This is a genomic window from Fructobacillus sp. ChS1-6f1-1-27, assembly GCF_059579415.1.
The window spans coordinates 1-57,671 of the sequence record NZ_JCAOER010000006.1; the positions used below are offsets into that span (position 1 = coordinate 1).

At 43.8% G+C, this 57,671-nt stretch carries 39 protein-coding genes (1 of these 39 running past the window's edge); 10 read left to right on the plus strand and 29 right to left on the minus strand.

The window, feature by feature from the left end:
• Positions 1-176: 176 nt before the first annotated feature.
• Complete coding sequence (locus AC5162_RS04095) at positions 177-788, minus strand: TetR/AcrR family transcriptional regulator (protein WP_496533982.1); 612 nt, start codon at positions 786-788, stop codon at positions 177-179.
• Positions 789-894: 106 nt separating this feature from the next.
• Here AC5162_RS04095 and AC5162_RS04100 point away from each other — a divergent pair, with 106 nt between their 5' ends.
• On the plus strand, positions 895-2,274 hold the full coding sequence (locus AC5162_RS04100) for an MDR family MFS transporter (protein WP_496533983.1): 1,380 nt from the start codon (positions 895-897) through the stop codon (positions 2,272-2,274).
• 52 nt (positions 2,275-2,326) lie between these two features.
• On the opposite strand, the gene AC5162_RS04105 is transcribed toward AC5162_RS04100, so the two are convergent.
• The 5 genes from AC5162_RS04105 to AC5162_RS04125 form a co-directional block, all read right to left on the minus strand.
• A complete protein-coding gene (locus tag AC5162_RS04105) occupies positions 2,327-2,872 on the minus strand; it encodes a GNAT family N-acetyltransferase (protein WP_496533984.1) in 546 nt (181 codons plus the stop codon).
• Positions 2,873-3,412: 540 nt separating this feature from the next.
• Positions 3,413-4,459, minus strand: coding sequence for an IS30 family transposase (locus AC5162_RS04110; RefSeq protein ID WP_496533985.1), 1,047 nt, complete (start codon positions 4,457-4,459; stop codon positions 3,413-3,415).
• A gap of 448 nt (positions 4,460-4,907) precedes the next feature.
• The gene (locus AC5162_RS04115) at positions 4,908-5,012 is read right to left on the minus strand and encodes a putative holin-like toxin (protein WP_496533986.1); all 105 of its coding nucleotides are present in this window, start codon (positions 5,010-5,012) and stop codon (positions 4,908-4,910) included.
• Positions 5,013-5,388: 376 nt separating this feature from the next.
• On the minus strand, positions 5,389-5,877 hold the full coding sequence (locus AC5162_RS04120; RefSeq protein WP_496533987.1) for a prolyl-tRNA synthetase associated domain-containing protein: 489 nt from the start codon (positions 5,875-5,877) through the stop codon (positions 5,389-5,391).
• A 13-nt stretch (positions 5,878-5,890) separates the two neighbouring features.
• A complete protein-coding gene (locus AC5162_RS04125) occupies positions 5,891-6,115 on the minus strand; it encodes a DUF6290 family protein (RefSeq protein WP_496533988.1) in 225 nt (74 codons plus the stop codon).
• Positions 6,116-6,436: 321 nt separating this feature from the next.
• Here AC5162_RS04125 and AC5162_RS04130 point away from each other — a divergent pair, with 321 nt between their 5' ends.
• From AC5162_RS04130 to AC5162_RS04140, 3 genes are all read left to right on the plus strand, one after another.
• Complete coding sequence (locus tag AC5162_RS04130; RefSeq protein ID WP_496533989.1) at positions 6,437-7,735, plus strand: nucleobase:cation symporter-2 family protein; 1,299 nt, start codon at positions 6,437-6,439, stop codon at positions 7,733-7,735.
• A 68-nt stretch (positions 7,736-7,803) separates the two neighbouring features.
• Entirely contained in the window at positions 7,804-8,385 is a 582-nt protein-coding gene (locus tag AC5162_RS04135; protein WP_496533990.1) for a xanthine phosphoribosyltransferase, read from the plus strand.
• A 305-nt stretch (positions 8,386-8,690) separates the two neighbouring features.
• Complete coding sequence (locus tag AC5162_RS04140) at positions 8,691-9,647, plus strand: GMP reductase (protein WP_496533991.1); 957 nt, start codon at positions 8,691-8,693, stop codon at positions 9,645-9,647.
• A gap of 114 nt (positions 9,648-9,761) precedes the next feature.
• On the opposite strand, the gene AC5162_RS04145 is transcribed toward AC5162_RS04140, so the two are convergent.
• Positions 9,762-10,394 (minus strand): NAD(P)H-binding protein, encoded by a 633-nt coding sequence (locus AC5162_RS04145; RefSeq protein ID WP_496533992.1) that lies wholly within the window; start codon positions 10,392-10,394, stop codon positions 9,762-9,764.
• 325 nt (positions 10,395-10,719) lie between these two features.
• Here AC5162_RS04145 and AC5162_RS04150 point away from each other — a divergent pair, with 325 nt between their 5' ends.
• Entirely contained in the window at positions 10,720-11,448 is a 729-nt protein-coding gene (locus AC5162_RS04150) for a DUF1003 domain-containing protein (RefSeq protein WP_496533993.1), read from the plus strand.
• A 40-nt stretch (positions 11,449-11,488) separates the two neighbouring features.
• On the opposite strand, the gene AC5162_RS04155 is transcribed toward AC5162_RS04150, so the two are convergent.
• Positions 11,489-12,088, minus strand: a complete 600-nt coding sequence (locus AC5162_RS04155; RefSeq protein ID WP_496533994.1) for a hypothetical protein — start codon at positions 12,086-12,088, stop codon at positions 11,489-11,491.
• 231 nt (positions 12,089-12,319) lie between these two features.
• On the opposite strand from AC5162_RS04155, the gene AC5162_RS04160 reads away from it, so the two are divergent.
• Positions 12,320-13,522, plus strand: a complete 1,203-nt coding sequence (locus tag AC5162_RS04160) for an ammonium transporter (protein ID WP_496533995.1) — start codon at positions 12,320-12,322, stop codon at positions 13,520-13,522.
• Between the two features lie 76 nt (positions 13,523-13,598).
• On the opposite strand, the gene AC5162_RS04165 is transcribed toward AC5162_RS04160, so the two are convergent.
• The 8 genes from AC5162_RS04165 to AC5162_RS04200 all read right to left on the minus strand — a co-directional run bounded on the left by AC5162_RS04165 (position 13,599) and on the right by AC5162_RS04200 (position 19,722).
• Positions 13,599-13,901, minus strand: coding sequence for a DUF2316 family protein (locus AC5162_RS04165; RefSeq protein ID WP_496533996.1), 303 nt, complete (start codon positions 13,899-13,901; stop codon positions 13,599-13,601).
• Between the two features lies 1 nt (position 13,902).
• Positions 13,903-15,489 carry a DHA2 family efflux MFS transporter permease subunit gene (locus AC5162_RS04170; protein WP_496533997.1) on the minus strand — a complete coding sequence of 529 codons (1,587 nt, stop codon included), beginning with the start codon at positions 15,487-15,489 and terminating at the stop codon, positions 13,903-13,905.
• Complete coding sequence (locus AC5162_RS04175) at positions 15,482-16,021, minus strand: PadR family transcriptional regulator (RefSeq protein WP_496533998.1); 540 nt, start codon at positions 16,019-16,021, stop codon at positions 15,482-15,484. Before AC5162_RS04175 ends, AC5162_RS04170 begins: the two co-directional genes overlap by 8 nt.
• Positions 16,022-16,231: 210 nt before the next feature.
• A complete protein-coding gene (locus AC5162_RS04180; RefSeq protein ID WP_496533999.1) occupies positions 16,232-16,609 on the minus strand; it encodes a MerR family transcriptional regulator in 378 nt (125 codons plus the stop codon).
• 9 nt (positions 16,610-16,618) lie between these two features.
• A complete protein-coding gene (locus AC5162_RS04185) occupies positions 16,619-17,473 on the minus strand; it encodes an aldo/keto reductase (protein WP_496534000.1) in 855 nt (284 codons plus the stop codon).
• Position 17,474: 1 nt separating this feature from the next.
• Positions 17,475-18,833: an MFS transporter gene (locus AC5162_RS04190; RefSeq protein ID WP_496534001.1), complete on the minus strand. Its 1,359-nt coding sequence runs from the start codon at positions 18,831-18,833 to the stop codon at positions 17,475-17,477.
• A 155-nt stretch (positions 18,834-18,988) separates the two neighbouring features.
• Entirely contained in the window at positions 18,989-19,396 is a 408-nt protein-coding gene (locus AC5162_RS04195; protein ID WP_496534002.1) for a cupin domain-containing protein, read from the minus strand.
• Positions 19,397-19,398: 2 nt separating this feature from the next.
• On the minus strand, positions 19,399-19,722 hold the full coding sequence (locus AC5162_RS04200) for a carboxymuconolactone decarboxylase family protein (protein ID WP_496534003.1): 324 nt from the start codon (positions 19,720-19,722) through the stop codon (positions 19,399-19,401).
• A gap of 88 nt (positions 19,723-19,810) precedes the next feature.
• Here AC5162_RS04200 and AC5162_RS04205 point away from each other — a divergent pair, with 88 nt between their 5' ends.
• Together AC5162_RS04205 and AC5162_RS04210 are read left to right on the plus strand one after the other, a co-directional pair.
• Positions 19,811-20,236, plus strand: coding sequence for a MerR family transcriptional regulator (locus tag AC5162_RS04205; protein ID WP_496534004.1), 426 nt, complete (start codon positions 19,811-19,813; stop codon positions 20,234-20,236).
• An 81-nt stretch (positions 20,237-20,317) separates the two neighbouring features.
• A complete protein-coding gene (locus tag AC5162_RS04210) occupies positions 20,318-20,773 on the plus strand; it encodes a DUF2798 domain-containing protein (RefSeq protein WP_496534005.1) in 456 nt (151 codons plus the stop codon).
• A 66-nt stretch (positions 20,774-20,839) separates the two neighbouring features.
• Here the strand turns inward: AC5162_RS04210 and alsS are convergent, their stop codons facing one another.
• The 6 genes from alsS to purB form a co-directional block, all read right to left on the minus strand.
• The gene (gene alsS / locus AC5162_RS04215; RefSeq protein WP_496534006.1) at positions 20,840-22,519 is read right to left on the minus strand and encodes an acetolactate synthase AlsS; all 1,680 of its coding nucleotides are present in this window, start codon (positions 22,517-22,519) and stop codon (positions 20,840-20,842) included.
• A 195-nt stretch (positions 22,520-22,714) separates the two neighbouring features.
• Positions 22,715-23,089, minus strand: a complete 375-nt coding sequence (locus AC5162_RS04220; RefSeq protein ID WP_496534036.1) for an ABC transporter permease — start codon at positions 23,087-23,089, stop codon at positions 22,715-22,717.
• Complete coding sequence (locus AC5162_RS04225; RefSeq protein ID WP_496534007.1) at positions 23,090-23,629, minus strand: GNAT family N-acetyltransferase; 540 nt, start codon at positions 23,627-23,629, stop codon at positions 23,090-23,092.
• A 198-nt stretch (positions 23,630-23,827) separates the two neighbouring features.
• A complete protein-coding gene (locus AC5162_RS04230) occupies positions 23,828-29,266 on the minus strand; it encodes a DUF1542 domain-containing protein (RefSeq protein WP_496534008.1) in 5,439 nt (1,812 codons plus the stop codon).
• 362 nt (positions 29,267-29,628) lie between these two features.
• Positions 29,629-45,825, minus strand: coding sequence for a DUF1542 domain-containing protein (locus AC5162_RS04235; RefSeq protein ID WP_496534009.1), 16,197 nt, complete (start codon positions 45,823-45,825; stop codon positions 29,629-29,631).
• A 253-nt stretch (positions 45,826-46,078) separates the two neighbouring features.
• Positions 46,079-47,374 (minus strand): adenylosuccinate lyase, encoded by a 1,296-nt coding sequence (gene purB / locus AC5162_RS04240; protein ID WP_496534010.1) that lies wholly within the window; start codon positions 47,372-47,374, stop codon positions 46,079-46,081.
• Between the two features lie 212 nt (positions 47,375-47,586).
• Between purB and AC5162_RS04245 the strand changes: the two genes are divergently transcribed.
• Positions 47,587-48,873 carry an adenylosuccinate synthase gene (locus AC5162_RS04245; protein WP_496534011.1) on the plus strand — a complete coding sequence of 429 codons (1,287 nt, stop codon included), beginning with the start codon at positions 47,587-47,589 and terminating at the stop codon, positions 48,871-48,873.
• 200 nt (positions 48,874-49,073) lie between these two features.
• On the opposite strand, the gene AC5162_RS04250 is transcribed toward AC5162_RS04245, so the two are convergent.
• Both AC5162_RS04250 and AC5162_RS04255 read right to left on the minus strand, forming a co-directional pair.
• Positions 49,074-49,181, minus strand: coding sequence for a putative holin-like toxin (locus AC5162_RS04250; protein ID WP_496534037.1), 108 nt, complete (start codon positions 49,179-49,181; stop codon positions 49,074-49,076).
• Positions 49,182-49,341: 160 nt separating this feature from the next.
• Complete coding sequence (locus tag AC5162_RS04255; protein WP_496534012.1) at positions 49,342-50,184, minus strand: alpha/beta hydrolase; 843 nt, start codon at positions 50,182-50,184, stop codon at positions 49,342-49,344.
• Between the two features lie 168 nt (positions 50,185-50,352).
• On the opposite strand from AC5162_RS04255, the gene AC5162_RS04260 reads away from it, so the two are divergent.
• Positions 50,353-52,050: an alpha-glucosidase gene (locus AC5162_RS04260; RefSeq protein ID WP_496534013.1), complete on the plus strand. Its 1,698-nt coding sequence runs from the start codon at positions 50,353-50,355 to the stop codon at positions 52,048-52,050.
• An 89-nt stretch (positions 52,051-52,139) separates the two neighbouring features.
• Here the strand turns inward: AC5162_RS04260 and AC5162_RS04265 are convergent, their stop codons facing one another.
• The 5 genes from AC5162_RS04265 to AC5162_RS04285 form a co-directional block, all read right to left on the minus strand.
• Complete coding sequence (locus AC5162_RS04265) at positions 52,140-53,312, minus strand: iron-containing alcohol dehydrogenase (protein ID WP_496534014.1); 1,173 nt, start codon at positions 53,310-53,312, stop codon at positions 52,140-52,142.
• Positions 53,313-53,451: 139 nt separating this feature from the next.
• Complete coding sequence (locus tag AC5162_RS04270) at positions 53,452-54,852, minus strand: PTS transporter subunit IIC (RefSeq protein ID WP_496534015.1); 1,401 nt, start codon at positions 54,850-54,852, stop codon at positions 53,452-53,454.
• A 17-nt stretch (positions 54,853-54,869) separates the two neighbouring features.
• The gene (locus AC5162_RS04275) at positions 54,870-56,360 is read right to left on the minus strand and encodes an FGGY-family carbohydrate kinase (protein WP_496534016.1); all 1,491 of its coding nucleotides are present in this window, start codon (positions 56,358-56,360) and stop codon (positions 54,870-54,872) included.
• On the minus strand, positions 56,342-57,079 hold the full coding sequence (gene araD, locus AC5162_RS04280) for an L-ribulose-5-phosphate 4-epimerase AraD (protein ID WP_496534038.1): 738 nt from the start codon (positions 57,077-57,079) through the stop codon (positions 56,342-56,344). The genes AC5162_RS04275 and araD overlap by 19 nt, the downstream gene beginning before the upstream one ends.
• A gap of 3 nt (positions 57,080-57,082) precedes the next feature.
• Positions 57,083-57,671 carry the 3' portion of an L-ribulose-5-phosphate 3-epimerase gene (locus tag AC5162_RS04285; protein WP_496534017.1) on the minus strand. Its footprint extends 302 nt past the window's final position, so the window shows 589 of its 891 coding nt (coding positions 303-891); the start codon falls outside the window, past its right edge — the gene reads right to left on this strand; the stop codon is at positions 57,083-57,085.

Here is a 57,671-nt window from a genome sequence, read left to right on the forward strand (position 1 = left end):
TGACCGTTGGAGGCCATATTTTTTTGCAATAGCACTAATTGAATTTTGATGCGATAAACATTCGTTAATTGCCTGTAGTTTAGTTTCTATCGAAATTTTAGTCATAAAAATACCCCGAAAGTACTTTAACTTTCGGGGTACAGGTCATAATTGTTAGGGCCTTTCATATTGGTTATTTAATTATCCTGGTTTGCCAGCCAGGCGGGTAAAATGATATTATCGACCAGTCGTTCAGGAGTAGGCGTATACTGCGGAGCGAGAAAGGTGTAATAACGGCGAATCATGCCTAATAACATCAAAACTTCATTGGCAGGAACTGACTTAATTTCACCACGTTGGATAGCTCGATTCGCAATGACGTTTCCCAATCGGACAGAACCGCTTTCAGCCATTTCAAACAAGCCAACTCCCAAGTCTTCACCACTCATCATCCCAAACATCGAAAACTTGACCATATATTGGCTGAGTTTGTCATGGAGAGCGGCTACCTTGGTGGCATTTTCAATTAAATCGCTACGCAAACTACCTGTGTCCGGAAATGATTTTTCATCAATATCTTCTGGATAACCAGAATTTTCATGAGCCCAATGGTGAACGGCATCGAGTAGTAGGGCACTAGGAGAATCCCAACGACGATACAAAACACTCCGAGAAGTTTCAGCGTTTTCAGCAATGTTTTTAAAAGTTACTGCTTCGATACCATCTTCGTCGAAGAGTTTTAAGGCCACAGCATATATCGTGTTTTCTAAGTCAGAACCACGTTTTCTTGTTTGAGCTTTTTTGTCCATACCGCTATTTTAACATAATGATTTAAAGAACAAAATGTTTCTTATTGACATTATAAGAAACAAATAGTACTCTATTTGAGGAACAAAAAATAAAGGAAACAGAGATATGAACTTCAAACAAACACGAAATGTAGCTCTAATTTTGGCCTTTGGACTATTAGCGCCAATGTTGGATACAACCATGACCAATATTGCGATTAATGATATTGGCCGTGACCTGAACACCACGCTTTCCAGCGTGCAGTGGATTATTACTGCCTACATTCTAGCAACTAGTATTGCCGTACCATTTTCGGGGTGGCTGTCACAGCATTTTAATGGTAAGTATGTTTTCTTAGTTGCCGAACTACTCTTTGGCTTATCGTCAATTGGCGCAGCTTTAAGTCACGATGTTAATACGCTGATTGTTTATCGGGTAGTGCAGGGGTTTGCTGCTGGGCTAATTACCCCCTTAGTAACAACGTTATTAGTTAGCATTGCGCCTCGTGAATATATTTCACGATTGATGATGGTCGTATTACTACCAATTATGATTGGCCCCATCTTTGGCCCCGTTGTTGGTGCAATTGTAGTCGAGTACGGTAACTGGCAATGGATTTTTTGGATTAATGTTCCAATTATGCTTCTGGCAATTGGTTTAAACCTCTGGAAGGTCCCTAATATTCCAGCATCAAACAAAGAAACTAAGATCGACGCACTGGGAATCGCTTTACTCGGCTTAGGGTCCGCCTCAATTATTTACGGTCTTTCACAAGCAGGTGAAAAGGCAACCTTCAATAATACTGAAACTTTGACCTACGTTAGCCTTGGTTTACTAGCAGTTGCTATTTACCTCATTTGGGGTTGGTATAAGAAGAGCAATGCCGTCTTACCGTTCGCCTTATTCAAATCACCGGTCTATGCCGCTACATCGGTTAATTTGGTATTAGCTGGTATCATTACCAATGGGCCAATGCTTGTTTTGCCATTGTATTTCCAACAAGGGCGTGGTTTTAGCGTCTTAGCAGCAGGATTATGGATGCTGCCACAGGGAATTGGCATGCTGGTCATCCGACCATTTCTGTTAAAATTATTAGACCGAATTGGCGCCCGCTATGTCGTTTGGCTAGCCTTAACCTTGGCCGTCCTAGGGACAATCCCATTTATTTGGATTAACGCTCAAACTAACATCGTCCTAGTCGGATTAGTATTGTTCCTACGTGGATTAGGGATGGGTGGCGTTATTATGCCATTGATGAACACGATTCTTTTAGGGATGGAGAAGGCCTTGATTCCGCACGCCAATGTTGGCGCTCGAATTTTTCAAAATATTGGGGGTGCCTTTGGTTCAGCGTTGATTGCTACCGTTGTTGCAACCTACGTCTCAGCACACCGTGTTTTGGGTGCTAACATCACCGCATACCAACACGCTTTCTGGTGGGCGATTGGCGTTACGGTTGCCATGTTTATTCCCGCAATCTTCCTACCGAAGACAGTCCAAAAATAAGTACAAACAAAAAAGCATTAGCTTGGTTCATTTTAAACTGAGCTAACGCTTTTTATTTTGCTTCTAGAAGGTCATTAAAGGGGATAAAGGGTGCTGGTTTTTCGTCATCAGTTAACCGTTTTTCTAACCAATAGATTGCCAACCACTGGCTACTTTTAAAGCCAACTTGGTTGAATTTGCCAACAGTTTCGTAACCCATTTTATGGTGAAAAGCAAGACTGGCAGCATTATCTTCCGTAACGCATGCAAGAATATTCACAATATTTTGCTTAGTCAGATAACCTTCAAGAGCAGCATATAACTTTTTACCAACTCCCTGACCCTGCGCACTTTTATTAATATAAACACTTACTTCAACAGTCCATTGGAAGGCTTTTCGTTCATTATATTCATGTGCATAGGCATAGCCAACAATCGTTTCATCATCATTAACCATTACCAAATAAGGGTATTGGTCTTTAATCGAATTGATTCGTTCCTGAAATTCTTGAACAGACGGAACGACATACTCAAAACTAGTAGTATTATTTTCGATATATGGACGGTAGATTTCAACTAATTGGTCAGCATCCGCTGCAGTTGCTTGTCGAATGAACATGTATATGGCTCCTAAAACATTTTAAGACTAATTGTACTATGATTTTGTCTAATAAAGCGAATAAACGTCAATTTTATTTACGTATTGAAAGAGTGGTGGCAATTTTTAATTTTAGGGTCATTTCGTATCTTAATACTATTAACTTTCGATAATATATATTATGTAAAGTAGATGACTATAGGCGTTTGTCAAGAGATAAATTAACAAATTATATAATTGTTTGTCTGCCGGCCTTTAGAACCTTTATTTGAACGGTTTTATCTTTTTTTAACCGAATAAAGATTTTGTTTTGGCAAAAGATTATCAATAACTACGGTTAGTATACGGATTATCATTTTTAATTGCAAGCTAAAAAAGCCTATCAAGCCGGTCTAACAAAACACTACAAAAGTAGGTAAAAGTAGTTAAATACCTACTTTTGTAGGTAAAAGTAGTGTTTTAAAACATGAAAGCCTTGATAAACTGCGATTTATACCAATCAACAAAAGTAGGTAAAAGTAGGTAAAAGTAGTGAAAAGTAGGTTTTTACCTACTTTTTTATTACGCAACTTTTTTCAGATTCCGGTACTTTTTATAACGGTCAAAGGCATTTTTTCTGGTCTTAAACCGGTGGGTTCTCATTGGCCGGTCATTAATACTGGCAACTGCTTGATTAATTTCTTCTTGGCTAACTTTGGCAAAGTCTGTTTTTTTAGGAAAGTATTCTCTTAGCAAGCCATTAAAGTTTTCGTTTGTTCCTCGTTCAAAGGGCGAATAAGCATGGGCGTAGTAATAAGTGATCTGATGTTGGGACAACTTCATTCTGGTTCGATAAGAAATAAACTCTGTTCCTCGGTCACATGTGATACTGTCAATCTGTCCTTTATAGCGTTGGCAAAACGTTTCAAGGCCTTGGCTAATCTTATCAGCTTCTTTATTATCAACCTTAATAGCGACTGCATAGCGGCTAAATCGCTCGACAAACGTTAAAATAGTGGCTCTGGATTGGTTGGATTCCACCCCGTCTAATTCCCAGTGGCCAAAACGTTTCCGCTTATTAATAACAGCAGGGCGGTTATCAATCGTTGTTTTTTGAAATAGCCTTTGCTTGTCTTGACGTTTTAAGGCTAACGTCCGTAATTCTTTTTTACTAAGCCCCCTCTTTTTATAGCGTTTGCCTTTCATTCTTAAGTTCATTTTAGTCACTTGGTTCAGCTTATTATGGTTGACCCAGTTATAGATGGTACTAACGCTAACACCCACACGAATCGGACTATAAACAATTTGTTCGGGCGACCATTTTTTATTTAAAATGCAATCCTTAATGATTCTTTCTCTTCTTTTTGTGAGTTTATCTGGCTTAAGTTTTTTATGACGTTGGTTATATTCTGCCAAAGCTTGTGCTTCAATCGCTTTATACATCTTTCTAGTTATTCTAATTGAAACAATACGGCCCATTGTAGCGTGATTGGTGGCCCTTTGAATTTCTTTCGTAATAGCAGCTCGTGAATAGCCCAAACGTTTGGCAATGGTACTTAAATTATAGTCTTCTTTTAGCCACGTTTCGATTTTCACTCGATCCTCAAACAGTAAATGACGTTGACCCATTTTTGTTTCCCTCCGTAATACATGAGCCAATAGTCTACCAAAAAAGTAGGTAAAAAACTACTTTTCACTACTTTTGTAGGTTTTTACCTACTTTTCACTACTTTTACCTACAAAAGTAGGTTTTATAAAATCGACAATAAAAAAAGGCCTTACGGTCAGAAACGCAAGGCCCAATGGAAGTGGCTACGGTATAAAATCCCATTTCCAAAAATCATTGTAACATGGCTAGAACTGATAACCTACCTACTTTTAACTACAAAAGTAGGTATTTCACTACTTTTCACTACTTTTGTAGTGCTTGAAAAACAGGCATAAATAAAAAAACGTGGTATAATAAAGACATAAGAAAAGGAGTTGTAGCTCGAACTACAACTCCCCTAGCAAACCCGTAAAACGGTGGCAGGGATAGTAATATTAAATAACCATCAGCCTGTCAAAGCATGGATGGTTATTTTTTTTGACTTAATTTAATAAGTTCAACAACTAATGTGATTAGACCAAGAACAAACGTTCCAAAGCCAAGCATTAGCTGCAAGGTATCCGTTACCGGCACCAGGCTTCTCCTTTCAAAGGTTTTGCTTTCATAAGCACCACTTTAGTGCTTTTCAATGAAACATAAAGCAATTAAAACACAGAGCATTAATGGAAATCCTCTAGCAATATTGGAACCAATCCGCCAGGAAAAACCTTTCATAATTCCATGTGTAATTTCATTTGCAATACCACCACTAGAATGTGTAGCACCATAATAAATGGCGTGCGTTAATAAATAAGCGTCATTATTGTTGGCGTTTGTCCAGTGCTAAGTTGACGAATCAAAAACATTATGAAGCCTCCTTAATATCAACCATTCATTATTTTTAATTTTTTAGGAATTATCTTCATTATTTCCTACCCTTTTACATATTTATATTATCGTTAAAGTAGGTTTATACTTCTGTTAATTCCACCGCATTACCATGATCTTTAATAATTGTAACCAGATCAGCCGTCTTCAAAAAGACAGTCGCCGTATTATCGTTCGGATGGATACCAATCAACTGCTCACCAGCCATGAATTGTTGGTCTAAGTAGAACTTTACCTGACGATTTTCATCATTTAGCAAGCCAAATGGACTAACAGACCCAGGCTTTACAGCAAACATTTTGGCCAAGTCTTCTTCTGAAGCAAACGATAACGATCGCAGTCCGTGACTATGACGGAAGTCTTTTAAGTTAACACGTTTGTTACCGTTGACTGTTATTAAGTAATAATTACGCTTTTTATCATCTCGGATAAAGAGGTTCTTGGCATCGGCTTCTGGGTGTGGTAGCACCACGTCAGCAGCATCTTCCATGCTAAAGAGTGGCTGATGGTCGACCTTTTCATACCAAATTTGGTGTTCGTCAAGGTATGCGAGAATTTCGTCTTTGTGCATGATAATTGCCTCCTTAATAAGTGCTACAAGCTAAATTTGTTTTTGATTTCAGGCCTAGAAACATACTTTTTTTGCTTGAATTTATGATTTTAATCGCATCGTTATAATCTTCATCGTCTTGCCGGGCTTCTTCGATAAAGTTATTAAGCAATGAACTAACCGTGATGCCTTTGGCCTTAGCAAGATTTTCGAACCAAGTGAGCGTATCTAACGATAATTGAACAGTAATTTCGACCATGGATAAATCTCCCTTACTAAACTTTTACCATAGTTTACCATGTTGCACCTGGAAATGGCATGACGCATATGAAACATTTTCAAATCAAATCCTAATACTATTAAAACCGAACATCTGTTACAATAATAGGTACCGTATTGGAGTTATATCCGGTTTTTAATGCTAACCGAGTCTCTACCGTCCGGCAAAAAGGACGACTATCACCAAGGGTTTAAGCGCACTTGGGAATCTTTGTGCGCTTTTTTAATTGTTTTGATGGGGACTCAGTGGCTTTATTTGCCAGATGTAACGGACTTTCACTGCTGATTTCAAGGAGTTCTCATGGAGACACCAAAACAACCACTACCAAAGATGCAGGCCCTATTACTCGGCCTACAACACGTCTTAGCAATGTATGCTGGATCAATCCTGGTCCCGTTGCTAATCGGAACTGCCCTACATTTTTCATCAACTCAGTTAGCTTACCTAATTTCGGTTGATATTTTCTGTACCGGGTTAGCAACCCTCTTTCAATTAAAGCAAACACCGGTCACTGGAATTGCTTTGCCAGTTGTCTTAGGGTCATCAATCCAAGCCGTTTCACCACTAGTAAACATCGGGTCTAGTCTTGGCTGGGGCGCCATGTATGGGGCAACCATTATTGCCGGTCTATTTGTCGTCTTGATTGCCGGTAGCTTTGCCCGTTTGCGGGCCTTCTTCCCGCCGGTTGTTACCGGATCATTGATTACCATTATTGGTCTCAGTTTGATTCCGATTGCCCTACAAAACTGGGGTGGCGGCACCTTGACTGCACCTAGTTTTGGTTCCTGGCAAAACTTGTTAATTGGCTCTGTTACAGTCGTTATAACGCTTTTGCTAATGAAATTTGCTAAAGGTTTCATCAAGGCAATCGCCGTTTTGCTCGGCATTATCCTTGGGACCATCTTTGCGGCCTTGATGGGCCGGGTTTCATTGCGGCCAGTGGCTGATGCTGCTTGGTTCCACTTGCCCCAACCATTTTTCTTAGGAACACCAACTTTTTCATGGTCAGCCAGCCTAACGATGATCATTATTGTTATGACTGCCATGGTCGAAGCAACCGGTGTTTACTTCGCCTTAGCTGATTTGACTGGCCGGAAGTTAGAACAAAAGGACCTAGCTCGTGGTTACCGAGCAGAAGGTTTAGCCGTAGTCTTATCAGGAATTTTCAACACTTTTCCATATTCGACTTTCTCTCAAAACGTGGCAGTTGTCCGACTTTCAGGAGTTAAAACCAAGCAGCCAATCTATTATGCTGCTTCCCTCCTCTTAATCTTGGGCCTCTTACCTAAGTTTGGTGCACTAGCAACCATTATTCCGAGCGCTGTCCTTGGTGGTGCCATGATGATCATGTTCTCAACCATCGCCATCCAAGGTTTGCAAATTCTTGGCAAAGTTGATTTAAACAAAGAAGGAAACTTGTTAACGGCCGGTCTATCAATTGGTGCTGGCCTGGGTGTCGGTTCTGTACCAACTTTCTTAGGACAATTGCCAGAAGAATTGAAGTTAATTCTGACTAACGGGGTGGTAATGACTACGATTGTTGCCGTCTTGCTGAACCTGCTACTAAATGGCTGGCCTAAGTCCGAAAAGACTAATTAATGGTCCTTATTCTTTGGTATAATACTAAGTGAACTTATATAATTTTCCCATAAATAAAGGAGTCTTCTATGAAAGAATTAGAAAAACGAATCAAAGCCGACGGCCGAGTCCTTGGCGAAGATATTTTAAAAGTTGATTCCTTTTTGAACCATCAAATCGACCCAAAGTTAATGCAAGCAATGGGAAATGAATTTGCCCAACTCTTTTCTAGCCAAAAAATTACCAAAGTTGTTACAGTAGAGGCTTCCGGTATTGCTCCTGCTGTCATGACTGGCCTAGCGCTTGGCGTGCCGGTAGTATTCGCCCGGAAGAGTAAATCTCGCATCTTGTCAGACGATGCCTATACGGCCGACGTCTACTCTTATACGAAGCAAACCAGTAATTCCATTCGAATCGACAAGCGTTTCCTTTCAGCCGATGACCACGTCTTATTAATTGATGATTTTTTGGCAAACGGTCAAGCACTCCTTGGTCTAAAGTCATTAGCTAACCAAGCTGGTTCAACCATTGCCGGTGCTGGAATTGTGATTGAAAAATCATTTCAGCCTGGACGAAAAAAAGCACAAGAAGCCGGCTTAACCAATATTCAGTCATTGGCTAAAATTGCCGCCTTTGAAAACGGTCAAGTTGTCTTTGCAAGTGAAGATTAATAATCGACTCACCAGCCACCTAGGCTAACTAGGTGGCTTTTTTGGTTCAAAATTTGCAATTTCTAACAAAAGCGAACAATCACAATGAAACGTACAAATAATTCGTTCTTTTCATAAACAAAAAGCTGATTATTAGAAGAAAATGCCTTGATTTCCCTAATTAAAACCCGTATGATTATTATTTGGGTTGGCAGATATTGACGAAAAAGGGAACGATTTAGTTTAACCCCCTCCCCTTATACCGTTAACATCAGCAACCAAAACTTCCAAACTAAACTTTGGAATTTGAACGGAGAGAACAACTTATGAAAACATTTGATTATGATGCAATCCGCCTTTTACCTAAAAAGAGCATTTTAAAAAGCCGGCGTGAAGCTGATACGACCGTCACTCTTGGTCAACATACTTTTAAAATCCCTGTGATGCCAGCAAATATGGCAACTGTCATTGACGAGGGCTTAGCCGAATGGTTAGCTTCCCGTGATTACTTTTACGTGATGCACCGCTTTCAACCTGAAACTCGCTTTAACTTTGTTAAAAATATCCAAGAAAAAGGTCTAATTGCGTCAATTAGCCTCGGAATTACAGACAATGAGTACCAGCTAATTGATCGCTTTGCTCAAGAAAACATTACACCAGAATACATTACAATTGATGTCGCCCATGGCCATTCAGACTATGTCATTAAAATGGTCCGTTACATCAAGGAAAACCTACCTGGTAGCTTCTTAATTGTCGGCAACCTAGGTACCCCAGAAGCAATTGTTGAAATTGAGGCTGCTGGAGCCGATGCTACTAAGGTTGGTATTGGCCCTGGAAAAGCTTGCATTACCAAAGACAAAACTGGTTTTGGAACCAATGGTTGGCAGTTAGCTGCGATTGCCCAATGTGCTCAGGTAGCAACCAAGCCAATTATCGCCGATGGTGGTATCCGTCACAACGGCGACATCGCCAAGTCAATCCGCTTTGGTGCCACAATGGTCATGATCGGGTCAATGTTTGCCGGCCACGACGAGACGCCAGGTGAAATCATTGAAGAGAATGGCCAAACATACAAGGCCTATTATGGTTCAGCCTCTGCCGCTCAAAAAGGTCACCAACATAATGTTGAAGGTCGAAGCCTAATGGTTGAATACAAAGGTAGCATTCAAGGTACCCTCACTGCTATGCAAGAAGACCTGCAGTCAGCGATTTCTTATGCTGGTGGCCGTGACCTGAGCTCTTTAAAGACTGTTGATTACGTTGTTTTGACTGATTATTAAGAAATCATATAAATAAAAAACCAAAAGTACGTCATGTTAAAATGCCCTGTCCCCTAAAAGTTTATACGACTTTCAGGGGACAGGGCATTTCTGTTTTTTCTATATCAATATAATTTAATAAAAGCTCGGCTTATCCAGCCCCTCACTACCCGGTTCGTAAAGGCCCACACTAGCTTTAACATCGCGGTCAGGATTATTCAGCAAATCGATTACATACTGAACAATGGCCTGGCGAGTGATTTGGGCGCCAACAAACGGTTCGCCTTTTTGTGTCGTGGCATAAGCAACATTGCCATCCTGATTGTACAACCAGGTCATGCGCATGTAGGTGTAGTCCAGGCCAGAATTTTCAAGGTCTACCACGTTTTGCTTCAGCGTGGCTGAAACGTCACCAATCATCGACCGGTTCCATTCACCAAACTTACCACCAACTTCACCATACACACCCAGCACACCGGCGATAATAATCCGCTTAAGACCGGTGGCTTTCATCGCCATAATGATTGAATCCAGATTGTGATCAGAACCCGAAAAAACCACATCCTGCCCAACCATTACTTGTTCCAGCAAAGTCTCGTCAGTAAAGTCGCCATCAATGATTTTCACCCGGTCATTATCGGCATACCGGCTTAAGCGTGCACTGGCATTACGTGCGTATAACGTTAATTGGTCATCGCTATCTTCCAACAAACGCTTAGTTAGCCGGCGGGCAATCTGTCCGGCTGCCCCTAAAATTAAAATATTCATGGAGTATCACCTTTCCTTTATTTCACTACCTATATTGAACACCTTAAAGTGAACTCTAAGTCAAGAAATAATTTGAACTCAAACTAAGCTGTGTTTAACCAGAAGACCGTTATTGGTCTCACTCCCGGGCTTGTCCTTGACCATCTTTTAATGATTGCCATGACTTTTTGATAAAGTCAACGTTTGCCTGGGTACTGCGAACATAAGCGTTCTCAATTGCATTATTGCTTGGCAACGTTTTTTGTCAACTAATGACAACCTCCTCACTTAGGACTATAATAATCACAACTTCCAATATGAAAATTAAAGGAAAGAGAGCAGTCCAATGACGCGGATTAATGATGAACTTTGGTGTGTAGTTGACCAGCAAAAATATAACATGGTGGAAGGCAACTTCCTCCATGAACTTGACCCATACATACAGAAACTAATTAAAAGCGACTATCCAAAGGCCGCCGACAATAGTTTCATTTGCAGTGAGCACTTAGTCCAATATCGTTTGAAAAAGATGGACAAGATGATTGTCGATGACGCCCGTAAGAACAGGCAGATTAGTCAACGGATGACTAAGGCCATGTCAAAAGACACTTATGACATCATTGATGTTGAAACTGAGTTGGAGCATACCATGACCTTCGGTCAACGGGTAGCCGATGCGATTGCTCGTTTTGGTGGTAGCTGGACCTTCTTGATTTCATTCATTGTTATCATGGTTGCTTGGATCATTATCAATGTCACCCACCTCTTTGGTGCCAACTTTGACCCCTTCCCCTTCATTTTGTTAAACCTGTTCTTGAGTATGGTTGCCGCTATCCAGGCACCATTAATCATGATGAGCCAGAACCGGTCAAGTGACTATGATCGAATGAATTCAAAAAATGATTACCATGTGAATTTGAAATCAGAAGAAGAAATTCGAATCCTCCATTCCAAAATCGACCACATGATTCAACAAGACCAACCAAATAATATGGACATTCAAAAGATGCAAGTTGAAATGCTAGCCTCCATCAATGAACAATTAGCCAGTTTAAAAAGAAACCAAGACAAATAAAAAAGGATTAGGACTGTTTAAAAGCAGTCTTAATCCTTTTTTATTGCACTTCTTGGTGAATTTTTTTATGCCAAACACAGACAACATGGATAACTCCGGCCAAAGTAATCAAGGCCAAGACGGCCTCACTACAGTAGGCAAACCAAGTTACTGGCATCGTTACTGAAACACCGTTATTATTGTAGACCACCATTTGATCATTTTCGTGCATCGTGAACAAAGTTAAAAGTTGATAATCAAAGGCAATCGCACAGCCGACCAAGAATAATAAGGCGACTAGCAAATTTTCCTTATAAAAATAGCCAAAGCCACCAATCGGTAGCATTAACACACCAATGATAATCCAGTCCAAACCACCGGGAATACTTTCGGGGTAAATCGCATAGTAAACAATGACCATCGACCACATAAAGGCGGCATTATTTAGTGCTGCTTCCATCCATGACTTAGCTTTGGAACAAATGACTAAGGCAATCACCGCCCAGACCCCCATGTCACTTGCCATAAAGGTAAAAATATTTTGGCCCCATTGATACCGTAAGTGTGGGGCAACCTGCATTAGCCAGCCAATCAAGCCACCGAGTAACGCTAAAATGACCAATGTTGTCACTTCTCTATGTGCTTTTATGTACTGTTTCATAACATTTCTCTCATAGTAAACAATAGTAAAATTTTAGCATAAATAAGCCATAGCCGTCTAAGAATTATTCTGATTAAGACCCAGTTTTTCTTAATTAGGCCTTCTCTGTCAAAAGCGAGAACATTTTTTACAACAAAATGTCAGCTAACCTACCCAAAATAAATTGGTATAGCTAGTTAGTGCTATCATAATCAGTATTAAGAAAGGTATGAAAGAAAAAGGAGTAATACTATGGATAGTGGTAGTATCGCGTTCGTCTTAGTTTCAGCAGCTTTAGTTTGGATAATGACACCAAGTCTTGGTTTGTTTTACGCCGGTTTGGGTAATCGCAGAAACTGGTTGCACACCGTCAGCCTATCAGTTATTATGATTGGTCTAGTCTCATTGCTCTGGGCCCTCTTTGGTTACAGCTTAGCCTTTAGTGGCACTGGTAATTGGATTGGTAACCTCCACTTCCTAGGCCTTAACCACCTCGACCTAACCGGTTCAACCCGGGGCTTAACCATTCCTGATTCAGCTTTTGCTCTCTTCCAGGGAATGTTCCCAATTATCACGATGACTATCATTACTGGTTCGGTGGTTGGTCGGATTCGCATTAAGCCAATGTTAGTTTTTATGACATTGTGGCTGCTCTTGATTTACTCTCCCCTCGCCCACATGGTTTGGGACAATGGTTTTCTAGCAAAGCTTGGGGCCATTGACTTTGCCGGAGGAACCGTCGTTCATATTTCTTCTGGTGTAACTGGCCTAGTCCTCGCCCTCTTACTTGGTTCTCGTAAAGACCAATCAACTGCCGAGCCCAACCCCTTAGCTGTAATCATTGGTGGCGTTTTGCTCTGGCTCGGCTGGTTTGGCTTCAACGCTGGTTCAGCTTTAGCTGCTAACAGCCAAGCAATTGTTGCTTTCATCAACTCTTGGTTAGCATCCGGAGTCGCTGTCTTAGCTTGGGCGGCGATTGCCTATAAGATGCAGTCTTGCATTAAGGTTGACGGTTTAGTGACTGGTGGCCTTTCTGGCCTAGTTGCCATCACCCCCGCTGCCGGCTATGTCCAACCTTGGGCAGCACTAATTATTGGTGCGATTGCTGGAGTTGTTGGTTTCTTAAGCATTACAACTATCAAGGCTTACTTTGGTTACGACGACACGCTGGACGCCTTTGGTATCCACGGTATCGGCGGAACTGTCGGTGCTATTTTGACCGGGGTCTTTGCTGACAAAGGCTTAACCAACGGTCCTGCTGGACTTATCCAGGGTAACTGGTCTTTGTTAGGTCACCAACTGATTGCAATCATTCTAACCATTGCCATTGCGGTTGCAGGAACGATTATCCTTGCAAAAGTTGCTGAACTTGTTGCTGGTCCTCTTCGAATGACGGAAAAAGAAGAAGCCACCGGCTATGACCAATTAATGCACACCTTAGCTATCAAAAATTGAATTTAATCCATACAAAAAGCGAGCTAACATCAAGGTGATGTTAGCTCGCTTATTTATTTGTCATTATGACAATCACTTATCCAAGTAGTTTTTCTTGGTTAACCAAGTCCTGGTTCAAGAACCAATAATTGCTCGGTTGGCCGGTTAAGGCAGTAAATGGCACTGGATTCTTACCCGCTTTAATCAATTGCTTTTTCAAAAAAGCTTTCAAAATCCAAGGTTCTTCAATGGCTTTAACTTTCAATTCCAAAACATCTTGTAAGTGACCGACCGTTGTATTTAAGACAACAGCCACCTCTTCTTCTGACCAACCAAGTAAGTCAAAGTTAGTCCGTAACTCCTGCTTAGTTGCGATTTGCTGTGCTGCAGTTAAAGACATTTTAATCTTCCTGCTGAGTTTTTTGCAACAAGACAAAGGCGAGAATCGCTGCAACAGCAACAATTGCTGCTGAAGTCAATGCCAGAGTCTTCATTCCGTTATAGAAAGCGTGCGCAACAACTCCTTGCAAATCACTGGCAAACGGCAAACGACCAATTGAAGCGCTATAAGCAATCCCATGGCCAGCAAATGGACCGGCATTGATCAGAGCGTGCTTGATTGGCGTTGCAATGGCAGAAACGTTCATTACAGCTGCCAAGCCCGGCACTTGGAAAGTAAAGTGGTGGTTTAAGTAATGGTCATACTGGTTGGTTTGAACCAAACCAAGGATCACCACACCAAATGAAATTCCCAGTTGGCGGAAGACATTAATCAAACCTGACGTCATTCCAATCTCTTCTTGGGCGGCCCCCTGCAATCCTGCAGTATTCAATAATGGGTTAACCAATCCATTTGAAATTCCAAGCAAAATCAATGGCAAAATCAAATCGTTGTAAGACAACTTGGTCGTCATGGCATTAGCGAAAACGATAAATGCAATTGAGGCCAACAATAAGGCCCCTGAAATCATCCGTCGAGCGGTAAACTTCCGACCCAAGTAACCAGTCACTGGTCCTAAAATTAATGACCAAACCGTCAAAGGGATTTGGCGCAGACCAGTTTCAAAGGCTGAGTAGCCCATAAAGTTCTGCATCAAAGATGTCAAAAAGATGTTGTTAGCATAAATGGCAGACCCTAAGGCAAAGGCCACCACAACCGCTCCAACAAAGTTACGGTTCTTAAAAAGTTTCAAGTTCATCATTGGCTTTTCAAGCTTGAGCTCAGTCAAGATAAAGATTGCCAAGAAAATGACAGCGATGATTAACCAGGTCATAATCTTGTCATTTGTCCAAGCCAAGTGAGGGTTATCCTCCTTTTGGATCAGACCATAAACGGCTGAAAAAATGGCAATGGCTGAGAAAAGCATTCCCAAGAAATCGATTTTTTGACCTTCACCATAGCTTGGCGTCTCCTTGACAGTAAACCAAACCAAAAGGGCACCAACAATTCCCACTGGAACATTTACATAAAAAATTGATGACCAGCTAAAGCTTTCAACTAGAGCGCCACCGACTAATGGACCGGCAACTGTTGAAACACCCATAACAGACCCTAAAATTCCAAGAGCGGTCCCCCGGGCTGGCCCAGAAAAGTTTGAAGCAACTAAGGCCATCGACAAGGTCATCATACCAGCCCCACCGATTGCTTGAACTGCTCGACCAATATCTAAGACCAGCAATGAAGGCGCAGCCCCGTTGACTGCTGAAGCAATCACGAAGATTGCCATGCTAAGCAAAAAGACCTTTTTCCGGCCGTACATGTCACCTAGCTTTGAAACTGCCAAAATAACTACGGCATATGAAATTGTATAGGCACTTACAACCCATTGGACGTTACTAAAGGTCGTATTAAAGCTCTTAACCATTGTTGGTAGCGCAACGTTAACGATGTTAACATCTAGCAATCCCATAAAGACTCCTAGTGACAAGGCAAAAAGCGCCCACCACTTGGTTGAAGACTTTTCTGTATTCTTATCCATATTATTCATCCTTCCCTATTTCAGCCAAACGACGGTCAACCCAAGCAATTTTGTTTTGAGCAATGTCTTTTTTCAAATCCAAAACATAGTCACCCCACTGGTAGAACTCAGCTGAATCAGCAAACATCTCACTTTTTTCTTGGTAGTGCTTTGACAAAAAGTCATAAGCCACCAAGTCGTCTTCGGCTACCTTCCGGTAATCACGTAAGATTTTTTTCTTTTCACCATCATCAACAAATGAAAATGACCGGAACTTGAAGAAAAAGTTGTTGTCACAATTGCCATCCGGAGTCACTGGCTCTTTAATCAATTCCACCAACCGGTCACGACCGGCATCGGTAATTGAAAAAATCTTGGCGTTTCGACCTTCACCAGCCTTACTGATAATTGCGCCTGATTTTTCCAGTCGACTCAAAACCGGGTACATCACCCCGTTTGAAATCTTGCGCCGCGGACTCATCGCCGAGCCCAAGACCTGGGCCAGCTTATAGCCAGACATGTCTCGGGTGCTAAGCATTGATAAAATTAGCAAGTCGTACATCGGTTGCTCCTTTCCTACCAGTCTGATTGACCTGTCACAATGACGTGTCGTTTCGACTTATCAACATAGAACAATATACACCCCAAAATTAATTTGTCAAACAAATCAGGCGACATTGTCGTTTATTTTTTTTAGCGATACCTTTATTTCTATGAATAGATAACCGAGAAAGGAACAAATTAAAAAAGCCCCTAAGGGCTTTTTTCTAAATTAATTTTTAAAACGTTCTTCCGTCTTTTTCATATGCTCGTCATAATGTTCAAGCTTATAAATCAAGTGGTCAATCGCATACTGAGTATCTGCCTGACGCTGCTGCATGGCAGCTAGCTGGTCACGCAGAATTTGCTTCTGCTTCTCAGTATTGTCGTTAGCATCATCAATCAACGTCACGTACTGTTTCAAGGCCTTAACTGACATCCCAGCCTTGCGCATATTTTTAGCAAAGGTCAGACGACGGATTACCTTATCGTCAATCTCGCGGTTACCAATGTCATCCCGTGAGATTGCAGGGATTAGCCCCTCTTTTTCATAGTAACGGATTGTAGCCGTTGGCACCCCAGTCTGTTCGCTTGCTTCTTTGACGTTCATTTTATTCATCTATTTTTTAATCGTTCGATGCGCCATCCATTGAATAATTTCAGGGTCTTGGTGGGAAAAGAATTGACTCTCGCCCAAATCCAACCCCGCAATGGCCTTCATCTCATCATCTGTCAACTTAAAGTCTAACAGATTTAAGTTTTCAACCATCCGATCTGGCTTAACTGACTTAGCCAGTGGGACGATGCCACGTTGCACCAACCAGGCCAAGACGACCTGCGCCACTGACTTATGGTGCTTTTGACCAATTTCGGCCAAGGCCTCATTGGAAAACAAGTTATTCCGGCCCTCCGCGAACGGCGCCCAGGCTTCAACCGTCACCCCGTAATCTTGTAAGTACTTAACCGCTTCAATATTTTGCTGGAAGGGGTTCACTTCGATTTGGTTCACATCGGGTTTAACCCCAGAAAATTCGGCCAAGTTCGTTACCAAGTCAATTGAGAAGTTCGATACCCCAATTGCCCGTACCAAGCCAGCTTCCTTAGCTTCTGCCATTGCCCGCCAGGCACCAAAGATATCATTATAGGGATGGTGGATTAAAAACAAGTCGAGGTAGTCTAATCGTAGCCGGTCCAATGAATTCTGGATAGCCTGTTTCGCCCCCTCGTAGCTAGCGTCTTCCACCCAGAGCTTGGAAGTCACAAAGATTTCTTCTCGGGGAACATCAATCTCTTGCAAGGCCGCCCCAACTGACCGCTCATTACCATAACTAGTGGCAGTATCAATGTGGCGGTAGCCGGCATTGATGGCATCAATGACCGCTTGTTTGGCATCATCACCATCTTCAACCTGATAAACACCAAAACCAAGCTTTGGCATCAAAACATTCTGGCTAATTTCAACTGTATTTGTCATCTTAATTTTTCTTCTTTTCATTTTTAGGTAATAAGAGTAATGCAATCATCAAGGCTAGTACTAAACTTGTCGCCGAAGTAATCGTTGCCAGATGGTAACTAGCCACACTCGAATGAGCCTGACTGCCTAAGACAACCATCACTGACAGGCCCAGTGACCCACCAATTTGGTGGACGGTATTCACCACTCCAGAAGCGGCCCCGTTTTGACTGCCCTTAGTACCGGCAATTCCGGCACTGGTCATCGGACTAAAGGCTAAGCCTTGTCCTAGGCCAAGAACCATCATTGGTAAACCGATTCCAAGCCAGTAACCTACCGGCGCCGAAAAGAACGTTAACCAAACAAAGCCAATGGCAGTGATAGCAATTCCAGCCAAGAGCACCGTCGTATTGCCAAATTTCTTCACCAGTTTTGTCACCTGCAGGGCCACCACAAAGTTCACGATTGATAATGGGAAAAAACCAAAGGCCACTAAAACAGGCGTCCAATGCCAGACTGCTTGGAGCATCTGCGGCGTTAAGAACCAAAAGCCCATCATCCCGGCCATATATAAGAAGCGAATCAAATAGCCTGCTGACCGTTCTTTATTGGTGAAAAGAGACAACGGCACTAGTGGGTTCTTAGCTTTACTCTCAACTACGATAAAGGCGGCAAGCAACAGGATGGCCAAGCCGATAAACACCGCCGGTTGTTTAGCCCCATTAATGGCATAGACCAACAAGAACATGCTCAATGCGGATAATAAGCTGCCCAGGATATCCAACTGCTTTTTCGACCCATTGTCACGGTCAGACAAATTGTCGCCAGGAACGGCATACAAACCAAGGATTAACACTAGCGTTGCTAAGGGTACATTCATCAAAAAGCCAACCCGCCAGGATAAGAAAGTCGCAAAGACGCCGCCAATTAAGAGTCCCATCGCAGAACCGATTCCGGCAACAGACCCGTAACCAGAAACCGCTGCCGTCCTTTCATCACCGTAAAAGGCGTCCATTAAAACGGCCAGAGTCGTCGGTGCTAAGATAGCTGCACCAATCCCTTGGAAGGCCCTAGATGCTAGAATCATTGTCCCACTGGTACTAAGGCCGACTAATAGTGATCCCAGTCCAAACAGGGTAATCGCCGACAAGAAGGTTTTCTTCCGACCGTACAGGTCCCCTAACCGACCACCTAAGAGCAATAAGCTTCCATAGACAACCGCATAGGCCGTTTGCACCCAGGCTAAGGTCGTCGCTGACAAATGCAGGTCAGTCGCCAATTTAGCAGTTCCAGTAAAAACAATCGAGTTATCTAATATCGTAATAAAGTAGCTAACTAAGATTAGCGTTAGCAAAACTTTCTTTTGTGTTGTTTTAAACATCTGTTCCTCTCTAAAAGCTTTTTTCTTCAACAGTTCGTTCAGTCTACACCTTAAAGTTAACTTTAAGGCAAGCCTCTTGAGCAAATAAAAAAAGAAGCTCAATCTCTTATCAGATTAAGCTTCATAAAACCTTTATCGATTTAATTTGAAAAAGATTACCCTAATTGGTCGTAGATTTCATCTGAAACTGGTTCCAACCATTCGGGTGTTCCAGCCGTCAAGGCAATGTGCTCAAACCAAGAATCGGCCTTAGCACCATGCCAGTGCTTCACATCGGCCTTGGTAACAACAACATCCCCAGCCTTTAGTGCTTGAGCCTTCTTTCCTTCTTCTTGGTACCAACCTTCACCAGCAGTGACCAATAGGATTTGGTAACCGTTGCGGTGAATGTGCCAGTTATTCCGAGCACCAGGCTTGAAATCAACGGTACCAACATTAAAGGCTTGGTCTGGGCTTTCAGTCAAAGCATTCAAAAAAGTGTCGCCAACGAAAAACTGACTATAGGGGTTTGGCTGACCTTTACCAAAAACACCACCATTTGCTAACTCTTCAAACTTTGCCATGCTTAGGCCTCCTTGTAAATTTCTTTTGCGATGTTAAAGGCTGACCAAGCCTTTGGCCAACCAACATAAAAGGATAAATGAGTAATCAAGGCAGCTGCCTCATCCTTGGTTAGACCGTTTTCCTTAGCCTTAGCCAAATGAAACTTCAATTGCTCAAAGGCCCCCATCGAGATCAAAGCCGTCACCGTTGCAAAACTACGGTCACGAGCTGATAATTCATCCTCTTTTGACCAAACCTGGCCGAATAAAACGTCGTCATTTAGTTCGGCAAACTGGGGCGCAAAGTCGCCGAGTTGGTCATGTCCTGCTGTTACTGTCTTTGCCATCTGCATTCCTCCTTAATAACTTTGCTTCAACATTACTATATTCCTTCGAGTCCACTCTAAGTCAAACAAAAGTGGTATAATTTTTGGCATGGATGAAAAAGAACCCCAATTTAAAATCAAGACTGTCGCGGAAAAGACTGGTCTGACCGAGCACACCCTTCGCTACTATGAAAAAGAGGAGTTGCTAACACCGGCCCGAACTAATGGTAATATCCGCCTCTACAGCCAAGAAGACGTCAATTGGCTCTTGTTTATTGAGCATATGCGCAATACCGGTATGTCAATCAAGGACTTAAAGTCCTATGTTTCAATGCGCCGGTTTGGCCAAGACCATGAGGCCGAATTACTGGAAATTTTAATGCGCCACCGTGAAAACGTCCAAGAAAAACTCCAACATTACCAGGAAAATCTGGAGCTCTTGAACCGGAAGATTGATATGTACACTGGCACCCTAAAAGAAACCGATAAGTCGATGTACGAGTACTTTAAGGATTGGAACGGGCAAGACTGCTAACCACCTTTTCTCATCAAATTCTTACTTACGAAGAAATTTTTTCTATGCTACCTTTAAATTATCAAGAAAAGGAGCATGAAAATGCCAAAGAATTTAAGAGAAGAACTTTACTTTATGGTGATGATGGCGGGATTAATGGTCGCCGTCATGACTGCTTACAATGTTTACCTGGCCAAGGGCTGGGTCCCAATGGAAATGATTACCTCCTACCCACTGGCCTTGGTAGTCGCCATGATTTTGGACTTTTTCATTGTTGGTAAAATTGCTAAGGGAATTGCCTTTGGCCTCATCGTTCCCCGTTTTGAAAAGAAGTCAATGATTAAGATTGCCATCACCGTCTCATCGCTGATGATTTTGGGGATGGTGACCTTGATGTCACTCTTTGGAATCTTAATCAACGGTGAACACCTGTCCGCCTACCCACTAACTTGGATTCGTAACTTCGTGGTCGCCTTGCCCTTGCAACTAATTATCGTTGGTCCCTTTTCACGGGCCATGTTAGCCAAGATTCAGGCCCACAGCGCCCAAGCTGAATAATTGGACAAATTAAAACCAGGTAGCCAATGGTTACCTGGTTTTTTATTTGTTCGTGATGAAAGTTTTTTAGCCCTCTGATTCAATCAATTGAGAACCAAGTTCGTAGTTGTGGGAATAATCGACGGGGATGTCAACTACGACTGGGCCTTTTGCTGCAAAGGCTTCGTCCAAAACAGCATCCAAGTCGGCTGGTTTCTGAACCCGCAACCCCTTAGCACCGAAACTTTCGGCATACTTAACGATGTCGATATTACCGAAGTCAACTCCGGCTGAAATGCCATCATACTTCATTTCTTCTTGGAACTTAACCATGTCGTAATGGGCGTTATCGTTCCAAACGATGTGAACCGTGTCCAACTTTAAGCGAACAGCGGTCTCTAATTCCATCGCAGAGAAGAAGAAACCACCATCACCAGAAACAGAAACCGATTTAGCATTAGGACGGACCATTGCTGCAGCCATTGCCCATGGCAAGCCAACCCCAAGCGTCTGCATTCCGTTTGAAATCAAGAAGTGGCGAGCAACATAAGACTTAAAGTGCCGGGCCATCCAAATGTAGTGAGAACCGATATCCGTTGAAACCGTCATCTCATCGGTCACATGGGTTTGCAAGGACTTGATCACGTCCAAAGGATGGTTCAAGTTCGCCTTAGCCGGCGTGTAAGAAGGTTCATTAGCAGCCTTCAAGTCAGCCTTCATCTCTTTTAAAACGGCTTGTCCCTCAGCAGGGACTTGGTAGCCTTTAATACTGTGAGCAACGACGTTCAAGGACTGAGCCACGTCCCCAACCAACTGCCGTTCGGGAACAAAGTTATTATCAATTTGAACAGCGGTTGTATCCAAGGCCACAATTCGCAAATCCTTTTCCTTGTTCCAGTTCCGTGGTTCGTATTCGATAGCATCGTAGCCAACCGTTACAACCAAGTCAGATTGTTGGAGGAGTTTGTCCCCTGTTTGGTTCCGAAAAAGGCCAATCCGACCAAAGTAAGACTGGTCTTCCAGTTCACGAGAAATCACACCGGCCCCTTGGAAAGTTTCCACAACGGGCAATGGGGTATTTCGCAAGAGGGCCTGCAAGGCGTCAACCGTGTCATCATCAGAACCACGGGCACCAACTAACAAGACTGGTAATTTAGCGGCTTGAATTTGTTCAGCCAACCATTCCAAATCAGTCAAGGAAGCCGGCCCCTGTTGTGGCTTTGGTACGACTGGCAAGGCCTGTCCTTGCACTTGCGCATCATCCACATCTTGTGGTAACGAAACGAAGGCAGCCCCACGCTTGGCCCCGTCAGCGGCTGAAAAGGCATTGGCTAAGATTTCAGAAATGTTTTCTGGATCTTGAATCTCCGCACTATAACGGGTAATTGAGTCAAACAATGAAACAGAGTTAGTTGATTGGTGGGTCAACCGGTACAAGTCCTTTCGTTGGACCTGACCGCCGATAGCCACAACCGAGTCACTTTCAGCATTAATCGTCATCAAACCGGTTGCCAAATTTCCAACACCAGGTCCAGAAGTTGCAATCACAACCCCGGTATCACCGGTAATCCGAGAGACCGCTTGCGCCATAAAGGCTGCGTTTTGTTCGTGGCGGGTGACGACCAACTTTGGTACCTTTTGACCGGGTTGAGGGTGTTCAAGTGTTTTAAAGAGGCGGTCAATTTTTGCGCCTGGAATTCCAAAAACAACTTGGACGCCATTATTTACTAACGAATCAGTGACAATATCTGCTCCATATTTTTTCATATTTTAAAATTCCCTCTTTTTTTGAAAATCGTTAACTTGAGTCTAGTCTTCGATTTTTACCATGTCAATTTCGCTCAATTACTCGCAAGCTCTTTCTTCTAAATAAAGAAAAAGTACAACCGATAAACCGATTGTACTTTAAATTTATTAACTTAATATTAGGACAAAATTTACCTTTGCTCGTCCGTGGGCAAATTAAACCTTGCGGTACCGCCGCAAGCCAAAGATATTGGCCGACGTCAAAACCACCAAGAAAACCAACAGGGCGAAGATGTTTGGCAAGACATCAACGAAGGTTTGTCCGTGTAAGACAATCCCATTCATCGCATCTGAAGCGTACTTCATTGGTAGAATATTGCCAATTGATTGGGCCCAGCCAGCCATGGTATTCAAAGGAATCATACCAGAGAAAATCATCTGTGGCACCACCACGATTGGAATAAATTGAATCATCTGGAATTCAGAACCAGCCACCGTTGAAATCAATAATCCTAGCGATAAGGCAACCAGTGCTAAGACGACGTTTGTGACGAAAAGGCTGACAAATAATTGCCAACCTCTTCTAGTAATTTATTTATTTTTATTCAATAGGTACCAAATGTTAGTATCCATAAACCGACCGCTTTCAAAAATCCGGTCCGGGTGCGTGGCCAGCCAAGTAAAGCCAGCCTTTTCAGCCACCCGGTTTGACCCCTTATTCTCCACGGCTGCATCCAAAGTCAACTGGTGAAGCCCGATTTCATCAAAAGCATATGCAGATAGCGCTTTAACCACCGCCGTCATAATTCCCTGGCCAGCCCACTTGGTTCCAAGCCAATAGCCGACTTCGGCCAAGTGGTTAATTCTACTGTAAGAATGGAAGTCAACCATGCCAATGACCTGCTCATTTAATTCAATGACAAAAAGCAATTCATGGCCGTATTTAGCATCTTCCGCCAAGCGGTTTTTAATGTACTTCTCTGTCTGGCTTGGCTCCTTTAAGTCATTAACAAAACCTAAATAAGGGCCGATTTCAGCCTTACTTGTGTTTAAAACGTTAAAGGTTTCTTGTGCCATTTCTGGCCGGGCCGGTACAACTTGCAAACCTTCAAAACCTGGTACGTCAATCATTCGACCACCTCCGTTTCTCTCTTATTTGTTGGTATTGTAAGCCGTTTAGGCGGTAATGGCAAGGCTTTTATTTAATATAAGTATTATTATAAGTATGTTTACATAGTGATTATTTAGGCACGAGAAAAACACCCAACCCACTGGTTAGGTGCTTTTTCTAATAACAATCGAGGCGATTTGATTTGAGATTAGCTTTTATTACTGGTTATTGTGCTGGTTTCGTTTCTTGAAAATCAAGAAGTAAATCAGACCCATGCCGGTCAGAATTGCCAAGGCCCACAAGGCATTGCGGACTAGGCCATCAAACCAGCCCTTCTTGGCAGTTGAACGGGTGCTAGTACCGTCATTTGCACTACCGGTTTTTGGAACCCTTGGTTCAGCACTCGACGTTGAGCTAGGCGTAGTTGTTCCAGTATTAGCACTTTGGCCTTCAGCCAAACGAGTGTAGGCTGGCTGGGCACTGGTTGCCACAGTTGGGGTAACCACGGAGGCCGTCGTGTCACCGGCACCAGTATCGGAACTCGTCGTACCAGTACCATTAGCAGCGTATTGCTGTTGAACTTGTTGCTGGTAGGTTTGTTCTGCCTGGGTGGTACCATAGTTCAAGCCATTCAGGATGTCATCAGCGTTCAAAGCCCCATTGACTTCTGACTTAGCCTTAGCAACCGCATCAGCTAGTTTCTCGTAATCAGCCTGCTTTTGTGCATCTGTCAAACGAGAATCATTGGCGATTTGCTGGCGAATTTGGGCAGCCTTTTGGTCAATTTTGTTAACCGCATCATTCTTAGACTGTTGGATGTTGGCCAAATTCTTAGTAGCATCCGAAGCTGACTGGTTAATCCCGTCCGCATCAGTTCCTGAATTAATCTTGTCCATCGCATTCTTAGCCAGTGAAGCTAAGGCACTCTTTTGAGCAGCCTTTTGGTCATCGGTCAATGAACTATTGCTATCGATACCCTTGTTCAAATCAGCTACCTTAGCGGCAATGGCATCACTACCATTTTTCATTGCTGTTCCAAGGTCCGTAACGGTCTTGGTTGCTGTTGCTGAAGCAGCGGCAGCCCCATCAGCATTCGTAGCGTTGTTAATGTTATTTTCTTGTTGCTTCAAAGCAGCTTCAATGGTGGCCTTCTGCTTGGCCTTATCATCAGCTGAAATATTAGAATCACCGTCAATGGCAGCTTCTGCCTTCTTAGCAGCATCCTCAGCAGCTTGAACAGCGGCCTTCTTCTGGTCAACCAATGGCGTAATACCAGAAGTATCAGTTGCAGCGGCAGCAGCCTTCGCATAATCAGAACCACTAGCAGTGGCCCCGTTAATGCCATTAGTATCCGTTGCGGAGTCAATTGTTGCTTGAGCAGCAGCACCAGCCTTCTTCAAATCAGCAATCCGTTGGTCCTTTTGGGCCTGAGTCATGTCATTATTATTGTTAATGGCAGCTTCTGCCTTCTGAACGTTATCCGCCAAGGCTTTATCAGCGGCCGCCTTTTGGTCGGCCAAGCTGGTAGTACCAGAGAGGTTCGAGGCATTGTTAGCAGCCTTAGCAAAGTCACTGCCATCATTTGAGGCATTCGAGGCCGTGCCAGCATCGGTGGCACCGTCAATGGTAGCCTGGGCAGTCTTACGAGCATTGTCCAAGTCATTCAACCGGGACTGCTTTTGATCGTCGGTCAAATTGTCAGCACCATTAATGGCAGCCTTGGTATCAGCGACCTTCTTGTTCAAAGCAGCATCCGCCGATGCTTGGGCATCGGCGACACTCTTTGCATTGTTCGTACCATTGTTAATATCATCAGCGTTCGTAGCGTTATCAATATTTGACTTAGCTTTAGCAGCGGCAGTTTCAATAGCTGCCTTTTGGTCATCGGTCAAAGCCGGGTTAGCAGTTTTTTCAGCATTGGCAACTTCATCATCGATGGCAGCCTTAGCAGAAGTCTTTTGGTCAGCTAAGCTGGCAACCCCTGACAAATCCGAAGCCTTGTTAGCGGCAGTGGCTAAGTCACTACTATCGTTGGAAGCATTCGATGCTGTTCCGGCATCTGTCGCACCGTCAATCGTTGCCTGAGCGTTCTTAGCAGCATTGTTCAAGTCGTTTAACCGGGACTGCTTTTGATCATTGGTCAAATTAGTAGCGCCGTTAATGGCAGCAGTCGCATCAGCAACCTTCTTGTTCAAGGCCGAATCAGCGGCAGCTTGACCATCCGCCAAGTTCTTAGCATTGGTGGTGTCGTTGTTGATATCATCAGCGTTTGTCGCACTGTCAATATTTGACTTGGCCTTAGCAGCTGCAGCTTCAATAGCCTTTTTTTGGTCATCACTCAAGGATGGGTTAGCGTTCTTTTCAGCATTGGTAACTTCATCATCGATGGCTGCCTTAGCAGAAGTCTTTTGGTCAGCCAAACTAGCAATACCAGAAAGGTCTGAAGCCTTGTTAGCGGCAGTAGCTAAGTCACTACTATCATTGGAGGCGTTTGATGCCGTGCCGGCATCGGCAGCACCATCAATCGTTGCTTGAGCGGTCTTAGCAGCGTTATTCAGGTCATTCAACCGGGACTGTTTTTGATCATTGGTCAAATTGTCAGCGCCATTAATGGCAGTCTTGGCATCAGCGACCTTCTTGTTCAAAGCAGCATCCGCTGATGCTTGGGCATCGGCGACACTCTTTGCATTGTTCGTACCATTGTTAATATCATCAGCGTTCGTAGCGTTATCAATATTTGACTTGGTCTTAGCAGCTGCAGCTTCAATAGCCTTTTTTTGGTCATCACTCAAGGATGGGTTAGCGTTCTTTTCAGCATTGGTAACTTCATCATCGATGGCTGCCTTAGCAGAAGTCTTTTGGTCAGCCAAACTAGCAATACCAGAAAGGTCTGAAGCCTTGTTAGCGGCAGTAGCTAAGTCACTACTATCATTGGAGGCGTTTGATGCCGTGCCGGCATCGGTAGCACCATCAATCGTTGCTTGAGCAGTCTTAGCGGCGTTGTCCAAGTCATTCAACCGAGACTGCTTTTGATCATTGGTCAAATTGTCAGCGCCATTAATGGCAGTCTTGGCATCAGCGACCTTCTTGTTCAAAGCCGAATCAGCGGAAGATTGACCATCAACCAAGTTCTTAGCATTGGTTTCAGCATTGGCAACGTCATCAGTTGATGTCGCGTTATCAATATTTGACTTAGCATTAGCAGCGGCCTTTTCAATAGCAGTCTTCTGGTCATCAGTCAAAGCTGGGTTAGCATTCTTCTCAGCATTCGCAACTTCATCATCGATCGCAGTCTTGGCCGCGGTCTTAGCGGCGTTCAAATTATTAACTTGGTTCAAGCCATTGTTAACATCGTTGTTGAAGGAATCAGCATCGGTTTCGGCCGAAGCTTTGGCAATCGTGTTTGAAACGACTTTATCAATGGCAGCCTTTTGAGCAGCCTTTTCAGTGTCACTTAATGAAGTATCGGCATCAATGGCAGCCTTAGCAGCAGCAGCAGCCTTGTTCAAGCTAGAAGAATCGCTCTTCAAGTCGGTCGTCCGGTCAGCAATTGACTTACCTGCCACATATTGACTTTCGATATTTGATTCAGCTGAAGGCGTGGAACCATCAGTTGTTGGACCAACTAAGTCAATAATTTGTTGGGCGGTTACAGTTGAGGCGTTAACCGTGCTAAGAGCGTTATTATAGGCCTTTTCAACATTGGCTTTCTGATTAGCCTTTTCAGTAGTTGAAAGATAAGAATCGTTAGTGATCTTTTGTTCAGTTGCTTGACGCCACTTGTCCAAAGAATTTTGAGCATCAGACTGACGGTTTGCCAACGTTTCGGCACCAGCTACGTGGGCATTTTTAACTAAGTTGGCATTCGTCACATCGTTTTCAGCGGCATTGATAGCATCAGCAGTCGTTGCATTTGAAATATTCTTCGATACAGCAGCAACCGCATCATTGACAACCTTTTCCTGGGCAGCTTTTTCGGCATCAGTCAGTGAAGAGTCGTTTTGAATGTCTTTTAAAATCTGGTCACTATTGGTATCATTCTTAAACTTAGCAATCGCATCAGCTTGTAATTGACTAATTGACTTTCCAGAGTTGGCGTCAGCTTCCAAGGTACTTTTAGCAGTACTCTTGGCAGTCTCAGCATCATCAGCATTCGTTGTCGCTGATACTTTACCCTGTTGATTCGTTAAGTCAGACTGCAACTTTGATACGGCAGAAGACTTTTCTGCAGTTGTCAAAGTTGGATCGTTGTTAATCGTCTGCGTCAAGTTTTCATTTGACGTGTTCAAACCACTGTTATTGGTACCATTAACAAGGTCTGCCAAATAAGTATTATTATTTGCTTGACGAGTTGCCAAAGTTTCCTTGGCAACGTTGGCATTGTTAATCGTATTATTAGTATCAGTATCGGCACGGGCAGTGTTAACACCGTCAGCATCCGTTGCCGCTTCAATCAAAAACTTTTGCTTGTCAGCAGCGTCGTCAACAACCTTCTTAGCGGCTGTCTTTTCGTCAATCGTCATATTGACATTGGAGTCAATGGCGGTATCTTGGTTGCTTTGTTGCTTTGACAAGGCAGCTACTGCAGCGGTCTTTTGATCAGCAAGTGGTGACTGTGTCTGCCAATCGGTATCCATGGCCTTTTCAGCAGCGGTTACATCAGCATTAATATCATCAGCAGTCACATCAGTATTATTAATCTTATTTGAGTAGGTTGAGAAAGTAGTAGCAACCGCAGCCTTCTGGGCCATCTTTTGGACCGAAGTCAGTGAAGTATCAGCGTCAATTTCACCATTTACCTTAGTTTGGTAAGCGGATAAGTTGGTATTAGCTGTTTTCAATGCAGCCGAAGCAGCATCCGCAGCGTTCTGAGCATTCTGAATTTCCTTTGTCAAAGCATCCTGAGTACGGAATTGAACAGCAGGCGTATCATAATATGATGGATTTCCATCAGCACCACCGACACCCTTGTTCGAGGTATAGTAAACTCGGATGGTGTTATCGGTATCTGAAAAAGTTTTTGGTAAGGTGAAGGTACGAGCCTGATCTTGTCCTAATGAAGTAGTTGAGACAACAGCAACCTTATCTGAACCGGTACCATAAGTGAAAGTACTTGCAACTGCATTGACTCCGTCAATCGTAATTGTATCGCTTAATGACGAACGAGTATAGAAATACTTCATGGTTTGATAAGTTTTGGTTGATACATTACCAATCGCAACACCAACAGAGTTGTTAGAACCATGAGGAGTAACACTAACTTGCGTCACACCACCAACATAAGTGGCAACCAACTGGTAGCTACCATCAGACTGTTTAACGGCACGAACATAAGCATTTTTAATTTGATAATCAATACTTTGGGTCGTGCCATTAGCAGCTACATTGGTAACAGCGGCCAAATCGGTATACTTACCAACTAAGGCTTGCTGAGGACTGTCAAAAGTCACACTCTGCAAGGCGGAATCGCCTGAAGCAGGGGCAATGGTTGAAGAAGCCGAAGCCTTCGTCGCCAACCGGCCAAAGCCCAAATTCAAATTAGGGTTTGTAAGCTGGGTTGCTCCGGCCATTCCAAAGGAAACCACAGCGGCAAAGAGCCATAGCTTCCCTGATTTGTACATTTTATAGTGTTCAGTAGTATTGATATTATTTTCCATTATTCTAAGCCTCGATTTTACTAATCTCCCTTTCCGTCTCAATAGTAACACTCACATAACTTATATTTCAATAATAATTACAAATATTTATATATTTTCTTCTACGTTACATTAGAAAATAAAAGTGAACATTCTGCTGTTTTTATCCAATATTTTATAAAATTAAAACTAAATCATATCCAATCATTCAATTAATATTTTTAAAATTACTAAAAAATAGTAAAAGAGCGATTTTAAACTTCTAAACTAAGTAATCCATGTAACTTATATTGTTTCTAAACTATTACAGAGAACAAAAAAAGGAACTAACAATTTCTGTTAGTTCCTTCCCTCTTTGTCAGTTACAAATCCTCGAGAACGGATTACTCACTTTCTGAGTCTGCCTTCTTTTTCTTTGAATATAACCATGCACTTCCGAGTCCCAGTGATAAAGCACCCAAGGCAATTTGTAGAGCTAAATCACCATCAGTGTTCACTTTAGCGGATTGACGGTTCATATCTTTGGCACCACCCTTAGCAATTGGATTAATCGTGCCATCGGCGTTATTACTGTTTTGATCACCAGTGGTTGGCAAGCTTGCGCTTGCTTCACTGGCAAGCCGAGCAAGCGAGATCTTCAACTGATTGATAATCTGGTCAACCTCAGCCTGACTACCAGCATTCTCGATGGCAGCAAGGGCTTTTTGTAAGTTATCAGTAACCTCAGACCGGAAACCACTTGCACTAGCTGGCAAAGCATTCAAGACGCTTTGCGCTAGTCGAGTGGCTTCAGCTTTGGCAGCAGATTGACCAGCCGTCGGATTGGAGCTCGAGCCGTTTGAGCCAGAACTTGTGCCAGCAGAAGCAGAAGAACTTCCACCACCACTACTATTAGCCTGGTTCTTAGCAGCGTTAGCGGCATCTTCAGCGGCCTTCTTGGCAGCAGCGTCCGCTGCCGCTTTCTTAGCATTGGCATCAGCTTGAGCCTGGTTAGCTAAGCCTTGGACCTTTTGCTTCAAATTATTCACAATTTGGTCAAAGGCTGCTTGATTAGTGGCATTAGCCAAATCGGCCTTAGCCTCTTCGACAGCCGATTTAATGCCGGTTTGGTACTTAGAATCTGAACCAGATGGCAAATTAATAATAGCGGACTGACCAGCCTGACTAACCGTATTGCTTGCCTGATTACGACCATCAGCTTCAGCCTGAGCATCTTTGGCAATTTGGGCCAAAGTTTGCTTGTAAGTTGACTGCAAACTTTCGATTTCATCCTTACTCTTGGCATTGCCAAGGTCAGCATTCATCTGTTGGGCAGCCTTACTAATTTCGGACTGGAACGTTGGGTCGTTTTGCTTAGGTAAGTCATTGGTTGCAGTGGTTGCATCCTTTTTAGCCTGAGCTTGAGCACCAGCAATTTGGTCAGCCAATGAGGCCCCACTTTGGTGGTTCTTAGCCAAACTTGGTAACTGGTCAGTCAAGACTTGGTCAGCCTTTTGAACAGAACCAGAATCGCTGACTGCCTGCTTAATCTGGTCAGCCTGCTTATTAACAGCAGCAATCTGACTAGCTTTGTCATTGGCATCCAAGGTATTATCGGCATTAATCGTATCGATTACCTTTTGAGCAGCCGAGTCAACTTGGCCATCCAAGTTCTTCACCTGGTCAGCCCAAGTTCCTTGGGGCTGGTGGGTGGCTTCAATTGCTTGGATTCCAGCCGAATTGGCATTATTAACCCCGTCGGTTGTGGTTGCGCCATTTACATTTACTTCGGCCTGGGCCTCGGCATTCGTTGCAGCCGCTTCTTGGTCCTTCACCTGGTCAGCCGTCAAAGTATTATCAGCTTCGATTGCCGACTTAGTGCTAGCCAAGGTATTTTGCAAGCCAGCAACGGCATTTTGCTGAGCAGCCTTTAATTCCAGCTGACTAGCACTTGTTTCAAAGTCTTGAACAGCGGAAGCATCATTTGCTAACGACGAACCGCCTTGAACAGTCTTAACCACTTGGTCAATCAAGGTACTTAACTGACTTTCGTAGCTTCCCTTCTTATCTGATGACAGGTTAGTCATCTGACTCAAAGCCTGTTCGAAGTTCATTACGGCGGTATAAGCATTGTTCAAGTTGTTATACCAATTGGTTTGGTCAGTCGTTAAGCCAGTAGTATTCAGTGGCATCTGGTTGATAACTGACAAATCATTTTGCAAAATTTGCTCAGCTTGTTCAACCGTTGTGCTTGAATTATTAGCGGCATTTTGTAGATCATTGATGAACCAATCACGCAAAGCATCGACAGCGTTAGTGACAGAGGTCTTCACACTAGTAGAAAGGCCAGTCATGCTATTAACAATGCTCGTTGCTGAAGCAGCGGCTTGGGTAATCTGGTTATCAAAATCTGGCAACCGCTGTGCCACTGTCTTACCAGCTTGGTGGGTTGCATTAATAGCTGCAATACCACTTTGCTGACTTTGGTGAACAGCATCGGTTGTTTGGGCATTAGCTAAGTTCGACCGCTGACTAGTTAATGCCTGGTTGGCATTATCTAACTCGGTCTGCTTTTCTCGGGCATCCAAAGTACTATCATTCTTAATCGCCTGAGTCGTTTGGTCATAAGCTTGCTGCAATTCGTAGTAAGCAACTTCCTTAGCAAAGGTGTATTCGACCGTACTAATCGATGACATGAATGATGACTTAATTGAGACTAACTGATCAGCATTGGTTGCATTAGCAATCGCTGTATCAGCCGCATCCACAATCCCGTTTTGCTGGTCATTGGACAAGTTAGCGAGTAAAGCAGCTTGTTGGTCACTTGTTAGAGAGCCATTAGCAACCGCTGCGTTAATCCGGTTCTTTAAGTCAGTGTACATATCGTCCACCGTCTTTTTCAGATCAGATTGTTGGTCTGCCAAAGCTTCACCAGACTTTGCGGTCGCTTGGTTATCACTGGTGGCATCCCCCGCCGCCGTATTAGCATCAACAGCATTGGTTGCACTGTTAATGGCGGTAATTCCAGTCTTTTCACGGTCCTGAATAGCCTGAACCTTGGCAGCCTTTTGGTCGGATGTCAAAGTATTATCGTTATTGACTTGGTTGATTAAGCTTTGATCAGTTTGCTGTAACTTTGAAACCAAGGCTTTCTGCTGGTCAGCCAAGCTCTCACCAGTTTGGTAAGTATCATTAACGGCTTTGACACCAGCCGTAGTAGCCTGGTTAGCAGAGCTAACATCAGTCGTCTTAGACAAAGCTGTCGTTGCATTGTTATAAGCATCGGACAAAGCCTTTTCTTGATTTGCCTTAGCAGCAGCATCCAGTGTGGCATCCCCCTCAATCTTAGCCTTTGTGGCAGTTTGAGTGGCATCCAATTGGAACTGACCCTGAGCCTTGGCCAAGTCAACATCAACTCCGGCCAAGGTATTAGCCTGGTCAGACTGAGCCTGGTTAACACCATCCGCATCGGTTGCGCTAGCAACCGCATTTTCAGCATCAGACTTAGCCTTCGTCACAGCAGCGGTCAACTTATTATAATCATCCGCCGACATCCCCGACTTGTTTTGGTCAATCTTGGCTTGCTCAGCCGCAGCTGCATTATCGACTTCAGTCTTCGCATTTGCTTGCTGAGTGGTCAAAGCCGTTCCACTTGTGTGAGTCCCATCAATTGCGGTTATTCCAGCCGCTTGCAAACTTTCACCAGTTTGAGTTGTTTGAACATTGTTCAACTGGTCCAAGTAAGAATTCTTTTGCTGCTCTGCCGCAGCTACTTGGCTTGCCTTCTCAGCGCTGGTCAAAGTTGCATCACTATTAATAGCAGCTTCAACCTTCGTCGCTTCATCAGTAATGGCTTGTTTCCAACCAGCCAGCCGGTCAGCCACTGAACTTTGTGAAACGTGACTGGCTTGAACCTTAGCAGCCGCACCTTGTTCAGCACTATTAGCATCAGCACTAGCAGTTGCTGAGTCGTTTGAAATCGCGTTAATGGCATCGATACCAGCACCCAACTGCTGAGCAACGGCAGCTTGCTGGTTCTTCACATCGGCCGCCGTTAAGGTTGGGTCATTGCTAATAGCAGAATTGGTCTGGTTAGCCACGTTTTGCAAGTTATCAATGGCATCGTACTTAGCTTGTTGGTTACTTACTTTGGCCAAGTTAGCGGTCAAGGTTGCACTAGCAGCATTAATGGCATCAGCGGACTGGGCCTGCTGGATGCTATCAGTAAAGACTGACTTGTAGCCATTCAAGAGACTATTCAAACTATTAATTTGATCCGTCGTCAATAACTTATCACTATTAATTGCTGTGGTAATACTATTAATAGCATTAGCTGCCTGAGACCGGGCTGCGACCTTTTGGTCAGCTAATGAGATTGAACTGGTCTGGTAAGCCTGGTCGATGGCAGTAATACCATTATTCTTAGCATCCAAACCAGCTTGGGCAGTTTGAGCTGTATTAATATTCTTTGTTGCAGCATCAACCGCACTTTGAACATTAGCCTTTTCGGCATTCTTTTGGTCGGTCGTCAAGGTATTATCAGCGTCAATCTGAGCAGACGTCTTCGTCTGCTCATCTTTTAAGCTTTGGATCCAAGCACTAGCACGGTCTGCAGCACTCTGACCATCTTGAGGAATAGCAGCCAAAGCAGCAGTTCCTTGAGTCGTCAAGGTGTTCATCGTGCCACTGTCATTAGCTGCTTGAATTTGCTGCAAGTACTGACCGTAAGTCGTTGAAACCTGTCCCTTTTGGGCTGACTTTTCGCTATCAGTCAAAGTTGTCTTACTATCAATACTACTATTAGCAGCATTTTCAGCATCTGTTAAGACATGGACATCATGGAACTGAGTTAAATCAATTTTGATTCCGCCCAAACTATTAGTCAAATTCGTTTGAACTAAGGCTAAATCATCGGCATCCGTCGAATCTTGAGCATCGCTTGTCGCTTCACTAGCAGCCGCTGACAACTCACCATTTAACGTCTCGCGTTCACCGTCAGTTAAAGTCTTATCATTATTGATGTCATTTTGAACTTTTTGGATTTGACTGGTAATTGAATTCAGTAAGTCGGACTGTTGCTGGCTAAACGATTCACTAGCTGGTTGGTGGATGCCATTAATGGTATTCACGCCATTAGCGGAGTCATTAACCCCAGCTGCCGCCGTCGTATCATTATCAATCTTTGCTAAGGCGGCTTGTTCAGCATCACTAACTGCCTTTAACTGGGTCTGCTTAGCAGCGCTCGTCAACGAAGTATCGTTATTAATCGCATCACTGGCATTATTGGCAGCATCTGTGACAGCTTGCTTCAAACTAGCCCGCCGGTCATCAATACTCTGGCCAGCCTGGTGGTTGTTACCAACCGTGCTGGTAAAGTTTTGCTCGGTAGCCTGAACGGCACTAATACTGGTGCCGTTATTAATTGCTTGTTGGGCAGAGGCCAATTGGTTGGCGACCGCCTGCTTTTGGGCGGCTTTTTCGCTGTCATCCAGGGTACTATCGTTATCAATGGCCGAATCAGTGTTTGCGGCGGCGTTACTAATCGTATTCGACGATTCAGCTTGCTGCAAGGCTAATGAAGTGTTACCGAGGTCAGTCACTAATTGACTGGAAGCCGCGTTAATCTCATCAGCATCGGTTGCATTCTTCAACGAATTGGTAAAGGTTGAGTCTGCAGTTGATACCTTACCGTTCAAACTATCAGCTTGACTTTGGTTAATCTTACCAGCGGCCAAAGCAGCCTGGATTGCCTGACTAACTGCGCTTTCATTTTGTGAAGCAGTTGATTGGGCCGCCTGCTTTTGGTCTGCCAAATCGGTTCCACTCTGGTGGATACCATCGATTGTTGTAATACCTGCAGTCTGGTAACCACTAACCTGGTCGGTCGTCGTTCCAGCATTAATATTTTCAAGGATGGTCTTCAAGGCAGCGTTAACGGCCGCAACCTGGGCATCTTGGCCATTGCTTCCAGCCTTAGTTAAGGTTGAATCAGCTTGAATGGCCGCAATCTGCTGACTTGCTTCAGTATTAACTGCTTGCCGGGCCTGGGCCTGCTTAATTTGCAAGAGCAAGTTATTAATGGCAGTGGTACCGTTAGCCTCCGCCGCATTCAAATCATCGGCGTCACTAGCATTGGTAATTGCCTTTTGAATATCACTTTCAACTTGGCTAATGGCTTGTTGCAAAGTACCGTTATCATCTGATGAAACTGCAGCACTGCCCATCGCCGTGTTAATCGCTGATTCTTGGCTTTGTAGCCAAGAATTCTTTTGGGCCCGTTGAGTCTCCAAGTCAGTTCCTGACTTGTGAACACCGGTCAAATCAGCAGTAACTTCACTGACCACATTATCAAGGTCAGTTGTCTTAGTCGTTCCTTCAAGTTCGGCTTCACCCTGGCTTTGGCTGTGGTTCAACGATGACAACTGTGTTTCCTTTTGACTTGCCGTCAACGTTGCATCATTATTAATCGCTGCCTTTTGTTGGTTATAGGCCTGGTCAAAGGCTGCAATAGCGGCCGCCTTTTGGTCGGCAAAACTCGTTGGATTGGTAACGTGGACCTTATTCAAGTCAGAAAGTGCCTCTTGCAAGCGGTCAGCCAAGTCTTGCGCGTTGCCTTCACCTTGAATATCCGACAAGGCCTTTGACGTCAGTGACGACAAAGTACTGGACTGGCTCGTGATGTCTGACTGGTGCAAACTGTTATCGCCGTTAATCGCGTTTTGGACGGCTTGGCTCAGGGTATTAACCTGACTAACAGCCGCAGCAATTTGCTGGGCCAAAGTTTGGTCCTTAGTAGCACCCTTACCATCGTCTGATGTCCGAGCATTATTCAAAGCAGTTGTCGCTGCTGAGATAATGTCTTGAATCGTCTGACCGGTGGCTGAACTATCACTAGCAGCTGCAGTCAATTCATCATCATACTTGGACAAAATCAAGGACAAGTTGCTTTCACGAGTTGACTTCGAACTATTCAGTAAGTTCACATCTCCTTGCACAGCAGCGTTCAATGAGCCTGCCAATGTGGATAACTGTGACTTGGCATTGGCTGCCTGTGTTGGAATATCGGCATTTGCCACGTGGGCGCCATCGATATTTTTCAGTCCTTGACTCTGAGCATCAGCAACCGCTTGAGCGGTATTTAAGCTAACAAGCGAAGCCTTGGCATCGGTCAAAGCCTGGTCAACAGCCTTCTCCTGGTCAGCTCGTTGCTGGTCGGTTAAGGTATTATCACCCTTAATAGCATTGTAAACGCTATCGTGTTCATTCTGGAATTTGACAGCAGCCGCATCCTTTTGGGCTTGAACATCAGAATCCACCTGGTGTTGGTTTTGAATCGTAGTCGTTTCACTAGACAACGTATCCGCAATATCCTGAGCCGTTGTCTGTTGGTTAATCGCACTTTCAGCAGCATTCAAAGCGTTGGTAACGTTATTACGTTGGGTCGTCTTTTGGTCATTGGTCAAGTTTGGATCATTGGTGATGGCCTGCATCACATCATTGGCCGTCTTGGCCAAGGCACTGTTGGCATTAGCCTGTTGTTGGTCAACTGACAAACCAACCTGGTGCTTACCGTCAATGCTTTGAATATCAGCGTTTTGCAAGTCCAAAACCTGTTGGGCATTGGTCGTATTTGCAAAGGCAGCGTCTAAGCCATTCACGATTGATGTAATTGCACTTATTTGACTAGCCTTGTCACTATCAGTCAAGGTTGGGTCAGCGTTAATAGCTGCTTTAACCTTATCAGCTTCATCCTTAATGGCTGCTTCGGCATTGGTCTTCTGAGTTGCTAGGTCAGTTCCAGCAACATGGGCCTGGTCAATCCCGGCCAAGCCATTATTAGCAGCATCCAAAATTCCTTCTGCATCCGTTGAACTAGCGATAGCAGCAGAGGCAGTTTTGACTGCACTATCGACTGCCGCCTGTTGGCTAGCAATTTGAGCAGCAGTTAAGGTTGAATCAGCCGCAATTTCAGCCTTCACCTTAGCAGCTTCTGTAGTTAACTGGTTATTAGCAGCCGTCTTTTGACTATCAACTGAATTTTGAACTTGGTGGGTGGCGTCCAAAGCCGTTTCGGCTTTGGCAATCAAGTCAGACAAAGCTTGGGCACTTTGAACATTATCGATTTGTGAATCATACGATGACAAGACATTTGCTAAAGCACTCTTTTGAGCGTTCTTTTGGGACGTCGTTAAGGTATTATCCGTATCGATTGCCTGCCAAATACCTTCGTCATCAGTAGCTGAGCCCGCATACTTGGCCAAGTTAGTCTTGGCATCTGCCTGTTGGTCAGCCAAGGACTTAGCCTGCTGGTGGTCAGTGCTGATCTTTTGCTGCCAAGTGCTTAACAAGTTTGCCACTTGGTCAGCTGTCGTCGTATCCGATGAAGTCAAAGCAGTAATTGCTAATTGCAAGTCCTGGTCAACGTTTGACCGCTGAGCTGTCCGGTCGGATTCGACTAGGCCAGTATCATTGGTAATGGCTTGTTTCGTACTTGAAGCAGTCTGCGACAGTGAATTAATGGCCTGGTTAGCTTGCGTTCCAACAGATGTACCAACAACGTGGGTATTTTGAATGGCCTTCAAACCAGCTGCTAACTGGTCAGCCACCTGTTGGGCGGTCATCGAACTGTTGAAGTTCGAATAAGCGTTATCATGGGCTGTTTGAGCGTCACCAGCCTGCGCTGACTTCGTTGCAGCCAACAAGGTGTTATCAGTATTAATATCAGCCTTAGTATTGGTTAATTGATTATCTAACTGGCCTTGTGCATCCTTAATTCGGTCGGCAACACTTTCACCACTAGTGTGAACGTTACTAATCGTATTCTGAGCGTTATTCAAGGCCGTTAAAATTTGTTGGGCGGTGTCGGCTGTGCCGGCGGCCAAACTATTATTCGCGTTGGTAACGGCGGTAGCCAAGTTAGCACTTTGACTAGCCTTTTCAGCGTCAGTCAAAGTTGAATCATTACTAATTGCTTGTTGGGCGGCCTTAGCATATGCCTGAACCTGGTTCAAAGCATTCGTCCGTTGGTCAGCAATTGCAGTTCCTGGGACGTAAATTGCATTCAAGGCTGTCTTAGCATTAGCGACAACATCTTCTAGGGCCTGGGCATTTTGGGCATTACTAATGTTGCCGGCCCAAGTATTCGTTACAGAACCGAGACTACTGATTTGAGCAGCCTTTTGAGCATCCGTTAAGGCATTATCATTATTAATTTCGTTCTTAACGGTGTTGTACAAGCTATTGGCATTATCCGAGCCAGATAGGTCGTTAATCGCATTGGCCCGTTGAGTACCAATATCGGTACCGGCAACATGGGCATTGTCAATGTTACTCTTACCTATTCCGTAAGAAGAAGAGATGTCATTTACATTCGACTTGCTATTTACATCATCAATAGCCGCCTTCAAAGCTGTTTCAACATTGGCGACTTGTTGGTTAATGGCTGCTGTATCAAGAGAAGTATCAGCCTTAATAGCAGCTTCCGTACTAGCAGCCTCATTTTTCAAGTTAGCGATAGCAAATTGCTGTGATTGGGTAATTGTATCACCAGACTTATAGCTGGCATCAATTGAGTTGATACCATTAGTATAAGCAGTATTAACAGCATCGGCCGTTGTTGCATTACCAACATTCGTTAAGGCGTTTTGTAAGGCAGTCGCCAAAGCACTTAATTGCGCACTTTGCATTGATGACGAAACGGTTGGATCATTCTTAATCTTATTGGTAATCGCTGTATTTTCATCGTTCAACTTCGCTTGAGCATCACTAATCCGGTCGGCCACGCTTTCACCAGCCTGGTGGATACCATTAATCTTATCAATGGCACTACCTTGGTCAGCTTGGATAGCAACAGTCGTTGTCTCCTGGTTAATCTGGTTCAAGGCCGAGTTCAAAGCACTAGTAACCGCCGCAATCTGACTGGTCTTTTCAGCTGAATCCAAGGTATTATCCGCTTGGATGGCCTGGTTAGCCTGGTTAGCAGCATCTTGGACTGCAGCCTTAGCAACTGCTTGCCGGTTAGCTACTGACATACCAGAGGTATGCAAGGCTGACAATGTTGCTTGCACATTAGCAACCAAATTGGCAATTGTCTGCGCATCGCTGGCCTGGCTTATTTGACTTTCAAGGCTATTCACAGCATCCGTAACAGCCTGGGTCTGGTTCGTGTTATCAGAACTTGTCAAAGTTGGATCATTAGCAATGGCCTGTTTAACGTTGTCAGCAGCCTTTTCAACCGCTGCCTTCGCATCTGATTGCTGGTTGGCAATAGTTTCACCAGTCTGGTACTGGTTACTAATGTTGTTCGTTCCTTGATTCAAAGCATCAGCAATCTGCTGAGCGTTTGTCACATTACTGCTGTTAATTGCCGCAATCGCAGCATTCAAGGCTTGAGTAGCCGCATTGGTCTGCTGGTTGGCAGTGGCTGTTTGCAAGGTCTTATCAGAAGAAATCTGACCAGTTGTTGTATTGTACTGGTTAGTCAAAGCGGCAATCGCAGCGTTCTTTTGGGTGCTAACGTCTGTACCAGCTTGGTGAGTACCGGTCAACTGGTTGGCCCAGTTGGCCTCCGTATCTTCAATTGATTGGGCATCGGTAGCTGCACCAATAGCAGTTTTTCCCTGACCATAGAGAGAATCAAGCTGTGACTCTTGCGCCTTTTTTTGGGCATCCGTCAAAGTCGCATCGTTATTAATAGCTGATTGGACGTTTTGATAAGCCGTTGTCAACGAACTTTGAGCCGCTGACTGTTGCTTATCTATGCTAGTACCAGTTTGGTAGCTAGCTGAAACGTTACTTTGAGCCTTTGACAAAATGTCTTCAATGGCTTGCGCACTGGTAGCATTAGCAATATCAGTCTTAGCCTGGGCAACAATTCCAGCAACGGCGTTCCGTTGACTGGTCCGGGTAGCCATATCCAAGGTGTTATCACCAGTAATACTACTGTTAGTAGTCTTAGCGGTTCCATCAAGGGTCGTCTTCGCATTAGACTTCTGGGTTGCCAAATCCAAACCTGGAACGTATTGGCTATCAACCGCACTCTTGGCCTTGGTCAAGGCATCAGCGATTGCTTGTGCAGAAGTGTTGGCGCCATCAATGGCTGAATTACCATCATTAACTTGGGTATCAACATTATCGGACTGGGTGTTTTGCGTAGCAGTATCCAAAGTACTATCAGCTGAAATATTACCCTTAACCGTCTTAGCTTCTTGGGCCAAAGCATCCTTAGCTTCTTGGGCTTGCTCTGACAGGCTCTTACCACTTTGGTGGTCAGAACTTAATTTGCCAGTATCCCCAGAGTATTGAGATAAGATGTCAGCGATTGTCTGAGCATCTGCTGCCTTTCCAAGGGCCGCATTAGCAGTTGCCAAATCAGCATTCAAGGCGTTGCGCTGACTAGTCTTTTCAGCATCCGTCAACGTTGAATCGTTGGTAATATTGGAATTAATCGTGTTAGCGAGGTTCGACAGAGCCGACTGGGCAGCACTGGCCTGGTTAGCCACTGTAGCTTGTCCCTGGTGGTCAGCTTTAATCGTCGTTTCACCGGCAGCTTCCTTGTCCGCGATTTCTTGGGCAGTATTTACTGAGTTCACATAGCCAGAATAAGTGGTTAATGAATTATTAACGGCAGCCTTTTGGGCGGTCTTTTGGGCGTCAGTCAAAGTTGCATCATTATCAATATCACTATCAATTTGGTTAACTAAGTCCTTCAACGATTGGACAGCCTTTGACTGCTGGCTTGTAACTGAATCACCGGCAACATGGTCAGCATTCAAGGTACTCTCTGCAGCCGCTAAAGCATCTGCAATTGCTTGAGCAGTCGTTTGGTTGCCAATATTGGTGTTTTGACTGGCAAAGTCAGCTTGAACCTTATTCCACTGACTAGTCTTTTCAGTATCCAGCAAAGTTGGGTCATTGGTAATAGCACTTTGTAACTGGTTTTCCAAAGCTTTCAAACTTGCCTGAGCTGAGCTAACTTGGTTTGGAATGGTGTCACCAGTGTGGTAAGTCGTTGCCATCGTTGAACTCTGGGTACTTTCAGTATCAGAAATACTTTGGGCCGACGTTGCACTGTTAATTGCAGTTTGCGCACTAGAATAAGCCGAAGACAAAGAACTTGCCTGCGAGGCTTTCTGGGCGTTTGTTAAGGTATTATCCCCTTCAATGCTGTTATAAGTAGCATCATTACTGTTCTTCAAAGCAGCCAAGGCGTTGGCCTTTTGACTTCCAAGGTCGGCCCCGTTTTGGTGAACACTGTTAATCTGGCTAACAGCACTGTTATAAGCGTCCAAGATTGCTTGGGCGTTTTGAGCAGTTTCAATCGCTGACTGGCCATTGTTAAAGTCACTATCAACCTGGCCACTTTGGCTATTTTGCTGGGCGCTTAGCAAGGTATTATCGCTATTAATTGCCGACTTAGCAGTGCCAGCCAATGACTTCAACTTGTTGATGTAGTCTTGTTGTTGGTTAGCAACAGACTCCCCGACAACGTGGGTATTTCCAACGTTGGTCAGCCCTGCCGCCAAATCGTCAGACAAATCTTGGGCATTGGCATCACCAATCAACTTCGTCACAGCAGCTGAATATGCACTATCTGCAGCAGCAACCTGGTTCTTTTCCTCAGCCGTTGTCAAAGTAGCATCATTTTGAATATCAGTAATGGTACTAGTATGCTTGGCCTGCAACTGCTTGATGGCAGCCTTATACTGGGTCGTAAAGTCAGTTCCCTGCTTATAAGAACCATCAATCTTCGTCAACCCATTTGCCCGGGCTTCCGCAACCTGTTCAGCGGTCGTTGCGTTACTTGAGCTCAAAGAGTCGATTGCATCGCCATAGGCATTGTCCAGGTTAGTCAATTGTGTCTTCTGATCTGCCGTTAACAGGCCGGCATCGTTATTAATCTCGTTTTTAACATTAGCGTATTCATTTTTCAGATCAGCAATCGCACTCTGACGTTGACTATCAACCGAAGCTCCACCCTGGTGGGCACCGTTAATCGTGGCCAAGGCTTGGTTCTTCGCATCAGCAATTGCTTGTGCCGTTGAAGCAGAACCAATCGTCGAGTTTGCCGCCAAGGCAGCATTATCGGCAATTGCCTTCTGAGCATTTTGCTGGGCAGTTGTTAAGGTGTTATCACCAGCAATATTGCTATCAGCGAAATTTTGAGCAGTCGAAATAGCCTGTTCAGCAGCCTTCTTTTGGTCTGCCAAATCAGTTCCAGTCTTATAAGTCCCATCCATGGCTGTATCACCATTCGTTTGGGCATCGAGAATTGCTTGCGCACTCTGCGCTTGGTTAATATTGCTTTGGGCTTGTTGGTAAGCAGTTGCTAATTGGGCCTCTTGACTGCTCTTTTCAGAATCCAAGAGGGTGTTATCATTTTGGATATTTTGGTAAGTCTTTGAATACTCTGCGGTCAAAGCGTTTTGAGCATTCTTTTGCTGGTCACTTAAAGCCGTTCCCTTGACATGGGAACTATCAATACTCGTTAGGCCGTTAGCCTTGGCAGTGGCAACGTCCTGAGCGTCTGTCGCTGCAGCAATGGCACCACTAGCTTTTTTATAAGCAGCAGCTAAGTTAGCTAACTGTGTTTGCTTGTCAGCATTCGTCAAAGTTGTATCAGCATTAATCTGCCCTGTAACCGTTGAATTTTCATTATCCAAGGCACTTTGAGCAGCAGACTGTTGGTTGGCGACCGTGTCCCCACCAACATAGCTAGCTGAAATGTTAGCATTACCAGTTGTACTTTGACTGACAACGTCTTGGGCATTTTTAGCAGCATAAACGGCCGTAACCGCGTTATCATGAGCTGTTTGAGCGGCCTTTAACTCTGCTTGCTTTTGGGTATCCGTCAAAGTAGGGTCAGCGTTAATACTCTTTTGCGTTTGAATCAACGTTGCATCTAAGTCGGACTTAGCAGAAGCCTGACGGTCAGCAACTGAGGTTCCAGTCTTATAGTCCCCGTTCAAGGTACTTTGCCAAGTATTGCCCGCCGCCGTAGCGGCTGCCCCTGTCAAAGCGCCATTAATAGCGTTTTGACCATTCTGATAGTCTTTTTCTAATTGGTTTAATTGAAGTTGTTGCTGAATGCTCGTCAAAGTTGGCTCATTTTGAATCTGAGTCATCAAGGAACTATCAGCTTGTTGCAAGGCCTGCAAAGCAGCCTGTTGGGCAGCCTTAATGCTTGACCCAGTTTCGTATTGGGCAGCAACATTCTTTTCAGCTTGGGCTTCGACATCATAGATTGCCTGGGCAGTCGTTTGCTGGTTAATCGATGACTTAGCATCTGAGACAACCTGATCAATCAGACCTTCTTGGTATTGCTTTTGAGCGGTTGTTAAGTCAGAATCCCCTTCAATTTGGGCTTTGACGGCGGCTGCTTTCTTATCTAAGGCCTGACCATAAGACGTTTGTTGGTTAGCAATCGAATCACCTGGTGTATATTGCAAATCCAAGTTATTCAAGCCGCTAGCTAACATGTTCTTCAAGTCTTCGGCATTCGTAACATTGGTTAAATTATTATTCAAAGTCGAAGCAGCTGATGAAACGTTGCCCTTCTGGGTCGTCTTACCGGCATCCAAAATCGTGGCATCATTATTGATTTCACCAGTTAACTTGCTTGCCTCGCCATTAACCTTCCCTTGAGCGTCTTCAATCTGTTGAACCAGCGATTCGCCGACTACGTGAGTAGCGGTTAACTTCGCTTGTTCAGTGGCCATTAGGTTAATCAATGCTTGGGCATCGGCCGTGGCATCAATATCAGACTTTATTTGGGTCACTAAAGAACTCAAACTATTAATTTGAGTATTTTGAGCGTCCTTGGTTAAGGTTTCATCTGTTGTGATTGAGGACTTGACCTGGGCTGCCCAGCTATCAATTTGGCCCTTAGCGGCGGTTTTCTGATCGCCAAGTGAACTTGAATTGGGCTGGTAGGCGTTGGAAATGGCCTCAACGGTTGTTGGGTCATTCTTAGCTTCGACAATTGCATCAGCCGTTTGAGCTTTTGTAATATTTCCATAAACCACTCCAGCAGCCGTATCGACATTTTGCTTTTCAGTGGCCTTTTGAGCATCGCTCAAGCTGGTATCGGCATCAATCTTTGCCTTTGTTCGGGTCACCAAAGAAGCAATGTCATTATTCGCATTGCTTTGTTGAGTTGAAATTGGGTCGCCAGCCGTATGGTAGGAACTAAAGTCTTGATCTGCCGCACTGACTTGGTCAGCAGTTGTTGCTGAAGAAATCGTTGATTCAGCGGTACTCTCAGCAGTGCTGACGGCACTAACTTCGGTTGACCTCTGTGTGGAAGTCAGCGTGCTATCGGCGTTAATCTGGCTGATAACCGTGGAAGCATTCGCTGAAGCGTTTGAGGTTGCAGTTGATTGCTGGGTTGCCAAAGGCGTTCCAGTCGTATAACCATTAATAATATTGGTCTGAATCGAGGAATCAGCCGCGATTTTATTAATACTATCAGCATCAGCCGCATTATCCAGCTGACCACTCAAAGTCTTGATGGTGGTGTTAATGGCATCAATTTCCTTCTGCTTTTGGGCAGCAGTCAGGGTAACATCAGCATTAATTTGTGAAATCGGTCCAGCAGCATCAGCAGCCAAGGTATTTTTAACTGCCTGACGCTGGTTAGCTAAAGTATCACCGCTAATATAAGCACCATCAATGGCTGAAATCCCTTGATTGACTAAGTTGTTATAAGTCGTCCCATCCGAAACCTGGGCAATTTGAGCTTCATAACTAGTAACTTGAGCAGCAACCGCCGCAATTTGGGCAATTTTTTGGTCAGAGGTCAAAGTTGGGTCACTAATAATGGCCTTGTTAATCTTTGTTTGTTCATTAGTAATTGGTGTATTCGTCCAAGTGCTTGCCCGCAGGTTATTGATGTCATTGGTACGCTGAGTATTAACTTGGTCAATTGATTGAACAACATACAAACTTGGCGAAGTATAGCTATAATCGTGTTGGTCAGCGGAGGCAACATTCACATCACCGGTATACTGAACCTTAATGCTGGCTGATCCACTAGAAGGTGTTGTAAAACTACTAGGGACCTGCATTGACAAGACCTCGCCTTGACTATCAGGTTGAACTTTTGGCGATGTTAATGAAGAGGCGCCATTAAAGGTCACATAAAATGAGTTTGTTCCCTTACCAGAAGGTTTAACCGTTTCAACCGCAATAGTTGAATAACCAGGAACAATTTCATAAGTCATCTGTCCATTCACTTTACGGACATAAGCATTTCGAATTTGAATATTCAAATACTGGCTACCTGAATCTGATGTTGCAACTTGAGTCTGCTCTGGCAAATTAGTCCACTTACCAATTTGAGCATCAGCATCCGATGCAAAAGATTTAACTTGATTATCAGTCACTTGGTTAGCTGTCCAATCGCTACTATTTGAACTCCAAGTATAGCTAACCCCGTTAGCAGAACCTGTCTTATTTGTATAAGTCGCCGATGCGGTCTGGCTCAGAACCATCGGTGCGACCATCAGTGTTCCGACAGTCAGAGTTGCAAAAAGCCACTGCTTGCCGGCTTTATACATCTTATAGTGTTGTTTTGTAATCATATTATTTTGATAACCAAACATTTGAAACACCTCTAAATCTATTGAAATATATCTGTTACATATAAGTATACACTTGTTATTTATAAAATCAAAAAACTAAAGCCCATAACTAAAGGTTTTCTTAATATTTGCTTTAGAAAGAAGAAATCTCACTGTTCTTAGTTAAATAAAACCAATCTAAACAACGTATCGAATATTTTATTTTTATTTCAAATCTGCCTAAATTTTTGACAACAAAAAAAGAGAAACTCTCGTTTCCCCTACTTATTTCGTATTAAAGAAGGCCCATCCGCTTATAAATGGTATCAACTTGCTTTAAATGATAATGATAATCAAAGGCATCATCAATTTCTGCCTGAGATAGGTGTGACTTAATCGTCTCGTTTTCTTCAACTAATGTCTTAAAGTCCAAACCTTCGTCCCATGACTTAGCAGTTAATGGTTGGACAGTATCATAGGCTGCTTCACGAACCATGCCACTTTCAATCAACTTCAACAAAACTCGTTGACTGTAAATCAAACCATGAGTCAAGTTCATATTTGACTTCATCCGTTCTGGGAAGACCGTCAAGTTATCAATAATCTTCATAAAGCGGTTTAGCATGTAGTCTAACAATGAAGTACTGTCTGGCAAAATCATCCGTTCGGCTGATGAGTGTGAGATATCACGCTCGTGCCACAACGGAATGTTTTCGTAAGCAGTTACCATTTGGCCACGCAAGACCCGTGACAAACCAGAGATATTTTCTGATCCGATTGGGTTGCGCTTGTGTGGCATGGCTGAAGAACCCTTTTGCCCCTTGGCAAATCTTTCTTCCACTTCATGGATTTCTGACCGTTGCAAGGCCCGGATTTCAATCGCAAAGCCTTCCATACTTGAACCAATCAAGGCCAAAGTCGACATATAGGCAGCGTGCAAGTCACGAGGCAAAACCTGTGATGAAATTTCTTGTGGACGCAAACCAAGGGTTTCGCAAACGTATTGTTCGATTTCAGGTGGAATGTTAGCAAAGGTTCCGACTGCCCCAGAAATCTTACCCGCTTCAACGCCACGGGCGACTTCCTTAAAGCGCTTCAAGTTCCGAGTCATTTCTGAGTAGAACCGGGCAATTTTTAATCCGAAAGTCGTTGGTTCAGCTTGGACACCATGGGTCCGGCCAATCATGACCGTATCCTTGTATTTCAAAGCTTGCTTCTTCAAGACAGCGATAAAGTTTTCCAAGTCTTCTTCCAAAATGGCATTGGCTTGCTTTAGCCGAACACCATAAGAAGTATCAACCACATCAGTACTAGTGATACCGAAGTGAACCCACTTCTTTTCTTCACCAAGGGATTCTGAGACCGTTCGCGTAAAGGCAACGATATCGTGGTGGGTCACCGCTTCAATTTCTTCAATCCGCTTCACATCAAATGTCGCATTTTGACGAATTTTCTCAACGTCCTCTGCTGGGATTTCCCCCAACTTGGACCAAGCTTCATCAATGGCAATTTCGACATCCAACCAAGTTTGGTATTGGTTTTGCAAAGACCAGATTTCACGCATCGCTGGTCGACTATAACGGTCTAACATTCTAAGAATCTCCTTTTTTATCAAACGTGCAAAAACATTATACCAATAAAATACAGTTAAAAACGAACTATTTTCAAAATAATTTATTTTTAAGCAGAAACCGAACATTAAAATCCGATATTTCCGAATAATAAGGTTGATTTTCTGAACGATAGCCTTTATAATATCCTTTGGTCAAATGTTGACCGATTAAAGAATAAAAGAGGTAACCCATGTCTTCAATCGTGATTGCCGGCGCTCAGTGGGGCGACGAAGGAAAAGGTAAAATTACAGACTTTCTCAGTCAAAAAGCCGACTTTGTCGTCCGCTATGCAGGTGGTGACAATGCAGGTCACACACTGGTCATCGATGGTAAGAAACTCCACGTTCAATTAATTCCTTCCGGAATTTTCTTAAAGAACATCACGAACGTGATTGGAACCGGAGTAGTCGTTAACCCAAAAACACTATTTAATGAAATTAACTATTTAAAGGAAAACGGTGTTACCGTTGATAACTTAAAGGTTTCTTCGCGAGCCCAAGTTATCATGCCCTACCACCCTCTTTTTGATGAACTTCAAGAAGGCCTTAAGGATGAAAAGATTGGAACAACCCACAAGGGAATCGGTCCTGCCTACCAAGACAAGCTCGACCGGATTGGTGTTCGGATTGCCGACTTGTTAGAACCAGAAGTCTTAAAGAAGCGTTTAAAGCAAGCTTTGAAAGTTAAGAACTTGTTCTTAACCAAGGTCTACGACCACGAAGCTTTGGACTTTGATGAAATCTACCAAGAATACTTAGCCTATGGTGAAAAGCTCCGGCCATTCGTTGCGGATACTTCTTATTTAATTAACCAAGCATTAGATGAAAACAAACGGGTCTTGTTCGAAGGGGCCCAAGGTATCATGCTTGATATCGACCACGGAACCTACCCATTCGTGACTTCATCTAACCCCATTGCGGGTGGTGCCGCCGTTGGAGCTGGACTTGGTCCAAACCGGATTGACCAAGTCGTTGGTGTGGCCAAGGTTTATTGCTCACGAGTTGGTGAAGGTCCTTTCCCAACTGAACTCTTTGATGAAATTGGAAACACTATCCGTGACACTGCTCATGAATACGGTGTTGTTACCGGCCGTCCTCGTCGAATTGGTTGGCTTGATACAGTCGCTTTACGTCATGCCAAGCGCGTATCTGGTTTGACCCAACTTTCATTAAATTGCTTGGATGTCCTATCAGGATTTGAAACGGTCAAAGTCGCCACCCACTACCGTTTGGATGACCAAATCATCGACCACTACCCTGCTTCAGAAGCTGACCTTGCTCGTTGCGAACCAGTTTACGAAGAATTACCAGGTTGGTCAGAGGACATCACTGGTGCCAAATCATTAGCCGACTTGCCAGAAAACGCTCGTAACTACTTAAAGCGCGTTTGTGAAATCGTTGACCTACCATTGGCAACATTCGCTGTTGGCCCAGATCGTGATGCCACCAACGTCTTGGTTGACCTCTGGCAACAATAATTAAACAAAATCCCAAGCACTTGTCTAAGATTCATCAGGCGGGTGCTTTTTTGATGACTTTCAAACAAGACATGCTATAATATGGGTAAAGAAAAGGAGTTCCCCTTAAAACGGAAACTCCTCCTAGAAAACCCGCATAAAACGGTGACTAGCCTATTTCATCAAAAATGACTATCTAAGCCAGGCAAAGCAGAAGATGGTCATTTTTTATTGCTTATTGCGATTATTAATTCAATCACCAAACCAATCAGCATTAGGATTAGCATCCCAAACTGAATCAGCAGAGCAATAGTGTCCTTACAAGGCACCAGGCCTCCCCTTTCGCAAGAAGTCTTTGTATCATACAAATCACCCCCTTTGATAGGATAGCCACCGTCTTCACTTGTTTTCTATGCTAATATTATACCTGAAAAAAGGCCTTTGAATCATTGATTTAAAGGCCTTTTAGCTATTTTAATGATGTTATACTTAACCCTTCAAAAAGTCCAGAATCTCTTGGTCAACCTGCTGGTTTTCATGTAGCTTCGAGTGCTGACCCATTGCGCCAGTAATCAATGATTCCTGGTAAGTACTTGGGCTTTTAACAAAGTACTTCAACGACTTCGACGAATTATTGTAAACAGTCGTATCTGATTGTGAACCACCCGTCGAATTACCAAAGATGTTTAAAACCTTAGTTGTATGACTTTGATAATAGTCCGTTAACCCCGCCAGGTTTGTAAAGGTCTTCGTAACAGTGGTGGGCTTACCAGTTGAGTCCAAGGCTGAATTTGACCCAGGGTCGGAGATAATCAAGCCATTGTAAGTTCCAGCAATTGAAATCTGTTTTTGAACCCGTGGCAAATCTGACTGGCTGCCATAGTTCATTAAATAGTAAGCAATTGCTTGATTACCCATAGAATGACCAATCAAATTAACTTTCGTAATTCCCTGGTCGTCAAGGTCTTTCATAATCGTTTTTACCCAGCCAGCTGTCTTGGTAAAGTCCTGGTTAGTATTATCCTTAAACTCAACTAGGATAATTGGGTTTTTCTGGCCAGCTTTCACCTTGCCATTCCTAGTAACCTGACCGTTATTAGCAACTGTATAATTAAACGTCTTGTTGGAATAATGATGGTTGATTAAGTACTTAGCCATTGATTTTTCAGCATGGCGACTGGAACCGTAACCGTGGAAGAAAACGGTTGCAGTTGTTGGCTTGCTAGCAGCTGGTTGACTATTTTCTTGTCTAATTATCTGTCGGCCAAGGAAGTAGAAACTTACTCCCAAAGCAGCCACTAAGACTAATAGCCCCGTTATTGTTCGCCTCATCCACATTTCTCCAAAACCTCTATTTCTTAATTATACCCTCATTGACTCGCTAAAGTCGATTTTACCGGTCACTTATGCCAAATTCAAGAAAAGGTTTTACGCCGACCAAGGAAATTCGTTATAATGGCCTCAGAAAAGATTTAAATCCAACTTACAGGAGGCAAGTTCATGACTCAAGCAGACCAGATTAAATGGTGGCAAAAGGCCGTCGTTTACCAAATCTATCCCCGGTCTTTCCAAGATTCGACTGGGAACGGAATTGGTGATTTAAACGGGATTAAAGACCGCTTGGACTACGTCCAAAAGCTCGGTGCCGACGTGATTTGGCTAAACCCCGTCTATGAAACGCCCAACAAAGACAACGGTTACGACATTTCCAACTACGATGGCATCAACCCCGAGTTTGGTACCATGGAAGACTTCGAATCATTACTAGCCGAGGCCCACAAGCGTGGTATCAAGATTGTAATGGACTTGGTAGTCAACCACTCTTCTGACCAACACCAATGGTTCATCGAAAGCCGGTCATCAAAGGATAACGATAAACGTGACTTTTACATTTGGCGCGACCCAGTTGATGGTCACGAGCCTAATAACTGGGGATCTTTCTTCTCTGGCCCAGCCTGGAAGTTTGATGAAGAAACCGGCCAGTACTACATGCACCTCTTCCACGAAGGTCAACCCGACTTAAACTGGGATAACCCAAAATTGCGAGATGAAGTCTTTGCGATGATGAACCGTTGGGTCGACCGTGGCATCGATGGTTTCCGAATGGATGTTATCTCCTTAATTTCAAAACCGGAAGGCCTGCCCGATGCGCCAGTGCCTGAAGGAGCTCATTACGGAAACGCCAACCACTCGACCCTTGGCGCTGCCAACGGTCCTCATGTCCATGAATACTTGCAAGAGATGCGCCAAAAGGTCTTGAACAACGCTGATATGATGACTGTCGGTGAAGCCTCCGGCGTCGACATCGCCAATGCCAAGAAGTATGCGAACGCCGACCAATCTGAGTTGAACATGGTGTTCCAGTTTGAACACATGGAATTAGACTTTAATGAAAACCAAGCTCTAGGAAAGTGGGATAACAAACCAGTTTCACTCACTAAATTGAAAGAAAACTTCTCGAAGTGGCAAAGAGAACTAGAAGGGACTGGTTGGAATTCACTTTACTGGCAAAACCACGACCAGCCCCGAGTATTAAGCCGATTTGGTAACGATACGCCTCAGTACCGGGTTAAGTCAGCAAAGATGTTGGCTACCCTCCTCCACTTTATGCAAGGAACGCCTTACATTTACCAAGGTGAAGAATTGGGGATGACCAACGCTTACAACCTTGGCTGGAACGACTTCAATGATGTCGAAATTCTAAATGCGCGTGAATACTTAGTTAACCGCGACCACGTGATTGATGATGATACCTTGTTAGACTACGTTCACCACAAGGGTCGGGATAACGCCCGGACCCCAATGCAGTGGACGGCTGGTAAGAATGCTGGCTTTACGACCGGAACTCCTTGGCTAAAGCTCAACGATAACTTCGAAACAATTAACGTTGACCAAGCCTTGGCCAACAAAGATTCAATCTTCTACCACTACCAAAAGCTAATTGAATTCCGTCATACCATGCCAATCATCACGACCGGTCACTATGAACCACTCGAATTGGAAGATGACCAAGCTTTTAGTTACAAACGAGTTGGCGATAACGAAGAATTACTGGTCATTAACAACTTTACTGATCAGACAATTGAACGGCAATACAACATCCCAGAAAATTCCGAACTCCTGATTTCAAACTATACGGACGACTGGGACCAAACCTTGCGTCCTTATGAATCAAAGGTTTACCGCTACCAAAAATAATTAGCAAAATCTGAATTCAAATAAAAAAGGCTGAGCTAGCAATTTTATTGCTAACCCAGTCTTTTTCTATTTCTATATTATAAGTAAGCTTACTTTGAAGCCTTTAATAACGCAACCACATCATCGGTTGTCATCTTAACAAAGGCCTTTTGGTCTAAGCTATTGACCTTAACAGCACTGGCTGCCATGGCAGCGAAGTTACCCTCGTCTTCAATACCAACACCAGCAAGAGTTGTTGGTACTTCCAAGTTAGCTAACCATTGACGAACTTGGTCAATGGCTTCCTTGGCAATCACTTGGTCATCATCACCCGTCAAGTGCCAAACATTCCGACCCATCATGGCAAAGAGCGGTGCTGTTTCAGATGACAAAGCAAACGCCATCCAATGTGGTGTCAAAATACCAAGACCAACCCCGTGGGTAATATCATAGTAAGCAGATAATTCGTGCTCAATTGGGTGAACAGTCCATGAATTAACATTTCCAGTCCGAGTCAAACCGTTCAAGGCCATCGTAGCTGACCACATCAAGTTGGCCCGAGCTTCATAGTTATCAGGTTCTTGTAATGCAATTGGCGCCCACTTGATAACGGTCCGCATAATTCCTTCAATCAAACCATTACGAACATCGTTTTCGTACCCTTTTTGATCAAAATACTGTTCAAACAAATGGCTCATGATATCGATTGAACCAGCAGCCGTCTGCCACTTCGACACTGAGAAAGTCAAAGATGGGTCCAAAAATGATACAGCTGGTGTGTTTGGTCCAGCCGTTCCAAGCTTTTGCTTGGTTTCAGGGTTTGAAATCACAGAACCTTGGTTCATTTCGGTTCCCGTCGCTGACAGAGTTAGAATGTCAACAACTGGTAACTGATCCATCGTCATCCGCATTGCCCGGTTTTCAACCAAGTCCCAAGGGTCACCCTCATAGTACTTAGCAGTGGCAATCACCTTTGAAGCATCAATAACTGACCCACCACCGACAGCCAAAATGACGTCAATATCATTCTCTTTAACTAGCTTTTGGCCATCACGGACAGAGCTAATTTTGGGGTTTGGTTCAATTCCTGATAATTCCACCACGTCAAAGCCAGCTAAAGCCTCAACGACCCGTTCGTACAAACCAGATTTCTTAATTGATCCGCCACCATAAGCAAGCAAGACCTTCTTACCAAATTGACTGAGGGCTCCAGCCAATTCTTCATCAAGCCGGTCACGGCCAAAACGAATATCCGTTTTATTATTAAAAGTGAAATTTTCCATTGAGACAATACCCCTTTACGTTTTCCATCAAACCAATTTACTAGTAAAGCACTACATTTCCCAGCAAATTTAATCTAAAGTCGTAAAAGCTATTGTAGACCTTTCACTTGCAAAATGCAATTTTAGTTGGCCACTCGACCTAACGATTGGTTACATCAGAGGCATTCATGGCCGCCATCTTACGTAAATAAGACCAAATTGCATCTCGCTTAGTACGCAAAGCCACCCAAGCAACTGCATATAACAGTTCAACTAAGATAATGTACTGCCAATGTCCAGAGATAAAGGCCGCAAAGATGACAGCGGTCATTGGTCGAGCCATCACATTATAAGAAACCACTAAACTAGTCACGCCGCCAGCTAATAAGCCATACTGACCCAAAGCTGCCGTATACATTGGTGCCATGTAAGATCCAGCATATAATCCGACGGTAAACCAAACAAAGCCAGCAGCAATCACTTTGGCCATATTTCCCCGGTAAATGGCTACCATTGATTCCAGCATAAATGGCAAAGCAATTAAATCAACCACTGGTAACATGTGATTAAATGGCATGATCATCGCCGTTAAAAGCAAGACCGGCATTAATACCATTCCTGAAATCAACGTGACTGATTCACCGTAGCCAACACCATCGTCAACCACTATCAAAAAGCTTCCAGCCTTCCTTCCACTTTGCCGTTTAGTGATTGCTTCAGCTAAGGGACGAAAAGCCTGGCCGAAAAGTTTGGCCATCATTGGAAAAATAGTCATTACCGTTCCAAGTTGAACTGCAAAGGTTAAAATTTGCCCCCAACTCTCCAGCGTAATTAAATGGTTTAGGTGACCAAGAGTCGCCAACAGCAAGCCAATCATGATACCGATTGACATCGGCTCACCAAAGATACCAAGGCGTTCTTTTAACTTAGCCGGTGTCCAGGTTAACTTATTTAAACCAATCAAATTCCAAAGTGGGTCGAATAAAATTGCCGGTACAACCGCCTCAATATTATGCATCGACCCCGTCGTACCGTTTGGAACTTGGTAGTACTCAGCATAGCGGTCAGCCTGAATTTCAGCCAATAACAGGCTCACTTCCATTAAGAAAAAGCACAATGACAGTGACACAATGAAATCATTCGTTACCGCATAGGCCACCGCGCCCCAAACCATAAAGCTCCAATTTTGCCATAAGTTTGTCGCGAAAAAGGCTTTGGTATAACCACTGATAAACATCAAAACTTCAGTCAGCAAACCAAATAAGAAAAAGGCAATTCCAACTGGTGACTTAAAGGCCAACAAGGGGGCCGACTGCCAACCCGTATCAATGACTGGCAGGTGCATCCCCGTTGTAGCAACCATTTCCTGGACAACTTTGGTTACTAGTGGCGTAAAAGCAGCAATAATCCAGCCAAAGGCCGTTAGTGCAACACCAACTAATAGACCGGAGGTTAACGCCATTTTTAAGTTTACTCGCATAAAAACGGCAACAATAAAAATTACAATTGGAATAACGACACTATGACCTAAAGTTAAAACTAAATTGGTAAAAAAACTCATTTTAATCCTCCCCTGGCTTAGGCTTTATAATAACCAGCAGCTGTTCCCTCTAATGTCTGGTACAAGAGCTGGTTTCGTCTATCAAAGGCTAAATAAGTATCAACATTGTCAGCATTTGGCTGGTATTCACAGCTTCCATAACCAACTAAGTCTTCAACCGCCTTTTCATAGCTTGGATACTCGCCCATATAAACCAGGCCCGCAATTAAAGCGCCCAACGCAGTTGATTCAACAGAATTCGACTTACAAACTGGTAAGTTATAAGCATCCGATTGCATTTGATTCATCACATTTGAATTCGTCAACCCGCCAGAAATTGTAATATTACTAATTGGTCCCAAACTCTTAAAAATACCCAGCCCCTTATTAATTTCAACAAACAAACTTACCATTAAAGCGTACAGCATATCTTTTCGAGTAGTTGAAAGGCCTATATTGGAAAAAGCTGACCGAATATTAATATCATCTTTGCCAATCGATCGCCCCTTGTGAAACGGTAAAACTGATAAATTAATTAACTGTCCATAACAAGCCCGCAGATCTCGGTCAATCATTTGATAAAGATTTAAGTCGTCTGGGTAAAAATTTTCAATGAACCAATTAAAGATGGCTGAACAGGCCAACAAATCAATCTCTAAAATATACTTATCTGGATGGGCTGACTTGTTATAGATAATCCGCTTATCTAAGTGGTTAGGTAATTGGTCAATCGTCTTAATCAAGTACCCACCAGTACCAGTATTAATTGATATCTGGTCATGACTGATAATTCCCGCTCCTAGAGCGGCACACTGTTGGTCACCGCCGGCAGAAATCACTGGGATGCCAACTGGTAATCCGCTCAACTTGCTATAAAAGGGTGTCACTGTCCCGGCAGAATCACCAGGTGAAATTAACCGAGGCATCTTGTCCTGGTTCAATCCTAAAATCTGAAAGAGACTCTTGTCCCACTCTAAACTATGGATATTCATCAAGTTTGTCCGAGACCCGTAAGTTGTATCAGTGGTATACTCCCCTGTCATTTGATAAGTCAAAAAAGACGGAATATTTAAGAAGTAGTCTGCCTTTTGATACACATCTGCTTTCTGGTACTTTAGCCAAGCAATCTTAGCGCCCAGGTAAACAGCGTTCAACTTTGATCCAGACTGTTGTAAGAAAACCTCATCATAGTCGCGGTACCGGTCTAAGACATGGTTAACTCGAGTATCCTGCCACATAATGGCCTTGGCAATCGCCTGGCCATTTTTGGTCGCAATTAGAGACGACCGCTGAGAGGTAACGGACACCGCCTTAATTTGACTATGGTCACGCTTGGCTGCTTCGACTGATGCTTTCACAACCTGTAAACATAAGTCTGAAAAAGTATTTGGCTCCTGGGTAACTGACCCATCCTTTGCATAGTCAGGCCGGTAAGACTGACTAAATTTATTAAGCAAGCGCCCCTTTTTGTCGTAACGGATTGCTCTGATACTAGATGTTCCAATATCAATTACAAGGTAGGTATCCATCCGTGTTCCTCCTGATTGTCATAACGGACCTGACCGTAGTAAGCATTCTTTCCATGCTTTCTTTGGTAATGAGCTGCCAATAAGCCATTTGAAACCAAATGGTTTTGATGGGATAGTTGCAAAGCATGATAAGTGATTTCAGCACTAATCTCTAACACCTTAGCGTTATAAACTGATTCTTTCGGATTATTTCCCCAAGTAAACGGACCATGATGAGCAACTAAAGTAGCCTGAATCGCCTCCGGATCAATTTTTTGACCGGTAAAATAATCAACGATTGCTCGACCCGTATTCAGCTCATAGTCAATGGCTAATTGCTCATCCCTCAACGCGGGAACACAAGGAACTGTTCCAGCGAAGGTATCAGCATGAGTAGTCGAAACTGCTGGCACATCCATCCCCGCCGCTGCAAAAGCAACCGACCAAGGGGCGTGGGTATGAGTAATCGCCCGAATAGTTGGAAAATGGCGGTAAAGTTGTAGGTGTGTCGGTGTATCAGTAGAAGGGCGTAAGTCCCCTTCTACTACACGACCATCTAAGTCAACGACCACTAAATTTTCCTTGGTTAATTGGTCATACGGTAAGCCAGAAGGCTTAATCACCACTAACTTTGATTCCGGGTCAAAGCCTGAAACGTTTCCCCAGGTAAAAGACACCAGGCCAAACTTCGGTAACATCATATTGGCTTGGTGAACTTCTTCTCTGATTTCTTCTAACAGCATTTATGCCTCCTCCACAATTTGATAGCCAACTTGCTTTAAAAAATTAGCAATAAAATCCGCCGCTTCAATCACACGTTGAACTGCATTATCACTATGTTCCGTCCACATTTCAATCGTCAAAGTTCCCTGGTAATTTGCCTGATATAGGGCTAAGAACAGTCCCTTAAAATCAACCGTTCCATCACCAAAGGTCACATTTTTAAACAAGCCCGGGTTATCAGCCGTCACTGGCAAAGTGTCCTTTAAATGAATAGCTGCGATAATTGAAACGTGTTTTCTTAAGTCAGTAGCGACCTGACTCTCCTTCTCGTAGGCAAAGGCCGACAAGTTCCCCAAATCTGCATAAGCGGCTAACCAGGGCGTTTTAATTTTTTCCTTAATATCGGCAACCTTCTTAACCGTATTGATAAAGGGGTCATCCATCGTTTCGACCGTAACCATTACCTGCTTTTTAGCAGCATAGCGAACGACCCGGTCCAAATTATTGTAAAAACGCTGGGCAGTTACCTCTGATTTTTCGTGATAATACTCGTCATAACCAGCCAATTGGACGTTACCGCAGCCTAAGTCTTTGGCTAGTCGGATTGCT

Excerpts from the sequence above, each read along its gene's own strand:
- AC5162_RS04095 (WP_496533982.1), bottom strand. The coding sequence starts at position 788 with ATGGACAAAAAAGCTCAAACAAGAAAACGTGGTTCTGACTTAGAAAAC.
- AC5162_RS04100 (WP_496533983.1), top strand. The coding sequence starts at position 895 with ATGAACTTCAAACAAACACGAAATGTAGCTCTAATTTTGGCCTTTGGA.
- AC5162_RS04105 (WP_496533984.1), bottom strand. The coding sequence starts at position 2,872 with ATGTTCATTCGACAAGCAACTGCAGCGGATGCTGACCAATTAGTTGAA.
- AC5162_RS04110 (WP_496533985.1), bottom strand. The coding sequence starts at position 4,459 with ATGGGTCAACGTCATTTACTGTTTGAGGATCGAGTGAAAATCGAAACG.
- AC5162_RS04120 (WP_496533987.1), bottom strand. The coding sequence starts at position 5,877 with ATGCACAAAGACGAAATTCTCGCATACCTTGACGAACACCAAATTTGG.
- AC5162_RS04125 (WP_496533988.1), bottom strand. The coding sequence starts at position 6,115 with ATGGTCGAAATTACTGTTCAATTATCGTTAGATACGCTCACTTGGTTC.
- AC5162_RS04130 (WP_496533989.1), top strand. The coding sequence starts at position 6,437 with ATGGAGACACCAAAACAACCACTACCAAAGATGCAGGCCCTATTACTC.
- AC5162_RS04135 (WP_496533990.1), top strand. The coding sequence starts at position 7,804 with ATGAAAGAATTAGAAAAACGAATCAAAGCCGACGGCCGAGTCCTTGGC.
- AC5162_RS04140 (WP_496533991.1), top strand. The coding sequence starts at position 8,691 with ATGAAAACATTTGATTATGATGCAATCCGCCTTTTACCTAAAAAGAGC.
- AC5162_RS04145 (WP_496533992.1), bottom strand. The coding sequence starts at position 10,394 with ATGAATATTTTAATTTTAGGGGCAGCCGGACAGATTGCCCGCCGGCTA.
- AC5162_RS04150 (WP_496533993.1), top strand. The coding sequence starts at position 10,720 with ATGACGCGGATTAATGATGAACTTTGGTGTGTAGTTGACCAGCAAAAA.
- AC5162_RS04155 (WP_496533994.1), bottom strand. The coding sequence starts at position 12,088 with ATGAAACAGTACATAAAAGCACATAGAGAAGTGACAACATTGGTCATT.
- AC5162_RS04160 (WP_496533995.1), top strand. The coding sequence starts at position 12,320 with ATGGATAGTGGTAGTATCGCGTTCGTCTTAGTTTCAGCAGCTTTAGTT.
- AC5162_RS04165 (WP_496533996.1), bottom strand. The coding sequence starts at position 13,901 with ATGTCTTTAACTGCAGCACAGCAAATCGCAACTAAGCAGGAGTTACGG.
- AC5162_RS04170 (WP_496533997.1), bottom strand. The coding sequence starts at position 15,489 with ATGAATAATATGGATAAGAATACAGAAAAGTCTTCAACCAAGTGGTGG.
- AC5162_RS04175 (WP_496533998.1), bottom strand. The coding sequence starts at position 16,021 with ATGTACGACTTGCTAATTTTATCAATGCTTAGCACCCGAGACATGTCT.
- AC5162_RS04180 (WP_496533999.1), bottom strand. The coding sequence starts at position 16,609 with ATGAACGTCAAAGAAGCAAGCGAACAGACTGGGGTGCCAACGGCTACA.
- AC5162_RS04185 (WP_496534000.1), bottom strand. The coding sequence starts at position 17,473 with ATGACAAATACAGTTGAAATTAGCCAGAATGTTTTGATGCCAAAGCTT.
- AC5162_RS04190 (WP_496534001.1), bottom strand. The coding sequence starts at position 18,833 with ATGTTTAAAACAACACAAAAGAAAGTTTTGCTAACGCTAATCTTAGTT.
- AC5162_RS04195 (WP_496534002.1), bottom strand. The coding sequence starts at position 19,396 with ATGGCAAAGTTTGAAGAGTTAGCAAATGGTGGTGTTTTTGGTAAAGGT.
- AC5162_RS04200 (WP_496534003.1), bottom strand. The coding sequence starts at position 19,722 with ATGGCAAAGACAGTAACAGCAGGACATGACCAACTCGGCGACTTTGCG.
- AC5162_RS04205 (WP_496534004.1), top strand. The coding sequence starts at position 19,811 with ATGGATGAAAAAGAACCCCAATTTAAAATCAAGACTGTCGCGGAAAAG.
- AC5162_RS04210 (WP_496534005.1), top strand. The coding sequence starts at position 20,318 with ATGCCAAAGAATTTAAGAGAAGAACTTTACTTTATGGTGATGATGGCG.
- alsS (WP_496534006.1), bottom strand. The coding sequence starts at position 22,519 with ATGAAAAAATATGGAGCAGATATTGTCACTGATTCGTTAGTAAATAAT.
- AC5162_RS04225 (WP_496534007.1), bottom strand. The coding sequence starts at position 23,629 with ATGATTGACGTACCAGGTTTTGAAGGTTTGCAAGTTGTACCGGCCCGG.
- AC5162_RS04230 (WP_496534008.1), bottom strand. The coding sequence starts at position 29,266 with ATGGAAAATAATATCAATACTACTGAACACTATAAAATGTACAAATCA.
- AC5162_RS04235 (WP_496534009.1), bottom strand. The coding sequence starts at position 45,825 with ATGTTTGGTTATCAAAATAATATGATTACAAAACAACACTATAAGATG.
- purB (WP_496534010.1), bottom strand. The coding sequence starts at position 47,374 with ATGTTAGACCGTTATAGTCGACCAGCGATGCGTGAAATCTGGTCTTTG.
- AC5162_RS04245 (WP_496534011.1), top strand. The coding sequence starts at position 47,587 with ATGTCTTCAATCGTGATTGCCGGCGCTCAGTGGGGCGACGAAGGAAAA.
- AC5162_RS04255 (WP_496534012.1), bottom strand. The coding sequence starts at position 50,184 with ATGAGGCGAACAATAACGGGGCTATTAGTCTTAGTGGCTGCTTTGGGA.
- AC5162_RS04260 (WP_496534013.1), top strand. The coding sequence starts at position 50,353 with ATGACTCAAGCAGACCAGATTAAATGGTGGCAAAAGGCCGTCGTTTAC.
- AC5162_RS04265 (WP_496534014.1), bottom strand. The coding sequence starts at position 53,312 with ATGGAAAATTTCACTTTTAATAATAAAACGGATATTCGTTTTGGCCGT.
- AC5162_RS04270 (WP_496534015.1), bottom strand. The coding sequence starts at position 54,852 with ATGAGTTTTTTTACCAATTTAGTTTTAACTTTAGGTCATAGTGTCGTT.
- AC5162_RS04275 (WP_496534016.1), bottom strand. The coding sequence starts at position 56,360 with ATGGATACCTACCTTGTAATTGATATTGGAACATCTAGTATCAGAGCA.